Genomic DNA, 55,673 nt, shown 5'->3' with positions numbered 1-55,673 from the left:
GAAGGGGCCATCGAGGAGGACTCGGCCGAACTCTTCGTCCGTACCATGCACCTGGGCGAGCTGACCGCGGAGAACGTGATGACGCCCCGGGTGGACGTCCAGGCACTGGAGGCCCGTGCCACGGCAGCACAGGCGGCCGAACTCGCCCTGGCCACAGGGCTGTCGCGGTTCCCCGTGTACCGGGGCACGCTCGACGACGTCCTCGGCACCGTCCACATCCGCGACGTCCTCGCGCTGGACGAGCAGGCGAGGACAGGGGTGCGGGTCGCGGACCTGGCCACCGACCCGCTCCGCGTGCCCGACTCCCTCCCCGTCGACAGGCTCCTCGCGCCGCTGCGCCGTGCCCGCACCATGGCGATCGTCGTCGACGAGTACGGCGGCACCGCCGGCGTGGCCACCATCGAGGACATCGTGGAGGAGGTCGTCGGAGAAGTACGGGACGAGCACGACCCCGAGGACCTTCCCGACCTCGCTCCGGCCGAGCCGCACGGCGACGACGGCCGGCGGGTGTGGGAGGCGGACGGCGGTGTCCGCCTCGACCAGCTGGAGAAGATCGGCTTCGCCGCTCCGGAGGGCCCCTACGAGACCCTCGCCGGCCTCGTGGCCGCACATCTGGAGCGCATACCGGTCAAGGGCGACCGGCTCGACATGGCCGGCTGGTCCTTCGCCGTGCTGCACGTCGCCCATCACCGTGCCGGCCGGATCCGCGTCACCGCACCTGCCGAGCACACCGACGAGGAAGCCCGATGACCGATATCCAACTCGTCGTGGGTGCCCTCACGCTGATCACCAACGCCTTCTTCGTCGGCGCGGAGTTCGCGCTCATCTCCGTACGGCGCAGCCAGATCGAACCCCGCGCACAGGCGGGCGAGAAGCGAGCCAGGACCGTCCTGTGGGGGCTGAGGCACCTCTCGGCCGCGATGGCCACGGCGCAGCTGGGCATCACGGTCTCCTCGCTGGTCCTGGGAGCGGTCGCCGAACCGGCCATCGCCCACCTCCTGGAGCCGGGGTTCGAAGCGATCGGCGTACCCGCAGGTCTGACCCACCCCATCGCCTTCGTGATCGCGCTGACCGTGGCGACGTACCTGCACATGCTCATCGGGGAGATGGTGCCCAAGAACATCGCGCTGGCCGCCCCGGCCCGTACGGCGCTGGCCCTGGGCCCCGCCCTGATCGGTCTCACCCGGGCGCTCCGGCCGGTCGTCTTCGGGATCAACGCCTTCGCCAACGTGCTGCTCCGCCTGCTGAGGGTCGAGCCGAAGGACGAAGTCGAATCCGTCTTCACCGACGACGAGCTCATCGGTCTCGTCATGGCCTCCAGCGCCGCCGGGCTGCTGGACCGGGACGACGGAGAACGTCTGCGGGACGCCCTGGAACTGGGCAACCGGCCGGTGGGGGAGGTGATGGTCCCGCTGGACCGGATGGTCACCGTCGGGCACCAGGTCACACCACGGGAGCTGGAGCGGGCGGCTGCCGCCTCCAGGTACTCGCGGCTGCCGGTCACCGGCCCCGGAGACACCGTCCTCGGCTATCTCCACATCAAGGACGCGCTCGGGGTCACCGCCCGCGAGGAGCCCTTCCCGCGGGAGGCGCTGCACACCATCACCCCGGTCGAGATCGACACCCCTCTCGACGACGCGCTGACCGTGATGCGCGCCGCCGGCACCCATCTGGCCGCGGTCACGGGCGAGAAGGGCACCGTGCTCGGATTCGTGACGATGGACGACGTCCTCGGTGAACTGGTCGGCCCGCCCGCGGCGGAGAGCCCGGACCCGGCAGTTCTGTAGGGGAGGCCCCGGCGGGCGGCCGGCACTGAGGACGCCGCGATCCGGTCCTGCTCACGTGCCGCGTGCGGAGGCCGTCCGCCCGGTCAGGGGATTCCGCCCGAGGGCTTGATAGGTAAGTCGTCACTTTCCTATTGTGGAGTCGTGGCAGAGGACGTCTTCAAGGCACTGGCCGACCCCACCCGTCGGCGCATCCTCGACGAGCTGGTGGAACGGGACGGCCAGACGCTGTTCGAGATCTGCGCGCGGCTGGCAACCAAGCACGGTCTGGGGCTGACCCGGCAGGCGATCGGTCAGCACCTGGTCGTACTGGAGTCCGCGGGTCTGGTCCGTTCGCGGAGACAGGGCCGCTACAAGTTCCACGACCTGAACACCGAACCCCTTGAGCTCATCGTGACCCGGTGGCTCAGACCCGACGCACCGGAGGGCACACCATGAGGATTCACCTGCTGAGCGTCTTCGTAGACGACCAGGACAAGGCACTGCGCTTCTACACGGACGTGCTGGGCTTCGTGAAGAAGACCGAGGTCCCGCTGGGCGAGGACCGGTGGCTGACCGTGGTCTCGCCGGAGGATCCCGACGGGACCCAGCTGTTGCTGGAGCCCGACCGCCATCCCGCGGTGAAGCCGTACACCTCTGCGCTGGCAGAGGACGGCATCCCGGTCGCGTCCTTCGCCGTGGACGACGTGCACGCGGAGTTCGCGCGGCTGCGCGAGCGCGGGGTGCTCTTCACCCAGGAGCCCCTGGAGACGGGCCCGGTGACCACCGCGGTCCTGGACGACACCTGCGGCAATCTCATCCAGATCGTGCACAGCAAGTAAGGGAATGCGAGAGGCCCACCGCGCCTCCGGGGGCGGAAGCGCGGTGGGCCTCGGTCGGAGCGAGGCGGCCCGCCCGCACGCGTCGAACGTGCGATTCATGCGGTGCCGCCTGTGCGGGGCGGCTCTCAGCTGGTGCTGCGGGCGCCGCGGCGGCGGATCAGGTACATGGCTCCGCCTCCGGCGACGAGGAGCGCGCCGGCCCCTGCGATGAAGGGCGTGGCGGAGCTGCCTCCGGTCTCGGCGAGGCCGTCACCGCCGTCTTCGCCGGTCTGCGGGCCGGGCTCGTTGCCGCCGGTGCCGCCGGTCCCCTCTTCGCCGCCGCCCGCCGGCGTACGGCAGGTGGCCTCGGAGAGCACGATCTCGCCGGCGGCCTTCACGATGTTCAGCTTGGCCGGGTTGACCTCGTACGACAGCTTCAGCGCCGTCGCCGCTCCGGACGCTGCCTTCGTGGTCTCCTGCTCCAGCGCGACGTCGACGGTGCCGACGCCGGGCACCTTGACCTGCTGGCTGCCGACTCCGTTGACGGTGACCGGCTTTCCGAGGACGGAGACGTTCTCCAGGTCGGCCTTGGCCATCGGCTTCTCGCCCGCCTTGCAGGTGGCGGTCGCGGTGAGAAGATCCGCGCTCACCAGCGGCTTGCCGAGCAGGCCGGGTGCGAAGGCCCGGAGACCGGCGAGCTTGACGTGGCCGGTGGAGCGCCGCGCGTCGGCCTTCGCGCCCGAGCGGGCGACGTCGGCCTGGACCAGCTTGAGGGGCTGACCCTTGTTGGCGCCCTTCACCTCGGCGCTCAGCAGCGTCTCCTCGGCGTCCTCGGGGGCGCTGACGGAGTTGAGGGACGCCTTGACCGGAACCTTGGCGGCGTCCGCCACGGACACCTGGAGATCGGCACGGGCCGCGACAGCGGTGGCGTTACCGGTCGAATCGGAGTGCCCGTCCGCGGAGGCGGCATGGGCGGGAACGGAGACCATCGCGCCGCCGACCATGACGGTGGCGGCGCTCAGCAGCACGGACCGGCGGGCCCGGGAGCTCAAGACGTGCGTGATCAACTACGGGAACCTTCCAGGGGACATGGAGCCGCCGACTGCCCAACTACGGGGACAGCAAGGCCAGTCGGGGCTTGGTCCGGGGAATGATGCCCCTCCCCGTATCGCGGTGCAACTCCCGGTAACCCTATTAGGTGAAAGACCGTCAGTACTTTCGAGGGCTGGGCCGGGTCCACCGGCCCGCCGGGCACACGGGCCGCCACGTCTCCCCGCAACACGGGCACACCTGCGGTCGTTGGCTTCACGCAAGGGCGGGCACCCGCCGGCTGCGCCGGGGCGCGTCGCGAACGTACGTGGTGAGCGGGAGTGTGAGCGGTGACAGGCGACGGAACCGGCGGTTCTCCAGCGAAGGGCATCGTCACCACGGCCGTTCCCGCACGGCTCGACCGGCTGCCGTGGTCGCGCTGGCACTGGATGATCGTGATCGGCCTGGGCACCGTCTGGATTCTCGACGGGATGGAGGTCACTGCGGTCGGCAGCATCGCGAGCCGCCTGTCCGAGTCGGGCAGCGGCCTGCCCATCACCGCGGCCCAGGTGACCGGACTGGCCGCGGCGCTCTATGTCGCCGGCGCCTGCACGGGCGCGTTGTTCTTCGGATGGCTGACCGACAAGTTCGGCCGCAAGAACCTCTTCATGGTCACTCTTGGTGTGTATCTGACGGCCACCGCCCTGACGGGCCTGTCGTTCTCCAGCTGGTGGTTCTTCGCCTTCCGGTTCCTGACCGGCTTCGGCATCGGCGGCGAGTACGCGGCCATCAACTCGGCCATCGACGAGCTGATCCCGTCCAAGTACCGGGGCCGCGTGGACCTGATCATCAACGGCAGTTACTGGTTCGGGGCGGCGGCCGGTGCGCTGCTGTCCATCCTCATGCTCGACACGGACATCTTCCCCAAGGACCTCGGCTGGCGGCTGACGTTCGCGCTGGGCGTCGTCCTCGGACTGGCCGTGCTGCTCGTACGGCGGAACGTACCGGAGAGCCCGCGCTGGCTGATCATCCACGGACGCGGCGACGAGGCCGAGGCGGTCGTACGGGACGCGGAGGAGCAGGCGGCCGCAAGGCACGGGGCCGACCGGCTGCCCGAGCCTGCGGGTGAGATGACCATCCATCAGCGCAAGAGCATCGGCTTCGTCGTCGTGGCGCGCACCGTCTTCGCCGACTACCGCAGGCGAGCCGTGCTCGGGCTCTCCCTCTTCATCGGGCAGGCGTTCCTCTACAACGCGATCACCTTCGGCTTCGCCGTCATCCTGACGACGTTCTTCGAGGTGCCGTCGGGGTCGGTCGGTTACTACTTCGCCGTCATGGCGGCAGGCAACTTCCTCGGGCCGCTCCTGCTCGGCTCGCTCTTCGACACGGTGGGACGCCGGATCATGATCTCCGGTACGTATCTGCTGTCCGGTGTGCTGCTGTTCGGCACCGCGTGGCTCTTCGACGGCGGCCACCTGTCCGCGTCGACGCTCACCGCCTGCTGGAGCGTCGTGCTCTTCTTCGCCTCCGCCGGGGCCAGTTCGGCCTACCTCACTGTCAGCGAGGTGTTCCCGATGGAGACCCGGGCCATGGCCATCGCCTTCTTCTACGCCGTGGGCACCGCGGCCGGAGGCATCAGCGGACCGCTGATCTTCTCGGAGCTGACCGAGAGCGGAGTGGTCGGCGAGACCGCCCTGGCCTTCCAGATCGGTGCGGGACTCATGTGTGCGGCAGGGCTGGTCGCGGCGTTCCTGGCCGTCCCCGCGGAACAGCGTTCGCTCGAGGACATCGCCACGCCGCTCTCCGCCCGCGATCCCGGCCGTTGAGGGTGTTCAGCGGTGCTGAGGCCGGGCGCCGAGCGAGGGCCGGGAGGCCGGCAGGCCGGGGGCCGGAGCGTCCGCGGGGTCAGTTGCGGCCGTGGCCCTGGCCGTGGTTCTTGCCGCGTTCGACGGTCCCGCCCCACTTCCCCTGGATCGGTCCGAGTTTCGACGGCGCGTCCGTCACCACGATCCACCGGGAGCCGACGAGGTAGGTGCCGCCGTAGTCCTTGGAGAAGTCCAGCCAGCCGCGCTTGGCCCTGTTGTCCTTGAAGGTGACGAACGTGTACTTCGTCTTCTTGGCCGTGCAGACTCCCAGGCGGTAGTCCTCGACCTTCTTCTGGATGTCGGCCTTGCACTTCAGCGCCGAGGCCAGCTTCTCCACCGTCGGGGGCTTGGAGGACTTCGCCACGGTGGCGGTACCTGAGTCACCACCGAACACAAGCGCAGTGGAGACCGCCGCGACCACCGCGACCGCCGCGATCACGGCGATGACGAGCCTGCCGGGCCGCCACGACAGGATTCCCAGTGGCGCCCCCTCGTCGCGCCGCTGGGTGCTGTCGGTCTCGCTCTCGCTCTTGGTCTCGGTCTTGCTCTCGGCCGGTGGCGACTGGTCTTTCATCAGCGCTCCCCTGGAACGGAAAAGGCGTCATGACTCTAGGCCCCGCCTGCGGCGCGCGGTCGTCTTTGTCACCGGTGTGAAGGGTTCCGGGTGCCGCCCGCGCCGACCGGCGTTCTATGGGCGTTGCATGCAGGTTTGGGGGTTTTCATCCACCGGTAGCACCATGGAGTGAGTGGGGCCCCGACCGGGCTCCCACCGGGGTCCTCACCACGGCCGCCGGAGGTGGAGAGCTGTGCCCAGATTCATGGACGTCCATCGCGGGATGAGCGGCATCACCGCCGAGCAGCTCGACAACGCCCACCGGGCCGATCTCGCGGCCGAGCATGCCGAGGGCGTTCACTTCGAGCACGCCTGGGCCGATCCGGAGTCGGGGACGGTGTTCTGCCTGTCCGAGGCGCCGTCCGCGCAGGCCGTACGGCGCGCCCACGAGCGGGCCGGGCACTCCGTGGACGAGATCCACTCGGTGCCGCTCAGTGTCTGACCCCGTACGATCGCGACCGGCCACGACGGGAGGCCATCCAATGACATTCGTCCAGATCATCGAGTACGAGACGAACCACGCCGACGAGCTGGATGCCGTCTTCGAACAGTGGATGAAGGTCACCGAGGGCAAGCGGACCGTGCTGCACGAGATGCACGCACAGGACCGCGACAAGCCCACCCACTACGTGGACATCGTCGAATTCCCCTCGTACCAGAAGGCGATGGAGAACAGCCAGCTCCCGGAGACGCAGCAGGTGGCCGATCAGGCACGTGCGCTGTGCGTCGGCGAGCCGCGCTTCGTGAATCTGGAGGTGAAGCGCGAAAAGATCAAACAGCGGTGACGTGACCGGCCGTCGACGGCTGGTGCTTCAGCAGGGCCTCGGTGAGTCCGTGCTCGTTCGGGTAGTCCATGGGCACGATGCCGAGGCCCCGCCACGCGGCGTTCTCCGGTGAGCCGAGCAGGTCACGTACGCGTGGGTTGAGACGGTCCGCGTTGGACCGGGGCGGCAGATAGGCAGCGGTGCTGACGAAGTTGACGTAGAGCTTGCCGGGTTGGGCGACTGCCTTGCGGAAGTGGTCCTCGATCAGCGGGTACTTGGCACCCGGTTCGTCGTTGTAGGCGTCCTGGATGTCGAAGAGCTGCGGATCGCCGTAGCGCACGCCGGGCAGTCCGTCGGAGTCGCCGAGCAGCACGACCTTGCCGCGGGCGTCTCCCAGGTCCGGCAGTGCGGGGTCGAGCCGGAAGAGGGAGCGCCAGCCGCGTCCGTCCAGATAGTCCTCGAAGACGGTACGGAAGTGCTCCGCGGTCTCCTCCGAGTACTCCTGCTTCACCCGCATCAGGACCGTCTCGGACGGCCGGGACGCCAGGAAGTCGCGGCAGGTGCCCAGTACGTCGTCGAAGTTGAGGTGCTGGTAGGCCGGGCCGTGGTGGATGGCGAACGAGCCGTCGAAGAGGCGGCAGCGGATGTCGAGGAACCGGATGCCGGACGAGAGCTGCTCGGCGATGGGCGTGTTCTGGCACTCGGCCCACGGACCGCCGTGCAGGGCACCGGAGTTGTGGGTGCCCGGAACGGTCAGCTCCCGCAGCAGTACGCGGTCGGGGAGCTGCGACATCCAGGCGTCGGGCCCGGCGGCTGCCGCGGACCGGCCGGCGCCGGGTGCGGCGTACGCCGCGGCGGCCGTGGTTCCGCCGAGCAGCGCGGTGAGGGTGAGTGCGGCTGTGCCGCGGAGGAGGTGACGGCGCTTCATGGTCATGACAATGATGGAAGCACGCGGCGGCGCTTTGCGCACCGGTGCGTGGGTCTCCCGGGGCTCGATGCCGGCGCTCGATCCCGGGTGCGGGCCCGGTGCGTGGGCGCGCCGGAGACCCCGCCCCGGTGCCGGGAACCAGCGCACGCGCACGCCGTTCGTGCCGAGGGCCGCGCGCGGTGGGTCACGGCTTGCGGCCGACGCCGCAGACGGCGTCCACCAGGCCCGGGCCCTCCTGCGGATCGGCTGCGTCCGGGCGCCAGCCGGAGGTGGTGACGATGCCGGGCTCCACCACGTCGAGGCCGTCGAAGAAGCCGGCGATGTGATCCGCGCTGCGCAGATGGTAGGAGCCGGCGGAGTTCGCGTTGTACGCGGCGATCGCCTCGTTGAGGACCTCGTTGGTGTCGGTGCCGTCGCTCAGCGCCAGGTGGCTCCCGGACGGCAGCGGTTCCATGAGCCGTGCCACCACCGACGAGGGGTCGTCGGAGTCGGGGATCTGGCCGACCGTGCCGAGCAGCGTCAGCGCCACGGGCTCGCCGAAGTCCAGCGTCCTGCTTGCCGCTTCGAGGATCGTGGCGGGGTCGCGGACGTCCGCGTCGATGTAGTCGCAGGCACCTTCCCGGCTGCTGGTGAGGAGGGCCTGCGCGTGAACGAGTACCAGCGGGTCGTTGTCGACGTAGACGATCCTGCTCTCCGGGGCCACACGCTGTGCGACCTCGTGCGTATTGTCCACCGTCGGCAACCCCGTGCCCACGTCGAGGAATTGGCGTATGCCGGCTTCGGCGGCCAGGTATCGCACCGCACGTGACAGGAAGCGCCGCTGCAGGCGGGCGAGACGGGCGATGCCCGGGAAGAGCTTGAGGACGATGTCTCCCGCGTCCCGGTCCGGCCGGAAGTTGTCACGGCCGCCCAGCAGGTAGTTCCACACACGCGCCGAATGCGCGGTGTCTGCCCGGATCTTCTCCGCCAGTGAGGGGTCCTCGGGAGTGTGCATGGGGTCACCCTCACACGGACGGCCCGGTGCCGCAGCGGTTACGGCACGTCCTGCGGGGGACCGGGGGAGGCCGGACGAGCGCGGAGCCCCGCGAGTTCGCCGGTGAGGGCAGGCGGAGGTGCCCGTACGGGTGTTCCGCCGCTGTGGGCAAGGGAGTTCGAGGTCACCCGCGGGTGGGGCCGATTGGCGCCACGGGCGCGCTGCGGGCCAGGCTGACCCCATGAGCATCGCGTTCCTCTTCCCCGGCCGGGGTTCGCAGCGTCCCGGCATGCTGCACCGGCTGCCCGACACCGCGGCGTCCGCGACCGTACTGGCCGAGGCGGACTGGGCTCTGCGAAGCCTCGCATCGCGTACGGGCACGGAGGACGGCGCCGCCGGCAGGGAGTACGCGGACGGCATCGTCGAGCTGGACTCCGAGGAGGCGCTCGAACGCTCCCCGGTGGCCTGCCACTTGGCGCTGCTGATCGCGGGCGTCGCGGGTGCGCGTGCGCTGATCGAGGACGAGGAGGTGCGGCCCTCGTACGTCGCCGGCCACGGCACCGGCGGATACGCGGCGGCCGTGCTCGCGGACGTCCTCACCTTCGAGGAGGCGCTGCGCGCCGTACGGCTGCGGGGCGAGCTGCTCCATGAGGCGGAGAGCACGAACGGGCCGGAGAGCGACGTCGCCATCCGGCTCGCCCAGCACCTGGCGACGGTCAAGAGGCGCCCGCAGTCGGTGCGTTACGTCGGCGCAGTGCAGGGGCGGTCCCTGTTCGGCGACACGAACGCCGTCTTCGACGACCTGGCCTGGTCCGCGGCCAGGCCCCTGCGCTGGGCGGAGGCGATGTCGGCGCTCGCGGAGGAAAGGGTGGACTGCTGCGTGGAGCTGCCGCCGGGACGTGCCCTGACGGAGCAGCTGGCGACGGCCGGACTGCCGGGCGTGCGGGCGGTGTCGGTGGAGGAGCACGGCATCGCGGAGGCGGCGGAGCTCGCGAGGCCGGGAGGTGCCGAGTCCGCCCGTGGTGGTGGCCCCTCGCCGGAGGTGGAATCCGAACTGCCCCCGGGTCAGAGCGGTTTGGCGTAGCAGCGGCTCGCTGTCTCGAAGCGGTAGAGGCCGAACTTCTCGGTGGGCTCGTAGCCGGAGGACGTGTACAGACCGATCGCCTCGGGCTGCATCGTGCCCGTCTCCAGCACCATGCGGGTGCGGCCCGCGGCCCGCGCGTCGTCCTCCAGCGCGGCGAGAATCAGCCGGGCGAGCCCGCGTCCGCGCGCCTCGCGCACCACGAACATCCGCTTGATCTCGGCGTCGCCGTCGGCGTACCCCTCGTCGTTGCGGTTCTGAGTGCGCCAGCCGCCGGTCGCCACGGGGCGCTCGTCCTCGTCGTACGCCATCAGGTAGAGGCCCCGCGGCGGTTCGAACATCGCGGGGTCGAGCGGTGTGATGTCGCCCTCGTCGCCGTAACGCTCCGCGTACTCCTGCTGCACGGCGTCGTTCAGCTTCATCGCTTCCGGATGGTCGTAGGGCACACGGACGATTCGCATGCACGCATCTTGACGTGCTCGCTGGCCTTGAAGCCAGCGAATCCGGTCGGGGTCGGCTGACCCCTCCGGGGGCTTCCTGCTTCACCACGCTGTGCCGGGACTGTTGTCCTGGTCTTACCGGCGCTCCACGAGGCGTTTAGCGTCTCCACCCGTCCGGTGGCGACGATTCGGCGTCCTTCGAAAAGGACGTTACGTGCTGCGTTGTGGTCGCGGTCGTGCACAGTGGCGCACTTGCGGCACGTCCATTCCCTGACGTGCAGGGGCTTGTGGCCGTCCCGGATTCCGCAGGCCGAGCAGAGCTGAGAGGACGGGAAGGCCCGGTCCACTTTGGCGAACGTGCGGCCGTGCTTGACCGCCTTGTACTCCAGCATGCCGACGAACGCGGACCATCCCGCGTCGTGCACGGACTTGGCGAGCCGGGTGCTGCCGAGGCTGGACACCGCGAGGTCTTCCACGTACACCGCTTGGTTGTCGCGAATGATCTGTGTCGATGCCTTGTGGTGCCAGTCCCGGCGTCGGTCCGCCACCTTGGCGTGCTGGCGTGCGACCTTGATGCGGGCCTTGGCCCGGTTCTTCGACCCTTGGCCTTGCGGGACAGCTCCCGCTGAACGCGCCTGAGCTTCTTCTCCGCCCGGCGCAGGAAGCGGGGGCTGTCGATCTTGCTGCCGTCGGACAGGACGGCGAAGGCGGACAGGCCCAGGTCGAGACCTGCGTCGGTCTTCAGGCGAGGGAGAATGCCGGGCTCAATGTCCACGACGAAGCTGAGGAAGTACCGGCCGGAGCGGTCCTTGGTGACGGTCAGGGACGTGGGTGCGGCCGGAAGCTGGCGGGACCACTTGACCTTGAGGTTGCCGACTTTGGCTACGTACACCGTGCCGTTGTCCTGGAGGGAGAAGGCGTTGGTGGTGAGGCGGATCGACTGCCGGGTGTCCTTCCTCGACTTGTACCGGGGAGGACCGGCCTTGCGGCCATGCCGCCTGCCCTTGACCGCGTCGAAGAAGTTCTTGTAGGCGGCGTCCAGGGCACTCCCGAGATGCGGCGTCTCACTCTCGGCGTGAACGCCGACGCCTTCACACAACGTCACCGGTAAGGTGACCCGGATGCCGAAGGTGACGACGATCAACGTGAACGGGCTGCGCGCCGCCGCCCGCAAGGGCTACCGCGAATGGCTGGCGGGCACCGACGCGGACGTCGTGTGCCTGCAGGAAGTGCGCGCCGAGCAGCACCAACTCCCCGACGAGGTACGGGAGCCGGACGGCTGGCACACGCTGTACGCACCTGCCGCCACGAAGGGACGTGCCGGCGTGGCCTTGCTCACGCGGCGTGAGCCCGACCGGGTGCGCATCGGCTTCGGGGCGGAGGAGTTCGAGGACTCCGGCCGCTATGCGGAGGTGGATCTGCCGGGGATGACCGTCGCCAGCCTGTATCTGCCGTCCGGCGACGTCGGCACCGAGCGTCAGGAGCAGAAGGAACGCTTCATGGCCGCCTTCCTCCCGTACCTGCGTGAGCTGCGCGAGCGCGCTGCCGCGGACGGGCGGGAGGTGCTGGTGTGCGGCGACTGGAACATCGCGCACCAGGAGGCGGACTTGAAGAACTGGCGCGCCAACCGCCGTTCCTCCGGCTTCCTGCCCGAGGAACGGGCATGGCTCTCGCGGGTCTTCGACCCGGCGGACGGCGGCTACGAGGACGTCGTACGCGCGCTGCACCCGGACGTGGCAGGGCCGTACTCGTGGTGGTCGTACCGGGGGCGGGCCTTCGACAACGACTCGGGCTGGCGCATCGACTATGCGGTGGCGACGCCGGGCCTGGCGCGGCGGGCGGTGAAGGCCGTCGTGGAGCGGGCCGCAAGCCATGGCGAGCGCTGGAGCGATCACGCCCCGGTGAGCGTGGACTTCGTGCTGTAGGGCGGCCGGGCGGCAGGTGCGCCGCCCGAACGCCCGCCGGCGGGCGAAGAGCTCCTGAACCTCCGCGGTACGCCCCGGAGTCGGCGGAATGAAGGGCTGGTTGCGAGACAGCTGGTGAGCACGGGAGCCGGCCCGGTCACCGGCTGCATTCCGTTCGCCCGTCTCCCCCTCGTCCGTTTTCCGTTCAGTCGGAGGACCGGGAATTCCGGCTGCGACGCCTGCTGGAAGGCAGCGGAGACGGAATGGGATTCAAGTGGCTCAAGAACCGTCTCTCCAGGGGAATTCGCCAGTCACCGGACCAGAACCGGAATCATCCTGAAGCAGCTCGGATCACCACGCGGAGGACTACCGGGCCGGACCGCTCTCCGTCCCGAGCCAGGCGATGACCCCAGGTGTCTCCGGCACGACGCCGTGACGGGAGCGGCGCGGAGCCGCCGGTACGGAGTTGCGCGCGGCAGGTAATTGCCAAATCTTCACGACTGGGCCTCCAGGGGGAGTTGTACTCTCTGACTGTGCGTCAAACAATCGCCGGTGTCCATGTGTGAACAGAGGCCAGTGTGCGAATAAGACGGGAGCGGCAACGTCCATGCGAACGCCCCTTCGATCGAGCCACTGCCCGTGTCCCGTACCCCTCTCACGACATCGCAGTAACCAGCAGGAGGAATTGATGAACGCGGAAAGCCCTGGGCCTGAGACGCTGCCTGCGCAGGGAGGTAAGGGCGCCGAGAAGGACAGTTCGACCGCGGAGATGTGCGCTCTCATCCGGTCGGTGGAGAGCCGCCGCCCGGAGAAGGGCCGGATACTCGACGACCCGTTTGCCCACCATTTCATCCAGGACCGCAAGTACCGCCTCATGTTCTCGTGGCGGATGTTCGCGATGTCAGCTGCGCGCGCCTACGATGCGCTCTTCTCCGGCTGGGCGGCAGAAATCATTCTCCGGTACCGTCACAGTGATGAACTGATCCGCCGCGCGGTCGAATCCGGTTGCACTCAGGTTGTGATTCTGGGTGCTGGATACGATTCGACTGCCCTGCGGTCTCCGGGCGGTGCCGGGACGGTCTACTACGAGGTCGACAAGCCGGATATCCAGCGGAAGAAGCAAGAGATCATCCAGCAGAACTCGCTGCCCATCGGTCCTTCAGTGAAGTACGTGAGCTGTGATTTCGAAGCCGGCGACGACCTGCTGACGAGTCTGGTGGAGCGGGGCTTCGACCCGGCGAAACCGAGCTTTGTGAGCTGGCTCGGAGTGACGTACTACCTCACCGAAGCATCCGTACGTGCGACTCTGCAGAAGCTGGACACCGCGTGCGCGCCGGGAAGCCGGATCGTTTTCGACTACATTCTCCCCTCCGTGGTGGAGGGAACGATCGGCCACAGTGGCGCTCTCCGCGGGACGAAGTTCGCGGCGAAGCGCGGCGAACCGTTCGCCTTCGGTGTCGAGGGAAGCCGCCTCGATCACATTCTCCCCGAGAACGGCGGTCTCCGTATGGCGCAGAACCACACAGTTCCGCAACTGCTCGAAATGTACGGGGACCCGAAGGACTTCTGGCTCGCCGTGAGCGACTTCATCGGCGTCGTCGAGCTCGAACGGACCTGATGTCGGTGCGTTCTTCCGACGTGCCGTACGAAGCGGGGGAAGGAAGGCCCAGGACGGGTGCGGGCCGTGCTCGGCCCCGGGTTCCGGGAGTTCCCCCGGCTGTCGTGCCGGGAGCGGAGCGCTGACGAGCGAGGGGCACCTCGCGACGTGACGCTGCGGGCGGGTGCGTGTCGAGAGGCTTGCACGGAGACCCCGGGGTCAGGTGAGGCGGTTCGCCTCCCCGGGATGCCGCAGGACTTTCTGCTCGCACGCGGGGCACGGGGCCGTGATTTCTACAGGCCCTTCAGGTGGGGCAAGGCAAACCTTGAGCGGAGTATGCAGCAATTCAGCATAAGCGGGGGCTTCTGCGATGATGCACAACCAGCCGAGCAGTTCGATCTTCGAGTTCGAACTGGACGATCTGACAAGCAGGCGGGTCCGCAGCGCGGCCCGGCTCGACAATGTCTGCAACGGGGGTTTACACAACAGTTCTTCGCGCCCCCGGCAAATACATGAGCAAGACGTCGATACACAGACGGCAGTGCAATGGATCGCCCGACTCGTGCTCACCGCTGAAAAGGAGGTCGTCTGGAGCCTGGGCGGCACCGCGGTGAGCCAAAGGGGGCCGGACTCCAGAAACTTGCTCCGGACGGTCAGCAGAACGGCAGTCCAGCTGAATGCTCATGGAGTGTCCACGACCATCATCTGCCCGCCGAGGACGGCGCGGGAGAACAGGGAGTGGATGAATGACCTTGCAAAGGCGGGTGCATTGGTCCTCTCGCCGGCCTCCGACGAGGAGAGCCGGGACCTGGCGGTCATGGACCAGGCGACGGCGATCGTTCGTCCGACGGGGGCGGACGACTGGCACAGCTCGCGGATCCTCGTCATTCAGAACCCGGTGGTCGCCGGCATCTTCCACAACCTGCTGCACGAGTCGGCGCGATACACGGAGGAGCCCGTCGAGCCCCTTCCGCCGACGGCGGGCGCGGCCCGGCAGCGCCAGTTCCACAGGATTCTTGAACTCATGGCCGAAGGCTGCAAGGACGACGTGGCGGCAAGGAAAGCCGGTATATCTCTGCGCACCTACCGGCGCTATGTCGCGGAAATCATGCGGAAACTGGGCGCCGAGTCACGCTTCCAGGCCGGGTCGATCGCGGCACAGAAAGGACTGCTCAAGACGAGGTGAGCGCGGTGAAGGAGGTGAAACGATGTGTGAAGATCGTGTCTGCGTTTTGCGAAGAACTGAGGCGGACGCATCGGCTTCGAAGTGGCGCGAAGAATTGATTCTGGCAGGAAGGTGTCATGTTCCGGTGGTCCGGCGCCGGTTCATTGCCCGTACCTACGCGCGAGTAGCAAGATGGTACTCCAGCCGGCGGGGGTGCTGGACACGGCTGCACCACCGCGGACTCCTTTGCCGTGTCGGAGCTGTGTAAATGGGTCACTACAAGGCGAACCTCCGCGACATCGACTTCAACCTCTTCGAGGTGCTGGACAGGGGCCGGGTCTATGGCACAGGCCCCTTTGCCGAGATCGACACAGATACGGCGAGGAGTGTTCTCTCCGAGATCAGGCGCATGGCCGAGGATGATCTTGCTGATTCGATGGTCGAATCGGACCGCAACCCTCCGGTTTTCGACCCGGTGCAGCACACGGCCCCGCTGCCGGATTCGTTCAAGAAGGCCTTCCGTACTTTCTCCGATGCCGAGTGGTGGCGGCTGAGTCTGCCTTCCGCCCTGGGCGGCACGGAGGCTCCGCCGTCGCTCGTCTGGGCGTTCGCCGAGCTGGTTCTGGGTGCCAACCCGGCCCTCTGGCTCTACTCGGGCGGCCCGAGCTTCGCCGGCTTCATCCATGAGCTGGGGACCGAGCAACAGCAGGACATCGCGCAGCGCATGGTGGACCGGGGATGGGGGGCGACGATGGTCCTCACGGAGCCCGACGCCGGTTCGGACGTCGGGGCAGCCCGTACGAAGGCTGTGCGCCAGGACGACGGGTCCTGGCACATCGAGGGCGTCAAGCGCTTCATCACCAACGCCGAACACGACTTGTCCGAGAACATCGTTCACTTCGTGCTGGCGCGTCCCGAAGGACACGGGCCGGGCACAAAGGGGCTGTCCCTCTTCCTCGTTCCGAAGTACGACTTCGACTGGAGCACGGGTGAACTCCTGAGCCGTAACGGCGTCTACGCCACGAACGTCGAGCACAAGATGGGCCTGAAGGTCTCCAACACCTGTGAACTCACCTTCGGAGACCGGCACCCGGCAAAGGGATGGCTCGTGGGTGAGAAGCACGACGGCATCCGGCAGATGTTCAAGGTCATCGAGTTCGCCCGCATGGTCGTGGGGGCCAAGGGGATAGCCACTCTCTCGACGGGGTACCTGAACGCTCTGGAGTTCGCCAAGGAACGCCAACAGGGCGCCGATCTGGCACAGTTCGCCGACAAGACCGCGCCCCGCGTGCCCATCGTCCGCCATCCCGACGTGCGGCGCAGCCTCATGTTCCAGAAGGCGTACGCGGAGGGCATGCGGGCTCTGCTGCTCTACGCGGCCTCCGTCCAGGACGACATCCGGACCTTGGACGAGCGCGGTGCGGACGCGGGGCCCGCCCGGCGGCTCAACGACCTTCTGCTGCCCGTCGTGAAGGGATACGCGTCGGAGAAGTCCTACGCGCAACTCGCCGAGTCCTTGCAGGTGTTCGGAGGGTCCGGTTACCTCCAGGACTATCCGGTCGAGCAGTACCTCCGTGACTCCAAGATCGACACCCTGTACGAGGGTACGACCGCGATCCAAGGACAGGACTTCTTCTTCCGGAAGATCGTCAAGGACGGCGGGAACGCCCTTACGGCGCTGGCCGACGAGATCAGGACGTTCCTGGCCGAGGAGGCGGGAGGGGTGGCCGAGCTCGCCGGCGAAGTGAAGCTCCTCGAAGGTGCTCTGGGCGACCTGGAGGGAATGCTGGGTGCCATGCTGAGCCAGCTCTCCGGTTCCGAGTCCGACACCCGGGAGATCTACCGGGTGGGTCAGAACACCACACGTTTTCTCATGGCCGGGGGAGACCTGCTCGTATCATACCTTCTGCTGCGGGGCGCCGTCGTCGCGCAACGGAAGACAGCTCACGCCTCGGGTGCCGAGAGGGACTTCTACACGGGGAAGGTGGCGGTGGCGAAGTTCTTCGCCAGGGAGGTACTGCCGGGACTCTCCGTACAGCGTGAGCTGGCCGAGACGACGGACAACTCGTTGATGGACGTGCCTGACGCCGCCTTCTGAGGACCGCTGTCCAGCGAGCGCACCGCGACGGCCCTGGCCGGGCACCCGCCCGCCAGGGCCGTCGCGGGGGCGACCGCCCTGGCGGCTGCGCTGCCGGACGTCGGTGACCGCTGCCGCCGGGCGGGCGTGCGTCACAAGTCCGTCCGGCTGCGTCCCTGTTGTTCCGCCAGCTTCCGCAGGGTGAGGAGCTGACGCCGCATCATCAGCAGGTCTCCCCACGCCATCAGAGGACGGCGGAGCCGTCGCAGAGCTCCGTCGTCGTCCCCCACCACGAGCTTGACCAGCAGCCGGGTCGAGCCGTGCTCCTCCTCGGTGACCCGGTAGGTGAGGGCGAAGTTCCCGAACAGGCTGAGGCCCTTGGGGTGGTCCAGCATGATCGTCATGTCCCGGTCCTGTGTGAAGTCCACAAGCCGGAAGATGGTCATCACCCGCTGCCCCGGCTCCAGATGCTCGGCGCCGGGGGTGAGCCGGCGTGGGCTGCGGCGGCCGAAGTTGTCCAGGGAGTCGTAGCTGTAAGGGGCGACCTTGAGCTGGCAGAGCCAGCGGAAGACGGCGGCCGGATCGGCGTCGACGGTAACGGCACGGAACCAGCTCTCCTCCGGTCTGGTCAGCAGGCCGTCGCAGGGGAACTCCGCACGGATCTCGTCCTCCCGCGCTCCCCAGACCTTGGGAGCCCGCATGGTCTTCTTGGTGTCTCCGCTCCCGCGCATGTCAGGCGAAGGCTCGCTGGAGGAAGTTCAGCACGGTCGAGGTGTACTTCTCCGGGTCGGTCTTGAGGCCCTGGAGATGGTCGACGCCCGGCAGCATGTGGACCTCGGCGTGGGAATACCGGCTCGCCAGCGCGTCGATCGCCGGGGGAGTGAGGATGGGGTCCAGCTCTCCTGCCAGGAAGAGCATCGGAACCTTGTCGTAGTGACCGTCGACGGGCGGCGGCCAGTCGGCGCGGAGCATGGCCGGTCCCGCCGCGCACATCGACCATTCCAGAAGGGCGCGTGACGGCCGGACGTGGAAGGGCGGCGGCAGCGGGATCTTGTCGGCGTCCAGGAAGTTCCGGAAGAGCGGTGCGAGATCGATGCTGGGACCGCTGTCGCAGATGATGGCGTCCACTCCGCTTTCCGCCGACCGCAGCGAGTAGAAGACCGGAAAGGTGGAGAAGGAGAAGCCGTAGGCGGCGATCTTCGCCGACCGGTGCTCCTCCTGCTTCCGCAGGACGGACACCAGAGTCGTCACATCGGTGGTGAACTTGTCGCTCAGTCCGACCGCGGATCCGTCCCGGCCGCTTTCGCCGTGGTTGCGGTGGTCGAACAGGCAGACCGTATATCCCGCGTCGTGCAGGAACTTGGCGTGCGCGAGGCTCGCGGACTTGTTGAGGCCGATTCCGTGTCCTACGACGACCACCCGCGCCGGATCGCCCTTGAAGAGCCACGCGTTGAGGTGCTTCCCGCCGCCTATGGGTGCCCGCAGTTGCTCAGGCTGGGGAAGGCCCGCCTCGCCGGGCCCTTTGTGCCGGGCGCGCCTCGGCGGGTGGAAGAGGAGATAGGTGAGCGCCAGACCGAAGAGAGGGGCCACAGGAACCGCCGCGGCGGACAGGAGCCGCATCGGGAACGACACCCGGGCACCCCGATTCCCTTCGCTGGGTGTTCTGTTGGACTGCTGGCGCATCTGATCCTCCGTCGGTCACGGCTCGTTCGGTTGTCGCGGTTCGTCGGCACTATCGCCGACCGCCCCTCGCGACGACAAACAGCGTCACGAGGGGCGGTCCTGCATCGTCGGGAATCAGCCGCATCCCCCCGCATGTCCCTGGTCGCTCGCCTCAGCAGGCATCACGGGTCCACCGGAGGCGGGGGCAGCGTGGTGCTCGTCGCCCGCACGTTCTCCGCGTACGGAAGCGGCGAAGGCCGCCAGCCGGTCGAGACCCCAGAACTTCTCGAAGCCGTGGACGAAGAAGGGGACACCGAACACCCCGTCCTTGTGGACGTCGAGAAGTGCGGCGACCCCCCTCTCACGCACGCCCGGATCGGACGCCGCCTTCGCGAGGCGCTCCTGAGGCAGAGTCAGCCCGGCCGCCAGCCCGGCGACCACGGACGGGTCGCAGATGTCGCCGCCCTCCGCCCAGCGTGTCCGGGAGGCCGCCTCGATGAAGTCACCCCCGCGGCCTTCGTCCCTGGCAAGCAGATACGCCAGATGCGGAACTTCCCAGCACGGGTCCCTGTCCAGCGGCCAGGACACCGTCAGGCCCCGCTCCTTGGCGAGTCTGCGAACGTCCTGGAGGACGTAGAGATGCTTGGCGCGCGACATCGCCACATATGGGAAGTCGCCGCCCGCCTCGGTCAGCATGCGCCGGGACTGTGCGTCGGGTTCCCAGAACGGACGCCACTCCGACGCCCGCGCGACATCGGGGTAACGGGATGTCAGTTCGGCGCAGGCGAGCCAGGAGTACGGACTGCGGAGGGAGAAGTACACACGCGGTACCGCTCGTTGCCGTGGCACGGAATCTCCTTGTGGTCGGACTCAGATGACGATGCCGCCATCGATCTGCATGACGGAGCCGGTCACGTACTCGGCGCCGGCGAGGTAGGAGATCATTTCGGCCACCTGTTCCGGACGTCCCAGCTTGCGCAGAGGAATCTGCTGCAGTACCCGCTTGCGGAAGTCGTCCGAAAGGGATGCGGTCATGTCGGTGTCGATGAAGCCCGGTGCGACGACGTTGGCCCTGATGCCGTACGGCCCCACTTCCTTCGCGACGGCCTTGGTGAAACCGATGATGCCGGCCTTGGACGCCGAGTAGTTGCTCTGCGTCGCGTTGCCGTGCACTCCCGCGACCGAGGAGACGTTGACGATGCATCCGGACTTGCGCTTGAGCATCTCGAAAATGGCGGCCCGGCAGATGTTGTAAGTGCCGTTGAGATTGACGTCGATGACGTTGTTCCAGTCCTCGTCCCCCATCATCAGCAGGGGGTTGTCCCTGACGATTCCGGCCGAGGTCACGACGAGGTCGACGGCGTCGAACTGCTCCTGGGCACTGGTGACGAAGTCGCGGGCCGATGCGGCGTCCGAGACGTCCGTCTTCGCACAGAGGACGCGGACTCCCCGTTCCGACACCTCCTTCTCCAGCGCGCGTGCCGCGTCGTCGTCGGACATGTAGCAGAAGGCGATGTTGTAGCCCTCGTCCGCCAGCCGCAGCACGGCCGCCCGGCCGATGCCTCGCGAGCCGCCGGTCACCAGTGCTGTGCGCTCGTTCTCGTTCATCTAGGCTTCCTCCTCGGCTTCCGATGCGGCGTCGTCCTTCTGCCCGGTCAGCTCCGAAGCGGGGCGCAGCGCCATCACCACCCGTCCGATCCGGGCCACGAGCCTTCCGTCGACATGGCAGCTGCCTTCGAAGATCACCGTGTCCGTCAGCGCCCTGACGAGGTCGACGCGGTGCTCCATGACGTCGCCCGGGCGTACCCGCCCGCAGAACTGCACGTCCGAGATCCCGCCGAAGAGCATCACCTGCCCGTCGAGCACGTCCGGGTTGGGGTTCTCCGAGGCGATGAGGATGCCTGCCGCCTGGCACCAGGACTCGACGATCAGCACACCGGGATAGTCGTACGCCTCTTCCGGGGCCCCGTCGGAAAGATCCTGGTACCAGGGCTCGTTGACGCTCACCGCCTTGAGAGCGGTGATGCGCTCGCCGGGGACCCGTTCCAGCACCCTGTCGACGAGCAGCATGGGGAAGCGGTGCGGCAGAACCGCGCGGACGCCGTCCGGTCCCATGACGCCCTCGGCCCTGCCCGGCGCCGCCTCCGTGGATTCCGTGGTTTCCGTGGTCACTGTTGTCACCGGGGCCTCCTCGGTCCGAAACGGAGCCTCACCTGGGCGACTTCGCCGCGATCGGAGGAGACCAGGGCCTTGCAGCGCCACGCCCCGTCCCGCTGCGACCAGTCGATGCCGATGCTCAGCGCGTCGCCGGGGAAGACCGGTGCGACGAACCGCGTCGCCTCCACGGCGTGCATCTCCCACTCGTCGGCGGAGCCGGGAACGGTGGCCAGAGCACTCCGGTGCACGCACTCGACGATGCACACGCCGGGGTAGATCGGGAAGCCCGGGTAGTGGCCGGGGAAGACCTTCTCGTCGGGTGGAACGGTCACCTCGGTCCGTGCCCGGAGGCCGGACTCGATCACTTCGGGAGCCCTCCCGACCGGGCTGCAGAGTGTGTTCGTCACTGCTTCCCGACCTTCTCCCCGAGCAGGCCGTAAGCCTTCTTCAGCGTCGTGACCTCCTTCAGTTCGTCCTCCTGAAGCTTGACGCCGTACTTCCGCTCCAGGACCACCATGACTTCGAGGGCCATCAGCGAGTCGACGCCGAGGGTCTCCACGAAGTGGGCGTCGTCGGTCAGCTCGTCGATCTCGACGTCGAGGATGTCGGCGATCGTGTGGCGCAGATCTTCGAAATCCAGGTCGGGCGAGGTGGTTTCGGACATGGTTCTGCCTCTCTCTCGGTTGTTCTCGGTCGTGGTGTGCGGTGGCTCGTGCGTGACGGCGCGTTCAGGTTCTGACGGACGTCAGCGCCCGCAGCTCCTCCGGCGAGCCGGCCGACGCCGTCGTCGACTCCGGGAGAATCCGCGTGATCATGCCGGAGAGCGTCCGGCCCCGGCCCAGTTCGAGGAAGCGGCGGCAGCCCAGTTCGCCGTGGAGCGAGCGCACGCCGCGTTCCCAGAGCACCGGACCGGTCAGCTGCCGCATCTCCAGCTCCGGCCAGTGCGCCTCGGCGCCGGTTCGCAGGCGGCCGTCGACGTTCGCTGCGACAGGGGCGTGTACGTCGGCGAAGGGAACGGAGGCGAGAGCGCCGGCGAGCCGGGTGGCGGCGGCCGACATCATCGGGCTGTGGAAAGCTCCGCCCACCGGCAGCCGTACGAGTCTCGCCCCGTGTACGGCGGCAGCGTCCGCCACATGGCCGATGCCGTCGGCGGTGCCGGAAACCACCGCCTGACCGGGGGAGTTCAGATTGGCCACCCACACGTCGTGCCCGGCGGCGCGGGCATCGGCGGTCAGGGACTCGGCCGTCTCCTCGTCCGCCTTGATCAGCGCGCCCATGGCACCGGGCCGTTCCTCGGCCGCGTCGCGCATCGCACGGCCGCGTGCCGCGACGAGACGTGCCGCGTCGCCGAGTTCGAGGGCGCCCGCCGCGTGCATCGCCACGTATTCGCCCAGGCTGTGTCCCGCGTAGCCGGCGACGGTCTTGAGGACACCGGCGGCGACAGCCTCGTGGAAGGCGAGGACGCCCACGGTGAACACCGCCAGCTGTGCGCGGTCCGTACGGCGGAGCGCCTCGTCGTCGGCATTGAGCAGCAGTTCTTCGAGGTCCGTGCCGACGTGCTCCGAGATCTCCTTGACCAGCGGCCAGGAGCCGCAGTCCTGCCAGGGGCCGCCCATCCCCTGCTTCTGCGTGCCCTGGCCGGGGAAGACGACCGCGGTGGGCGTCGCGTCCGCCGTCATCGGGGTGCACCTCGCAGCTTCAGCAGCGCCGCTCCGGTCGTTCCGCCGCTCTCGGCGGAGGTGATCAGCGCGTACCTGCCCGCGGCGTCGTCCCCTTCGGCCAGCGAGAGCACGGCGCCGAACTGCATGGCGGCCGACGCAGCGTAGGTGTCGCCGATCAGGTCGGCACACGGCACGGCGCGGGGTTCGTGACGGGCGAAGATCTTCTCCAGCGCCTCCTGCTCCGCGTCGCCCTGCCGGCCCGGCGGCGTCGAAGCGGCGACCGCCCACACGTCGTGTGCGCCGATGTCCGCCCGGGTGAGCAGGGTGCTGACGCACCTTTCCAGGGTGGCCGGGATGTCTCCGGTGTCCGGCGTGAAACCGAACTCCAGACCGAGGACTTCCGCCAGGCCGGTCCGCGCGTTGCGCCGCATGTCCTCGGCCGGTTCGATCAGCCACACCGCGGCCCCCTCGCCGAGCGGTCGGTTCTCGCCTTCCGCCTCTGCAGGAGTCCCGTTGCGGCCGTGCCAGTCCAGCCAGGCGCGCGCTGCGGAGAACTCCTCGACCGCGCCGCACAGGACGGTGTCCGATCTCCCCGCACGCTGCAGCCGCAGCGCGTACCTGAGGGCCAGCAGTCCGGTCGCGCGCCCGCCCGCGACCGTGGTGTTGGGGCCCTTGAGCCGGTGCCAGATGGCCGACTGCCCGGCGGCGCAGTTCATGACCGTGTTGGGGAAGCGGGCCGGGTCGACGAAGTAGGGCTTGGCACCGGTAAGGGAGTCGCGCGTGAAGGACATGATGCTCTGGGCGCTGCCCGTGCTGGTTCCCAGCGCGAGGCCCGTGTCCTCCCCGACGCCGTCGAGCCGTCCGCCGCCGCCGTCGTCGAGGAGTTGTTTGAGAGCGGTCACGGCGAGACCGGTGGCGCGGTCCATCGATCGCGTCCCCTTCCGGCCCAGGATCTGCTTGATGTCGAAGTCCGGGACCAGGCATGCCTCGTGACGAGGCAGTGTCCAGGTCTCACGGTCCAGCGGTGCGGCGGTCGTACGGGCCTCGCGCAGCCCGGAGCTGAAGTCCCGGCGGTCGAGGCCCCAGGGTGAGACGGCGGCCCACGCGGAGATGAGCGGCCCGGAGGCGGATATGGCCATCGTGGAGTGAGCTCCTTCGGGTGCTGAGAGGTCTGCGTTGCGTGTCACATGAACCACACCCGCGGGAATTCGGCCCAGCGGAGGGTCAGTTCGCCCTGGGCGGCGCACCGGACGCCGTCGAGGAGCCGGGTGCGCGCAGTCGGTCCGAGCCGTGCGAGGTCCGGTTCCTCGACCCAGACCACCGCGTCGTCGTCGAGCATCTCCCTGATCGACGCGCGCGGGTCGGGGAGGGTGTCCAGCCGTCTGCTTCCGAGCCGTACGGCGGGTTCGTAGGACGGGGCTTCCAGCGCGTAGGTGGCGGTCAGTCCGCGCAGCGCCAGGTGCAGTCCGCCCGTCTGCCGGTTCAGTTCGCGGATGAAATAGAGCACGTCCGCGAACTGGGTTTCCACCGAGCCGCGGTAGGCCCTTTCCACGATGATGAGGGGACCGGAATCCGGCATTCTCAGCACACCCCCAACGTGAGCAGTTTCCCCGCGGACTTCGTGTGGTCCCAGAAGGTGAAAGGGGGACGCCGCCGCACCTGGGGAATCTGCTCGCTCATTCCTCGCTCGTCGGAGCAGAAGCGGCACACGTACCAGTGGAGGAGGTCCGGGTACTCATCGAGCAGGTCACTGATCACGGACGCGCTGGAGGGGTAATCGGTGGTCCAGCGCAGGACGTTGCGGGGCTTGGTGCGGCCCAGGGTGCTGCGGGTCAGCCCTGTCGCGTCGCCGCACGTCCATATCTGCACCCGTGCACCGCGGTCGAGGAGCGCCTGCGTCAACCGCAGCGCGGTCGTGATGAGTTCCGTCTGGTGAGGGCTTCCGTAGACGGCCAGCATGACGTCCGTGGGCGTGATCTTCTGCGCCATGTCAGTGCCACACCACCCTGGTGTCCGCCGCGAGGATCATGGAAGCCACGTCGTCCATCTCCACGATCCGGGCCGCCGCCACGAAGTCCCCCGGCTCCAGCGCCCGTTGCCGTACGGCCACCGAATCGACCATCAGCTCCCCGCCCTCACCCACGAACCGGTCCAGTACGGGCATCGCTCCGCGGACCGCGGCGGTGACCGCGTTGTCGACGAGGAAGAGGGAGGTCGAGCGGCCCGACCGGGCCAGGTGAAGGGCGTCCTCGACGAACCGTTCGCACCCCTGGCCCGCGGAAGGGCCGCCGCTCTCGATCAGCAGATGTTCAGTCATGGGCGGTTGCCTCCTTGCCCGAGGTGGCCGGCATCCTCCGCCGCTCCGGCGGGGACGGGCCGTCCGTGTCCGCCGTCCGCTTCCCGTACGGTCCTGTTCCGTCCTCGGACGCTGCCGCGGGAGTGCCTTCGGCGAACGCGGCCGCGAGAAAGTCCAGAACGCGCTCGGTGTACTCGTGCCGGTCGAACCGCAGAGCGTTCATGTGCATGGCGTGCTGCGACGCCCAGAATCCGGAGCCGGGGTAGCTCTCGGCCACCCGGCGTACCTGGTCCGCGCCGACGACGGGGTCCTGTGCGCCTGCGACGAACATCAGGCGTGTCGTGACTCCCGGCAGCTCCGGCGGCCAGTCCTTGATGGCGAGCATGTGCAGGGCCACGGTCCGGAAGACGAAGCGGTAGGGCACGAACGCCGCTGCTCGCCGCAGCCGTTCGGGCAGACTGCCGCGGCGCAGCGTCGCGAACGCCCCGAGACCGGTGCCGATCTCGTACATCGGCCCGCTGTCCGCCACGACAGCGCTCACGGCGACGCCGGGGTCACGCAGCACGTAGAGGGCGGGCCACGCCGAGAAGGAGAATCCGAGGACCGCGAGCCGTCCGCCCCCCAGCTCCGGATCGGCGGCGACGGCCCGCAGCACGTCCCGCAGATCGCTGGTGTAGCGCCGGGCCATGCTTCCGTAGCGGCGGTCCCCGCTGCTCTCCCCGTGATTGCGCATGTCGTAGGCGACGACGTTGTGTCCGGCCCGGTGCAGCATCTCGATGTGGCCCAGCACGCTGGACTTGGAACGCTCCATGCCGTGACAGATCACGACCGTGTGCGGCCCGTCCCCGGGGACCGCCCAGGCGTCGAGCGTGACGGCGTCCCGGGTCGTGGTGATGTGCATCCGGCGCGTCGCCAGGCCCTTGTTCTCGGGCGTACGGCCGACGCGGCTGTTGGGCGGGTGGTAGAGGCGGTATGCGTGCCGGACCCCGAGGGCGGCGCCGCGCAGTGCGTCGAGAGGGGCCGACAGGGCCCGCCCGGCGCGGCGCACCATGCGGGTGCCCGGCGGGGGGTCGGTGCTGTTCATCGCTTCCTCGTTCTCCATCAGGCCGTGAGGACTTCGCCGCCGTCGACACCGATCACGTTGCCCGTGATCCACGAGGAGTCCGTACGGGAAAGCAGCGCCACCGCTTCGCCGACGTCCTCGGGACGGGTCAGACGCCGGTGCGGGTTGTTCGCCTCGGCACGCTCGACGAGCTCGGTGTGCTCGGGGATGCGTTCCAGCGAAGGGGTCACCGTCACCCCGGCGCGCAGGGCGTTGACGGCGACGCCTGCGGACGCCAACTCCACCGCGAGCTGGCGCACATGGGACTCCAGCGCACACTTGGCCGCGGACACCGCGCCGTAGTTCGCCGTCACCTTCTGGTCGCCGGCGCTCGTCATCGCGTAGACCTTGGCCCCGGCGCGCAGCAGCCCCGCCGCGTACAGGTCCTGCGTCCAGTGCACGAGCGAGTGAGCCATGACGTCGAGCGTCATGGCCATCTGCCGTTCCGAGAGCCCGGCGCGTCCCTCTGCGGGCAGGAACGGCACGAGGGTGCCGAAGGCGAGCGAGTGCACGAGCACGCGGATGCCCCGGTCCCCGGTGAACTCGCCGAACTGCGGCACCAGTTCGGCACGGGTGGCGGCGCGTGCGGCGTTGGCGTTGTGGAAGTGCGCCTCGACACCGAGACTGCGCAGTTCCTCGGCCGCCGTGGCCGCCTTCTCCTGTCCCTCGGCCGTGTCGAAGTGCACGCCGAGGATGTTGACGCCCTCGTGGGCGAGCTCACGGGCCACTGCGAGCCCCATGCCGCTCGACACACCCAGGACGAGTGCCCACGATCCGCGGAGCGGGGATGTCATGACTGTCGTCTCCTCATGCCTCGTTGTCGGATTGCCGGTGGGCGGCGGTGCCGGTGCGCGCCGGTGTGATCCGGCATACGGCGACCTCTCCCGTCGCCGCCGCGGTGACCACCGCCGCGCTCCGGTCACCGCCCCGGGCGAGCGCCCCGGCTGCCTGAAGCAGCGGCTCCAGGCAGCCCGATCCGGCGGGGACCCGGCGTGCCGTGTCACCCAGCGCTCCGGTGACTGCTCGCCCCACCGGTGAGTCGTCCAGTACCGCTGTCACTTCGTCCGGCGGGCCGCCGGTACCCCCGCCGCCGGTACCCCCGCCGGCGGTCAGCGCCGTGCCGAGCAGCCGCCGGGCGTGCTCTGTGCCCTGTGGCTGCCCGGCCTTGTGCGGGGGGAGGAAGCCGGAGCGCACCGACAGCTCGCCCAGTGACGTCGCTCCGCGTGCTGCGGCCCCGGCGGCGGACTCCAGGACCAGGGCCACGGCCCCGGCCTCCGAGCCGGAAGCGCCGGGATCGAGCACGGCCAGCGCGTCCTCGGTCGCCCCGGCGAGCAGCCACGAGGCACGGCCGAGCCGGAGCGAGCGCAGCCCCGTACGGAGTGCTTCGAATCCGGCGACCCTCGGGCTTGTGAGGGTGAGGTTGAAGCCCTTGAAGGCGTGCTCCATCGCCATCCGGCTGCCGAAGAGATTGATGGAGAAGAACGGTGCCGTCGCCGGACTCAGGTCCTCCGCGCCCGTCTTGACGATGGTCTCGTCCATCGCGGAGTGCAGCCCCTCGGCCCCGCTGTTGGTGCCCACGGCAGCCCCGCGCTCCTCCGCAGGCACATGCTCGCAACCGCCGCTGGCCCGGAGGGCACGGTTGCACGCCGCCAGGAAGTACTGGGATGCGGCGGGCAGGTACTTGTACCCCCTGCGCCCCAGCTCCGTGCGGTAGTCGAACCAGTCGCCGGACGGCGCGGCGCCGGGCAGGGTCGCCGCGGACGCGTCGTGGCCCCGGGGGCTGATCACTCCGATTCCGGTGACTGTGAGTTCCGCCGCAGCGGCACTCGTGATCTCGGGTCCGCTCATGATCCGGCCTCCTGGAGTACGAGGGAGACGTTGTTGCCGCCGAAGGCGTAGGCGTTGACCACCGCGGCGGAGCCGTCGAAGGGCACTGCCCGTTCGGGGAGGGACACCTCGCACTCGGGATCGGCCACGTCGCGGGGGACGTTCGGCGGCACCGTGCCGCGGTGCACGATGAGCACCGCCGCGAGTGCGGCGAGTGCGCCCGCTGCCCCTCCGGTGTGGCCGATGAGGGACTTGAGGCTGTACAGGGGGTGCTTTGCGGCGACGGGGCCCAGCACCTCGGACAGGGCCCTGCTCTCGACGGTGTCGTTGATCAGCGTTCCGGTGCCGTGCGGGACGACGCAGCCGACCTCGGACGGGTCCACTCCCGATTCGCGCAGAGCCTGCCGCATGGCCCGTACGACCTGTTCGCCCTCGGGCTCGATGGCAGTCGTGTGGTGGGCGTCGCAGCTCCAGCCCGCGCCGGCCAGGCGCGCGTAGGCCCGGGGGGCGCCCCGCCGGCGGGCGTGCTCCTCCGATTCGAGGACGAGCGCGGCTGCCCCTTCACCGAAGACGGTTCCTTCGCGGTGTGCGTCGAAGGGGCGGCACCGACGGCTGTCGACGGCGCCGAGCCGGTTGAAACAGCCCAGCGCGACACGCGAGTACGCCTCGGCACCTCCCGTGACGACCACGTCGGCCTCGCCGGAGCGGATCAGGTCGGCGGCGATGGATATGGCGAAGCCGCTCGCCGCACACGCGTTGCTCACGCTGATATTGGGACCCTCTGCGCCGGCCAGGCTGCCCACCGCGGACGCGACGCAGAAGGTGGGGGACCAGCCGTCCCGCTCGGGATATCCGGATACGCGCCACTCCTCGTGCAGCCCGGCGTCTCCCATTCCGGTGCCGATGACCACGGCGATGCGCTGCGGATCGGTGCCGTCCAGTTCGGCGGAAGCGATCGCCTGACGGGACACCTCCAGTGCGAAGCGGGACCCGAGCCCGAGTGGCTGCCCGTCCGGTTCCCGCTCGGCGCGGGGCACTTCGGCTTCGGGCACCCCGTACATCATCGGGATGTCCATGTGCGCATTCGGGTCCGGCACCCTGCGAGGAGCGCTGGCCGCCTCGTTCATTCCTCGCCAGAAGGCGTCGACGCCGTTGCCGAGGCACGAGATGACGCCGAGCCCGGTGATGAGTATTTCGTCCATCGAATTCTCCGAAGTGCAGTGCGAAGGTCCCCGGCCGACCGGAAGGTTCAGCGCTCGGCCGGCTCTCCACCGAGGGCGCGGACGACACGCTCGTCGAAATTGACCAGGCTCCAGTCCCTGCGGTTCTCGATCACCGCGTAGCCGTGTGTGATCTTCCCCGTGGCGGTTTTCACGAGCTTTCCGTCCCGCACCACGTAGCAATCCATCCGGGAGGTGTACGTGAAGTCCTTGAAGATGCTCTCCACCGTGTAGACGGTGTAGAGGTCTTCCTCCATGAGCGCCTCGTCGAGAATCCGGATGCGCGACTGCGGGACGACCGGAATCCACCGGCGCTCGTCCAGGAGTTCCCTGATCGAGATTCCGCGGTCGGCGAGGAAAAGATCGACGACCTCCTCCATCTGCCGCAGATAGCCGGACATCTGAAGCCGCTCGGTGAAGTGGCAGTAGGGGTAAGGGATCCGCCACTTCCAGCCGAACGCGTTCGCGTCGCGGGTGAGCTGGGCGAGGACCGGATCCTCCTCGCCGGTCGTGCCGCGTCCGTACGAGAGCGATGTGTTCACGGTGGTTCCGACGGCCGGGCCGGTGTCAGGAACGGCGCCTGGGCGGGTCTCCGTGTGCGCGCCGAGCCTCGCAACCGTGAACGGGGCGAGCTCCTGGGGTGTCTCCGCAGTGCGGTCGAGATAGCCGTCCGGGCGCAGTGAGACCTTGACCTTCGAGGTGACGGCCTTGAGGGAGCTGCCGTCCCGCTCGACGCAGAGCGTCACGCGGAAGCCGAGGACGGACGCGTCCTCCGCGGTGTCGGGCACGACCAGCGCCTGCGCGGCGTCGTCCATGTGGAAGGCGTGCAGGATGCGTGTGTCGAGGTCCACGAAGTCCAGCCCGAGGCCGTGCTCCTCGTAGAGACCCCTGGCCGGCAGACCCGCCGTGCGGAAGTGGTGCAGGACGGCTTCTTCCACGAGGTAGTTGACGTGCTTGAAGCCGATCCACGTGCAGATGTTGGAGCCTTCGTAGCGGGGCCTGACCTCCACGGTGGTCTGCTCGTTCAGCAGGGACTTGAGGGCCGTGGCCACTGTCGCTTCTGTTGCCGTCGTCATGCCTTGTACTCCATCGCCGGGTTGTGGTCGTCCGCCTCGTTCCGGGCGGACACGGTGCGGATCAGGCTGTTGGTCAGATCCGCGAAGGTTCGCGGGCGCTCGGCCATCGTGAAGTGGCCTGCGCCGGCGAGGATGTGCACGTCGGCTTCGGGCAGGGCCTCGCCGAGCGCGTGGGCGTCGCGCGGGAAGGCGGCGAAGTCCTCGCTCCCCCCGATGACCACGAAGGGCAGCCGCATCCTTTCGGTACGCAGCGCGGGAGTGGCCAGATAGCTGTCGAAGAACCGCATCCATCCGTGACAGCCGATCCGGTCACGGACCTTCAGGGCCATGTCGTGTTCGATCTCGTCGGAGAGCCGGCTGCCGGACCGGACCCGCACGCCGTGCTGGAGGATGCGGTCGAAGTGGTTGAGGTAGTAGGAGATCGTGTCCCAGTCGAAGTGCTCGGCCGCGGCGCGGTAGAAGGGGGCGGCGAGCACGACACCGCGTGGCATGTGCCCGTGGGGACGGTAGGACGTCACGCCCCAGCCGCATCGGTCGAGCCAGGCGAGCGTGCCGTTGGCCGCGAACGAGTGCGCGACGATCACGTCGGCGCCGTTCCCCGGGAGCTGCCTGACCGCCTGGTCGATCCATGTGTCCGGTGGCCGTTGCGGCCAGCCGGGAACTCCGGCGCCGCGCCAGGGCAGATCGGCCGTCCAGACCTCGTACTCCGGTGCCAGCAGCGGCAGCACCGGCTGCCAGACCTGCGAGCTGCTGGCGAGCCCGTGCAGGAGCAGCAGACGCAGCGGCCGTGGACCCTGTGCCCGCCTCACTCGTGCGACGACGACGGGCGTGTCGCCACCGCCCGCGAGACCGCTGTCCTCTTGCACCGCCGGTAAGTTCATCGCGCACCTCTCGGGGCACCCAGCATCATTCCGGCGACTCCGTCGCAGCCGTCGTCGCCACTGGTGACCAGCGCCGCGGTTGCCTCGCCCGATGCGAACCAGCTCACCGCCGCCGCGCACTGGAGCACACCCAGGGCCCCGGAGGCTCGGCCGAACGTCCGTGTCACGTCGTGTCGTTCGAGCCCTTCGGTGCCGGGCAGCGGTGCCGAGAGATCGAACCGTTCGGGTACGAACCAGACACCGGGGCCTGCCTCGACGGCGCCGCCGGAGCGCGTGCCGCGGGCGTGCGTGCCGCCGGACGCGGACGCGTCGTACGGCAGGAGCGAGCCCACGCACCCGGCCACCGACGTGGAGCGGACTCCCTCGCCCAGGGACGCCATCGAGGTGGCGCCGCGCAGCCGGGCGGCCGTGCTGCTTTCGAGGACCAGTGCCACAGCACCGTCGAGTTGGTCGTCCTCTGGCACCCCGGTGAGCCGGGCCGTGACGCCGTTCCCCGTCTCGACGCCGACGACCAGGGCCCGTTCCGCACGGCCGGCGCTGATCAGTGAGGCTCCCCAGCGCACCGCGTCCAGACCGGAGGCGACGCCGTTGCACAGCATCAGGTTCGGGCCGCGGAGCCCGAATCGGATGGCGACGGACGAGGCCACGACGTTGCTGGAGGCGTTCGGCAGGTTCATCGGGCTGATGGCGGCGACGGACTTCTCAGCGATGTCGCCGGCGATCGTGCAGACGCTGTCGAGGTTGCCGAGGTTGGAGCTCGCCACGACGGCGGTGGAGCCGCCCGCCGCGCACCGTTCCCTGTCGGGGGTGATCAGGCCCGCGTCGCACAGCGCGTCCCGGGCCGCAACCAGCGCCAGTTGCGTCGCTCGGTCCTTGTAGCGCAGCCCCTTCCGCCCGATTCGCTCGGCCGGGTCGGGGGGCGGTGCGTCCGCGCGCTCGCCGGAGGAGACGAGGTCCGCGGCCTCCGCGACTCCGGGAAGGGCCAGGCCCAGACCGGTGATGTGCGTACCGGACTCGCTCACCGCGCGCCCCTTTCCACGACTGCCACGGCGTTGACCCCGCCGAATCCGAATGCGTCGACCTGGGCGAGCGACATGTCCGAGACCCTTCGCGCTTCCTTCTGCACGAAGCGGAAGCCGTCCGCCTCCGCCACCGGCCGTCGGAGGCCGGCGATCGGCGGCACCCATCCAGTCGCCAGGGAACGCAGGGCGACGATCAGGCTCAGCAGCCCCGAACCGCCCGAGGTGTGCCCGGTCATGGACTTGACGGCGGTCATCAGCGGTACGCCCACGTCCGGGCCGAACGCCTGTGAGACGGCCGTGGCCTCACCTTCGTCGTTGAGCAGCGTGCCGGTGCCGTGCAGGAGCACCAGGTCGATGTCCGAAGGCTTGACACCTGCCAGGTCGTGAGCGGCCCGTACGGCCTCGGTGATGCCCCGCGGGTCGGGCGCCGTCACATGGTGCGCGTCGCAGTTCACGCTCACCGACCGCACGGTGCCCAGGCTGCTGCTCCGGTCCTCGACGTCGCGGCGCAGCACGACGGCGGCGGCTCCCTCACCCATGAGGACTCCGCGCCGCTGCCGGTCGAAGGGCTGCACGGACCGGGGAGGTTCCATGTGGACGCGGTCCAGGGAGCCGTACATGCTCTCGGTGAGCGTGTCCACGCCCGCGACGACGACGGTCTCGTGCATCCCCGAGGCGAGCATGTCGGTGGCCAGCGCGAGCGCGTACAGCGAAGCGGAACAGGCGTTGGAGAAGGTGTGGCTGTCCGAGGTCCCGAAGCGTTCCCGCAGAGCTGTGCCGAAGTGCAGCCTCGAGATGTCGAAGTCCGCACCGTCGCGCCAGGCCAGCTCGGCCGAGCGAAGCTCGCGGAGACCGGTGCCGACAAGCACCGGGATGCCGCTCAGATCGGTACCGAGGCCGGCCTGTTCCGCGGCCTCGGTGACGGACCGCAGCAGCCAGTCGGTCGCCCGGTACGGGACGTCGCGTTCGCGCGCAGGCCGGTCGTCGATCTCGTAGGCGTGCTGTGTCCTGTACTGGGCGCTGTCGAAGGCACGCAGTTCGGCGAGGCCGCTGCGGCCGGCGCACAGGTTCGCGAAGGTCTCGTCCGCGTCCTTGCCCACGCTGGTGACTGCGCCCGCGCCCGTCACGAACCAACTCATGGGCCTTCCCCCTGCGTTGTGCGGTCGCTTGTCATGCGGTTCGTCCCTCGTGCCGTCCGAAGATCACGACCGCGTTGTTGCCGCCGAAGGCGAGTCCGTTGTTCTGCACCACCCGCAGATCCGCTTCGATCGCTTCGTTCGGTACGCAGTCGAGGGCGCACTCGGGATCGGTCTCGACGTGGTTGATCGTCGGCGGGATGAAGCCCTCGGTGATGGCGAGCGCGCAGGCGATGGAGGCGAGGGCGCTGGCGGCGCCCATGGTGTGCCCGATCATCGACTTGATGGAGACCGTGCGCGGTGGACGGTCGCCGAACACCTGGCGTATCGCGGCGGCTTCGGTGACGTCGTTGGCCTTCGTGCCCGTGCCGTGCGCGGATATGAAGTCGACCTCGGAACTCTTGACCTCCGCGTCGTCCAGCGCGAGCTGCATGCACCGGGCGACGCTGTCCTGGTTCGGAGCGACGGGGTGATGGGCGTCGCAGTTCAGCCCGTATCCGAGAACCTCGGCATAGATCCGGGCGCCGCGTGCGACGGCGGATTCCAGGCTCTCCAGCAGCAGGACGCCGGCGCCCTCACCGGTGAGAATCCCCTGGCGGTTCTTGTCGAACGGCTGGCACCGCTCCGGGGCGATGGTGCCCAGCCGGTAGAAGCCGGTGAACGTCTTGCGGCACAGCGCGTCGGCCCCGCCGCAGAGCGCGTACTCCGTGTCTCCCGAGCGGATGGCGTCGTAGCCGTAGCCGATGGCGTAGTTGCCGGCCGCGCATGCGGTCGGAAGTGTGACGGCCTCGACCTGTTCCAGGCCGAGTTCGTGCGCGATGGCCGCGGACAGGCGGCCCGCGGGGACCCTGCGGGCGATCCCCGCGTCCATCGCTCCAGGGCCGTGCCGCACCTCTGACTCCACGAGATGGTCGAGGTCGTGGGACTCGCCGTCGGTGGTGCCGATCGACACCAGGCAGGGCTGTTCCCGCAGTTCGCCGTCGGTCAGACCGGCGTCCGCGACGGCCATGCGTGCCGCGGAGACCGAGAACTGACTCGCCCGGCCCAGAGTCTCCGGGGCGAGGTTGCGCATCCACTGCTCGGGTTCGAAGTCCGCTACGGCACAACCGATCGCGTGCTCGTACCCCGTCGTGTCGAAGGCCGTGATGGGTTTCGCCGCCGTACGGCCCGAACGCAGCGCGGACAGGAACGCTTCCCTTCCCGTCCCGATGCTGGACACTGCTCCGAGACCTGTGATGACAACCCTGCGAGCTGGTGAGGCGGGCATGGTTTCCTCGATTCTTCGGATTTACCAGCCGGCAGCTTCGGAAACGACCTCGTAGACGCCCTTCAGATTCACCATCCGGGCCAGCTCGGACTGGTCGATGGTTACGTTGAAGTTCCTTTCGAGCGAGGCGAGGATCTCGATGGCGCGCAGCGAATCCGCGTCGTGTTCCTCCTTGAAAAGGCTCGTCTCTGTCACCTCGTCGGGGTCGATTTCAAGGATGTCGCAGACAAGATCCTTGATTTCGGTCTGGTGTTTTTCGGTGACGGTGGTCACGCTTTTACCTCCGTTTAGCAATTCGGGTGGCAGGCGGTCTTTACCTTAGGCATGCGCCTGATGGGCCCTCAAGCCTTATGGCCGCTAGCTGTCACGGTGCGCCGAATTGAATTAATCGGCTCAGGAAATTCGCATGATGCTGCCACCGAGGCGGCCGTCTTCCAGGATTTCTGGCCGAAGAATGCCAGTGCCGTCACGGTTCGCTGCCCCGGGCGGCGAACCGCCGCCGGGAAACCGCACCCGTACGGGGGCGGGAGGCCCGGAGGGGCCGGAGACCGAGCCGGATGCGCTGCCGGCCAGGGGAGCGGGGCCGGCGGGCTGGTCCGTCAGCCGGTGCCGGCGTCGTCCTGTGCGGAGGGATCGTACTGAGCGATCCACTCCTCGACCTCGGCCCGTACGCGGCGGTCCAGGGCCAGCCCGAGTTCCGCCTCGACAACCTGCTTCGCCAGCGGACGCAGCTGCGTCAGCAGGTCGTTGAGGCACTCGGCGTCGAGCCCTTCGGGGGCACGGGCCTGTTCCTGCGGCAGCAGATGCGTACGGAAGAGACCGGCGAAGACCTCCGCGATCGCTTCGCTCTGCGTGCGCAGTTCGCGCCCGGCGGCCAGCACGGCGGCGAGCGGGATGCCCTTCTTCACCAGCTCCGAGGACGCGTCCAGCAGGCGGCGGCTGGCGTGTACGAACTCGTCGCCGTCGACGGCGATGTAGCCGATGTCGAGCGAAGCGGCGAGATTCTCGACGGTGACCTCGCCCTGGTAGTAGTCCGCCAGCTCCTCGGGCGTCAGCCGGATCGGGGTCTCCTCCGCGAACAGGGCCGTGATCATGGAGGATTCGAGGCCGAGCAGCTCGGCGGTGCCGTGCGAGTCGCGTCCGCTCTCGAATGCCCCGAGCAGATCGGCGATGCCGCCCAGGGTGTGACCGCGGGCGAGCAGGCCGGAGATCGTGCGCAGCCGGGCCAGGTGGTGCTCGTCGTACCAGGCGATGCGGCCCTCGCGGCGGGGCGGCGGCAGCAGCTTGCGCTCGCGGTAGAAGCGCAGGGTGCGGGTGGTGATGCCGGCGAGCTCGGCGAGCTCGGCCGCCCGGTACTCGCGGGCGTCCCCGCCCGCTTCGGAGCCGGTGTCCGGGGCCGCGTCCACGCCCGCCGAACCGCCCGCGCCGGCACCCCCGTTCGCTGTCGTGGCCGTCGTCGGCGCCGTCCCGCCGTCCGTACGCCGCCGGTACGTGCCGTCGCCGCCGCCCGGGCCTTCGTCGGCGTGACCGGCACCGCCCGGGAGGGCCGGGTCCGTGCTCCGCGCTCGCTCTCTGTCGTCGGTCACGATGGCAGCCTAACCAGCGGGCTCGCTCGTACGTACGGGCGCCGCACCGCTCCCCGGCGCACCGGCCCGTAGGTGCAACCGGCGGTAACTTCCTCTGCGCGACCCCTACCCATCGGTATCTCTCTGCCTTACGCTCCAACCGTGCCAGTGATTACTGGCACCGTACAGGCGGCGAGACAGACAGACCCTCGGGAGGCGGCGGTATGGCGGCCGAGCGCGAGCACGAGCACGTAAGGGTGGCGGTGATCGGATCCGGATTCGGCGGCCTGGGGGCCGCCGTACGGCTGCGCCGCGCCGGAGTCACCGACTTCGTCGTCCTCGAACGCCGGGAGGCGGTCGGAGGGACCTGGCACGACAACACGTATCCGGGGTGCGCCTGCGACGTGCCCTCGCATCTGTACTCGTTCTCCTTCGCGCCCAACCCCGAGTGGCCGCGCACCTTTTCGGGACAGGAGCACATCCGCGCATATCTGGAGCGCGTCGCGGACAACTTCGGGCTGCGGCAGCACATCCGGTTCAACTCCGAGGTCGAGCTGATGAGCTGGGACCCGGAGGAGCTGCACTGGACCATCACCACCGGGCAGGGCACGCAGCTCACCGCGGACTTCGTGGTCAACGCGACGGGCCCGCTCTCCGACGCCAAGATCCCGGACATCCCCGGCCTGGAGGGCTTCGGCGGCAAGGTCTTCCACACCTCGCAGTGGGACCACGACTTCGACCTGCGCGGCAAGCGCGTCGCCGTCATCGGTACGGGCGCCTCCGCGATCCAGGTCGTACCGGCGATCCAGCCGTACGTCGAGCGGCTCACCCTCTTCCAGCGCACCCCGGCGTGGGTGATGCCCAGGGCCGACCGTGAGATCACCGCGCTGGAGCGGAGGCTGCACGCCAGGGTGCCGGCCACACGTCATCTGCGGCGTCAGATCCTGTGGGGCATACGGGAGTTGCAGGTCTCGGCCTTCGCCAAGCACCCGAGGATGCTCGGCCTCATCGAGGGGCTGGCCACCGGCCACATGAAGCGCGCGGTGAAGGACCCGGAGATGCGGCGCAAGCTCACCCCGGACTACCGCATCGGCTGCAAGCGCATCCTGCTCTCCAACGACTACTATCCGGCGCTCACCAGGCCCAACACCGACCTGGTCGACTCGGGTCTGAAGGAGGTCCGCGGCAACACCCTCGTCGCCGCGGACGGCACCGAGGCCGAGGTCGACGCGATCGTCTTCGGCACCGGATTCCACGTCACGGACATGCCGATCGCGCACCGCGTCAAGGGCGCCGACGGCATGACGCTCGCCGAGTCCTGGTCGGGCGGCATGGAGGCGCTGCGGGGTTGCTCCGCCAGCGGCTTCCCGAACCTCATGACGGTCATCGGCCCCAACACCGGCCTGGGCAACAGCTCGATGATCCTCATCATCGAGGCGCAGCTGAACTACATGGTCGACTACGTGAAGAAGCTGGAGATGCTGGGCGGCGCGGCGGGCAAGGCCGCTCTCGACGCCCGCCCCGAGGCCGTACGGGCCTGGAACGACCACGTCCAGGACCGGATGCGCCGCAGCGTGTGGAACACCGGCTGCGACAGCTGGTATCTCGACGCGAACGGCCGCAACACGACCGTCTGGCCCGGTACGACCTCCGAGTTCCGCAAGGTCACCAGGGAGGTCCGGCTGGAGGAGTACGAGGTGCGGCGGCAGGTCTCGAAGAGCGGTGCCGCCGCCCCGGGCGCCCGGGGTGGCGCCCGGGGCGCCGCCCCCGTGCGGGTGCCGCGCACCGGACGAAGCACGGCGGCGGCCGCATTCCACGCGGCCGAGGAGGGCTGATGGCGCGCCTGACCGCATCGCTGGGCAGGACACCCGGTCCGTACGATCCGCCGCCCGCGGCACGGGAGTTGACGGCCACGTCCGCCGACGGGGCCCGGCTCCACGTCGAGGTGCACGGACGCGATACGGACCCGGCCGTGGTGCTGGCACACGGCTGGACCTGTTCGACGGCCTTCTGGGCCCCCGTCATACGGGAGTTGACGGCCGGCGGCCACCGCGTCGTGACGTACGACCAGCGCGGACACGGCCGTTCGCCGGGTACGGATGGGCACCTCTACGGCCCGTCATCCCTTGCGGACGACCTGTGCGCCGTACTGGACGAGGCGCTGGCGCCGGGCGAACGGGCGGTGCTGGGCGGGCACTCCATGGGAGCGGCGACCCTCGTGGCCGCCGCCGGACGCCCCGGCTTTGAGCAGCGGGCCGCGGCCCTGATGCTGTGCAACACCGGCACTCACCGGCTCGTGGAGTCCGCGCGGGTCCTGCCGCTGCGCTCTGAGCGCATGCGTGAGCGCGCGCACCGGTTCCTGCTGCTCTCCAGGCTGCCGCTCGGTCCCGTCTCGCCGCTCACGAGGAAGGCGCTGAAGTACGGGACGATGGGCCCCGACGCGACGCCCGAGCAGCTCGCCGCCGTCGCCCGGCTCGTGCACGCGTGCCGGCCGCGCGAGCGCGGAGCCTGGGGTGCGGTGCTCACGAAGCTCGACATCGGGACGAACGTCCGGGCACTCGGCGCACCGACAGCGGTGATCACCGGCACCCACGACCGGCTGACGCCCCCGGCACTCGCGCGCGTGATGGCCGAGGCGCTGCCGCACTGCGCCGGCCTGCACGAGCTGCCGCGGCGCGGCCACATGACACCCGTCGAGACGCCCTCGGAGGTGAGCGGGGTGCTGCGCGCTCTCGTACGGGAGCACCTCACGGACGCGGCGGCCCCCGGCGGCACGGGCACGGGCACGGGTACGCGGACGCCCACCGGCACGCGTACGGACACGGAACCGGACAGGCAGACCCAGATGCGGAAGACGAAGGAGGAGACGCCGTGAGCGGACGTCGGAACCTGGAGGGCCAGGTCGCGGTCGTCACCGGAGCGGCCCGCGGTGTCGGCGAGCTGCTGGCGCGGAAGCTCTCCGCGCGGGGGGCGAAGGTCGCGCTGATCGGCCTGGAGCCGGACGAGTTGAAGAAGGTCAGCGAGTCGCTTCGCACGGAGTCCGAGTACTGGCACGGCGACGTCACCGACCACGAGGCCATGACCCGCATCGCGGGCGAGGTCGGGGAGCGGTTCGGCAAGGTCGACGTGGTGGTGGCCAACGCGGGTGTCGCAAGCGGCGGTCCGTTCGTCGACTCCGATCCCGTCTCGTGGCGCCGCGTCATCGAGGTCAACCTCATCGGCGGCGCGGTCACCGGACGCGCCTTCCTGCCCCGGCTCATCGCCTCCCGCGGGTACTTCCTGCAGATCGCCTCCCTCGCGGCGATCACGCCGGCGCCGATGATGAGCGCGTACTGCTCGTCGAAGTCGGGCGTGGAGGCGTTCGCCCACTGCCTGGGCGCGGAGGTCGGCCACAAGGGCGTACGGGTCGGAGTCGGCTACCTGTCCTGGACGGACACCGACATGGTGCGCGGCGCCGACGAGGACGAGGTCATGCGCGACCTGCGCAAGCGGCTGCCGTGGCCGGCGAACCGCACATACCCGCTGGGCCCGGCCGTCGACCGGATCGTGGCGGGGATCGAGCGCCGTTCGCGCCACGTGTACGGGCAGTGGTGGCTGCGCGGCATGCAGGGCATCCGGGGCTACCTGCCGCCCGTCATCGGCACGGTGGGGCAGCGGGAGATGCGCCGCTTCGAGCCCCGGCTCGCCGAGACGGGTACCCGCACCGGTCTGGTCGGGGCGGGCGGCGCGGCGGACGAGGGCGAGCGCGCGGCCCGCCGCTGACGTCCTGCGCTGCCGCGCGGGGGTCCACCGGACGGGGGTGCGCTGTCGCGCGGGTTCATGTTCCGCCTGGCCCCGCCTGTCGGCGCTTTGCCGGCAGCGCTGGTCGCGGCCCTCCGCATGTGGCCGGACCCCCGCCTGCGGCGGGAAGCTCGCGTCTCTGCCTGCGGCGGGCCGCCGTCGACCGCTGCCGAAGCCCGAGCCCTGGTCGTGCGTTCCCGGTCGGGAGCCGCGGGCCCCCACGGATCCTCGCTCGGGCCGGCCCGGGCCGGAGGCTGAGGCTGAGGGGAGGATGAAGGCCGCGTGCTGCGGGGCGCACCCCCCGGGGCGGCTGAGCCGGGCCCGGGCGTGTGCGCGTCGCTTGCTCGCGCCGCGGCCGGGCCGGGTGCCGGGGGGCAACGCGTCTGCGGGGCGGGCGAGTTACCGGCTGCCGTGCTGTGGCCGCTGACGCGCTGGCGCGTGGGACGCACGGTCCTGCCGGGGGGCGCGCTGCCTCAAGGTGCCGCCCGGCGCGGTGCGGGGTGGTTCCGGTCGCCGTGGCGGCAGCCGCTCCGCGACGCCGCGGACCGTGCCGGTCCGCGTACGCCCGAAGCCCCGCCCGGGCCATGCTCTGACGCGGGCGCTCCGGCGCGGGCGCACCCCCGCGCGGGAGCGCGACCCGTTCAGCCGCGAGGCGGCAACGCCGGGCGGCTCAGATCGGGGACGCGGGCGTAGTCCGGCGGTACGGCGGCCGGGTGCCGTTCGAGCAGATCGAGCGCCGTGCGTACGGCCCTCTCCAGCACCGAGGGCCGCCCCTCCGCCCACTCCACCGGTGAACGCACGGCCTCGATGTCCGGGGCGATGCCGTGGTTCTCCACCGACCACCCGTACGCGTCGAACCAGGCGGCGTGCATCGGCACCGTGATCGTCGTGCCGTCGACGAGCCGGTGCCGTCCCGTCACGCCGACGACGCCGCCCCAGGTGCGCGCGCCGACCACGGGGCCCAGGCCGAGGAGCCGGAAGGCCGCGGTGATCATGTCGCCGTCGGAGGAGGTCATCTCGTCGGCGAGCGCGACGACCGGGCCGCGCGGCGCGTTGCCCGCGTAGCTGACGGGTTGGGCGTCCCGTGTCAGGTCCCACCCGAGGATGGTCCGGGTCAGCGTCTCGACCACCAGTTCGCTGATGTGGCCGCCCGCGTTGCCTCGTACGTCGATGATCAGCGCCGGGCGTGAGACCTCCATCCGCAGATCGCGGTTGAACTGCGCCCAGCCGGAACCGCCCATGTCGGGGATGTGCAGATAGCCGCACCGGCCCGCGCTCAACTCCCGTACGACCGCGCGGCGTCGGGCGACCCAGTCCTGGTAGCGCAGGGAGCGGTCGTCGACGAGGGGCAGGACGGCCACCCGTCGCGGAGGCTGCCCGTCCGGGTTCGTGCGCCCGTTCCCGTCCACGCGCCCGTCCGCGCGCCCGTCCGCGCGCCCGTCCAGGCCGGCGTCTCGGCTGCCGGCGTCCCCGCTTCCGCCCGCGCGCCCGTTCCCGTCCGCGTGGACGCGGGAGCCGTCGCCGCCCGGCTCCGGCTCGGGCTGCGTGAAGCCCAGCTCGACGGTCGTTCCTCCCGCGGCCGCCAGCAGGGGCCACGGCCCGGCCACCGCGTCCACCTCCCGCCCGTCGATGTGTGTGAGCACCGCACCCTCCCGTACGCCGGTGCCCGCGAGCGGCGAACGGGCCTTGGAGTCGGAGGAGTCGCCGGGCAGGATGCGCTGGATGTGCCACTCCCCGGAGGGCGTACGGGCGAGGTCCGCGCCGAGCAGCCCGATGGGCCGCCGGTACTGGGCCGGTCCCTCGTCACGCCGCGCGGGTGTGACGTACGCGTGCGAGGTGCCCAGCTCCCCGAGGACCTCGCGCAGCAGGTCGGCGAACTCGTCGGGCGACGCTACGCGCCGGACCAGCGGGCGGTACTGGTCGAGCACCGCCGTCCAGTCGATGCCGCACATCCGCGGCTCCCAGAAGTACGCCCGTACGATCCGGCCCGCCTCCTCGTACGCCTGCCGCCACTCCGCGGCCGGGTCGACGTCGTGCAGCACCCGGCGCAGGTCGATCCAGGTGGTCGTCTCCTCCTCGGCCGTCTCGGCGGCGGGCACGGCACGCAGCTCGTCGTCGTCGCCCACCACGATCCTCGATCCGTCGCCGCTGAGGGAGAACCAGTCGGCGTCCTCGCTGAGTTCGGTGCGCTTCGCCGTGGCCGGATCGAAGTGTTCGAGGGTGGGACGCCCCGAGGTGTCGGCCGGGTTGGCGAAGGTCTCGCCCAGCGCGCCGGAGATCGGATGGCGCAGCCAGATCAGCCCGCCGCCGCTGACGGCCGCGAGCGACGAGTACTTGGAAGCCGTCACCGGGAACGGCGTCACCCTGCTCGCCAGCCCCTCGGCCTCCACGAGCACGGGGCCGTCCTCACCGGCCACGGGGTCCTGCGGGTCCAGTCCGCCGGCGGCCGGGCGGCCCTCGGGGGCGAGGGCGAACGGGGACGGCGTCGCGGACGACAGCGGTACGAGATAGGGACGGCAGCCGAGCGGGAAGGAGAGGTCGCCGGTGTGCACGTCGTACACGGGGTCGAAGCCGCGCCAGGAGAGGAACGCCAGATAGCGGCCGTCCCGGGTGAAGACCGGCTGTTCGTCCTCGAACCGGCCGTCGGTGACGTCGATGAGGTTCCCGGTCTCCAGCTGCGCGATCTTGATCTGGCTCAGCGAGCGGCCCACGCCGGGGTGTGCCCAGGTGAGCCAGCGTGAGTCCGGCGAGAACGACAGGTCGTGGACGGGGCCGTTCTCCGACCGGATGAGCTCGCGGACCCCTTCGCCGCTTTCGTCACCCTCCGCCGCGTCCTCCTCCGTGCCGGCTTCCGTGCCGGTTTCCGTGCCGGTCCCGGCACCGGTTCCTGTGCCGTTCACGTCTTCCGCTCCGGTGAGCCCGCTGACGTCGACCAGCAGCAGCCGCCCGTCGTGGCTCGCGACGGCGAGCGTCCGCCCGTCGGGCGCCGAGGCCAGTTCGCGCACCCGCCCCAGCATCCCCGCGGCGATCCGCCGGGGCGGGCCCGTACGCGTCGCACGCGGCAGATCCGCGATCTCGACGGCGTCCTCGCCCGCCGCGTCCGTGACGTACGCGATCTTCCCCGTGCCGCCGAGCATGTGCGGCATCCGCACCCGTACACCCGGGGTGTCGGAGATGGCGCGGGCCGGGCCGTCCCGGTGCGTGAGCCAGTAGAGGCTGCCCCGCACGCACACCGCGCTGGCACGCCCCGTGGCGTCGGCCGCGAGGGCGTCGAGGTTGGCGGCGGCGGGGATCTGGTACGTGCGGCGTCCGGCCCGCGGTCCGCCCAGCGTGATGTCCAGCCGGCGCGGTCTGCCGGACGGGGAGAAGTCGTCGACGAGCCACAGGTCGCCGCCGCACTGATAGACGACGCGGTGGCCGTCGCCGGCGGCGTTGCGGGCGTAGAAGTCGGCGTGGTCGGAGTGCCGGCGCAGGTCGGTCCCGTCCGGACGGCAGGAGTAGAGATTGCCGACGCCTTCGTGGTCGGAGAGGAAGGCGATGCGGGTGCCGTGGCCCACGAACATCACCGAGTCGAGATGTCCCTCCAGTTCGGGCAGCAGCCGCTCGCCGTGCAGCCACAGCCGTCCCGTGGCGCCGCCCCGGTAGCGCTTCCAGGCGGCCGGGTCGTGCGGCGGCTTGCCCGTCAGCAGCAGGGTGCGGCGTACGCCGCCGAGTTCCGCGACGGCGATGTCGGCGACCGGACCCCAGGGGAGGCGGCTGCCGGGGCTGCCGTCGGTCGGCAGGCGGTAGGACCACGTCCGGTAGTGGAACGGCTGTTCATGTGAGGAGACGGCCAGCACGTCGCCCTCGGGCGTCCAGCCGCACACGCGCGCCTCAGGTGCGCCCCAGTACGTCAGGCGGCGCGCGGGTCCGCCGTCCACGGGGACGACGTGGATCTCGGGGTCGAGGCTTCGCCAGGAGGTGAAGGCGATCCGTTCGCCGTCGGGAGAGAAGCGGGGGCAGGTGACGCGGGTGCGGTCGACCGTCAGCCGCCAGGCCCGTCCCCGTCCGTGGTCCCGGCCGCCTGCCGCTCGGGCCGCTCCTGGGCGCCCGCCTCCCGGGGCCCCCGGCGTGAGCGGCGCGACCCAGACGTCGTCCTCCGCGACGAAGCAGACGAGGTCGCGCTGCAGATGCGGAAAGCGCAGATACGGCGGCTGTGCGGCGTCGTCGTCAGGCACTGCCGCCCCCGGTCAGCCGTGCGGAGCCCAGCGACGGGGGGCCAGCGGCTGCGGTCCTGGGGGCACTCCCCCTGGCAGAGCCGGGGGGACCCCCACCCAGACGGAGCCCGGGGGAGGGACGGGTGCTGCGTGCGGCTCCGGCACGTGACGGCGGCGGATCGTGACGCATGGCCATGAATGCCATGGTTCGAGCAGGTCCGCGTGGCGGCAACTCGTGAGCGGCGGCGGCATGAGAGCGGAAGGTTCCGGGAGTCCGGGCGAGGGCGGCGCCGGACGGGGCGTTCGGACGGCCGGGCAACGGCGGGAGGAGGGCCGTACGGCCGTAGGGGACGGTCAGACGCCGCGCAGCAGGGCGGCCAGGCCCATCTCCACGTCGGTCTCGCCGTGCTCCTGCCCGGCGGCGACCGCGTCGTAGGAACGCAGCAGGAAACTGCGCAGATCCCCGCTGTCGAACTCGACGACGGCGACGCCCTCCTTGGAGAGCAGTTCGATCACCGTGCGGGAGCCGTCACGCGGCCACACGTGCACATCGCCCTCTCCGGCGGGACCGTGCAGACCGGCGTCGAGCAGCTCACGGGCGAAGGCCCAGGCGACCTCCGCGCCGTCCAGGGACGCGTCGGCGGGGAAGACGATGCGGACGGCGAGCGGATCGGCGTCGTCGTAGCGGAGAACTGCGCTGAGTTCCCTGGTCGCGGGCGGTTCGGCGATGAGTCGGGCCGTCACGGGGTGATCGAAGACTGCGGACATCCTCTGCTCCTATGTCGTCGGGCGGCACCGGCCGCACCGCTCCGTGTAGCCCTTTCCCCCTGAGAGACGCTCGGGGAGGGCCGGGAGTCACCGGAAATGCAGGGTGAGGTGTGCCACAGGCTGCCCCGTTCCGGTCTCCTGTGAACACCGGGCCGCCTTCGGGCATTTCGAGCGACATGGGCGCTCTTGCAATCCATTTGCAGGAAGCCCCTATCATCGAACGGTTGTGTAGTGGCCGCAAGAGCAGGCCGAGCCGAGAAGCGGAGTGGCGTCATGCATGTGCCCGACGGATTCATCAACGCCCCTGTGTCCGTCGCCGCGGGCGCGGTCGCGGCGGGTGCGGTCGCGGTCTCGCTGCGCGGCGCGCGCCGCGAACTCGGCGGTGTGGCGGCCCTGGGGTCCCGCCGGGGGCAGGGGGACGGTGTGGGCGGTGAGCGTACGGCGCCCCTCGCCGGGCTCGTCGCGGCGTTCATCTTCGCCGTTCAGATGCTCAACTTCCCGGTCGCGGCGGGCACCAGCGGCCACCTGCTGGGAGGTGCGCTGGCCGCGATACTCGTCGGCCCCTATACGGGGGTGCTGTGCGTCTCCGTCGTACTGCTGATGCAAGGCGTGCTCTTCGCGGACGGCGGGCTGACCGCACTCGGCGTGAACATCCTGGTCATGGGCGTCGTCACGGTCCTCGTCGCCTACGGCATCCTGCGGGCGCTGCTGCGTGTCCTGCCCAACGGCAGGGGATCCGTCACCGGCGCCTCGTTCGCGGCGGCACTCGTCTCGGTGCCCGCGTCGGCGATCGCCTTCACCGGGCTGTACGCGGTCGGCGGCACCGCGGACGTCGAACTGGGCAAGGTCTTCGCCGCGATGACCGGTGTGCATGTGCTGATCGGCATCGGCGAGGCGCTGATCACGGCGGCCACGGTCGGCGCGGTGATCGCGGTGCGTCCCGATCTCGTGTACGGGGCGAGGGAGTTCGCCGCCCGGCCGCTCGAGGTCCGTACGACTCGGGTGGCGGCTCCGGGTGACGGCACGGTCCCGCGTCCGGCCGGTTCCCCCGCCGGTGCCGCGACCGGCTCCCCGGACGGGTCCGCGGCGGCGCCCGTCGGCGAAACCGCCGCGGCTTCCGCGGCCTCCGTGCGTCCCGACGGCCGTTCCGCCTCTCCCGCCCGCACCAACCGCGGTCTGTGGCTGGGCGGTATGGCCGCGACCGTGATCTGCGCGGGCGTCGTCAGCTTCTACGCGTCGGGCAGCCCGGACGGCCTGGAGAAGGTCGCCGCCGACAACGGGATCGACAAGAAGGCCGAGGATCACGCGGCCAAGGACTCACCCCTCGCGGACTACGGCGTCGGCGGCATCACGGACCCCCGTCTCTCCGGCGGACTCGCCGGCGTCATCGGCGCGGGGGCCACCCTCGCGGCGGGCAGCAGCGTCTTCTTCGCGGTGCGCCGCCGGCGGGAGGCGAACGCGCCGCAGGCCGCCGGGACCCCGAGCGGGGCGAGCGGCGCCGGCGGCCCGAGCGGGCAAGAAGCCGTCTGACATGGGTGCGGGCCATGCGCACAAGCTCTATCTGCACGGGCATTCCCCCGTGCACGCGCTGCCCCCGCACTGCAAGCTCGCCGCGGTCTTCTGCTTCGTGCTCGTCGTCGTCTCCACGCCGCGCGAGGCGATGTGGGCGTTCGCGCTGTACGCGGTGCTGCTCGCCGCCGTGGCCCGGGCCGGGCGGGTTCCGTACGGGCATCTGCTGAAGCGCATGCTGGTCGAAGTGCCGTTCGTGGCCTTCGCGTTGCTGATGCCGTTCGTGGCGCGGGGCCCCTACGTGGAAGTGCAGGGGATGTCGCTGTCCTCGTCGGGACTGTGGGGGGCCTGGAACATCCTCGCCAAGGGCACACTCGGCGTCGCCGCCTCGGTGCTGCTCGCCTCGACGACGGAACTGCGCGAACTCCTGCTCGGGCTGCAGCGGTTGAGGCTGCCGCCGCTGCTCGTGCAGATCGCCTCCTTCATGATCCGTTACGGCGACGTCATCGCGGACGAGATGCGCAGGATGCGCATCGCGCGTCTCTCACGTGGCTTCAGCGCGCGCGGCGTACGGCAGTGGGGCGTGCTGGCGAAGTCCGCGGGGGCGCTCTTCATCCGCTCCTACGAGCGAGGCGAGCGGGTCCATCTCGCCATGGTCAGCCGCGGCTACACGGGCACGATGCCCGTCATCGACGACGTGAACGCGACGCGCGCCCAGTGGACGGGGGCCGCGGCCCTCCCGCTCGCGGCGCTCGTGGTCTGCCTGATGGGATGGGCGCTGTGACAGGCGACAGCACGAGCGAGCACACACGCGGCGGCGCGAACGGCGCGGCGAGCCCTTCCGTACCGAGCCCTTCCGCACCGGGCCCTTCGCCCGCACCGCACCCGCCCTCCCTGCACGTGTCGGGGCTCGCCTACGCCTACCCCGACGGCCACCAGGCCCTGTTCGGCGTCGACTTGACCGTCCCGCGCGGTGAGCGCGTGGCGCTGCTGGGTCCCAACGGCGCGGGCAAGACCACACTCGTACTCCATCTCAACGGCATCCTGGAGGCGGGAGCCGGCTCCGTCACCGTCGCGGGGCTGCCGGTCGGCCCGGAGCATCTCGCGGAGATCCGCCGCCGGGTCGGCATCGTCTTCCAGGACCCGGACGACCAGCTGTTCATGCCGACCGTCCGGGAGGACGTCGCCTTCGGGCCCGCAACCGCCGGTCTGCGCGGCGCGGAACTGGCCTCACGCGTGCACGACGCTCTCGCCCGGGTCGGCATGGAGGGACATGCCGACCGTGCGCCGCACCACCTCTCGTTCGGGCAGCGCCGCCGCGTGGCCGTGGCCACGGTGCTGGCAATGCAGCCGGAGATCCTCGTACTGGACGAGCCGTCCTCGAACCTCGACCCGGCCTCACGGCGCGAACTGGCGGACATCCTCCAGCAGCTCGACGTGACGGTGCTGATGGTCACGCACGATCTGCCGTACGCGCTCCAGCTCTGCCCCCGCTCGGTCGTGCTGAGCGACGGAGTGATCGTCGCGGACGGCAGCACACAGGAACTCCTGTGTGACGAGGGCCTGTTGGCCGCGCACCGCCTGGAGCTGCCGTTCGGCTTCGACCCCGGCTCGGTGCGCGTCCCGCAGCGATAGCACCATGGACGGTGCACGGACGACGGCACGAGTGGACGGACGAGGGCGTGAAGGCTCGAAGCGCTGAGAACCCGGTGGACGTCCACGGCACGGTCGCGGACGGCTACGAACCGGTCCGGGAGGCCTTCGCGGCCAACTTCGCCGACCGTGGCGAGACCGGCGCTGCCCTGACCGTCCACAGGGCGGGGCGCATCGTCGTCGACCTGTGGGGCGGGCGCAAGAACACCGGGCGCGGGGCGGCCGAGGGCGGGAGGCACGCGAGGTCCGGGCAGGACGCGAAGTCCGGGAAGGACGCCGGGCTCTGGCAGGAGCAGACCGCAGCCGTTCTCCGTTCCGCCTCGAAGGGCCCCGCCGCCGCCGTGCTCCATCTGCTGCACCAGCGCGGCCAGTTGGACCTGGACGCGCCCGTAGCCACGTACTGGCCCGAGTTCAAGGCGAACGGCAAGGAACGCGTGCTCGTGCGGCACCTGCTCGCCCACCGCGCCGGCCTGCCCGCGCTCACGGAGCCGCTCACCCCCGCACAGGCCGTCGACGGCGTCAGCGGCCCGTCGGCGCTCGCCGCGCAGGCCCCGCTGTGGGAGCCGGGCACGGACCACGGCTACCACGCGCACACCTACGGCTGGCTCGTGGGCGAACTGGTGCGCCGTGCGACGGGACGCGGGCTGGGCCGCTGGTTCGCGGAGGAGGTCGCGCGCCCGCTCGGGCTGAGCCTGTGGTTCGGGCTTCCCGCCACGCCCGAAGTCCCGGACGGCGGAGTGGACTTGGCCCGCCTGACCGAAGTGCCCACCCCGGAGCCCCCGCCCGCTTCGGGCCTGCGTGTCCGGCCCAAGCGGTCCGTGACACAGGCGTACAGCGACCCGGCCTCACTCACCAGGCGCGCCTTCGACGCGGTCGCTCCCCGTCCCGACATGAACGACCCGGCCTGGCTCGCGGCCGGCCTCCCCGGCGGCGGGGGCGTCGCCACGGCCCGTTCGCTCTCATGCTTCTACGCGGCGCTCATCGGGCCCGTGGAGCCGCTGCCCGGCGGAGCCGCCACCGAGTCGCCGCACGCCGGCCGCCCGCCGAACGCACGCCGGGGGCGCGGGAACGCTGGCGGCGGACGGCTGTTCACACCTGCGACGCTGACGCAGGCACGCTCGCAGGAGTCGGGCGGCCCGGACCGTGTGCTGGTCGTGGGGTCCCGTTTCGGGCTCGGCTTCATGCTGCACGGGCCCGGGGCGCCGATGCTCGCGAAGGGGTCGTTCGGGCATCCCGGCAGCGGGGGTTCGCTGGCCTTCGCGGACCCGGAGTCCGGCACGGCCTTCGCGTACGTCACGGCGGCGATGCAGCGCTCGGTGACCTCGGACCCGCGTGCCCACGCGCTCGTACGGGCGCTGCGCACGTGCGTCTCCGCTTCCGGGCGCTAGGCCGGTTCTCCCGGATCACACCACGCTCACCTGTTCCGCCTGACAGGCCCAGGTTCCGTACGCCGCGGGCCGGTGACGGCGGTCACCGGCTCCGTGAGGCGCGCCCCCGGCCGCCGCCGACACGGATGGCTCACATCGCGGCACCGCGCCCGGACCGGTATACATGTGCCCATACCTTGCATAACGCCCTCCTCTTCGACCGTGGCGCGGTCAGGCATGGAGAGCGCCATGAAGATCGCGTTTCTGATCCACAGCATCTACGGCATCGGCGGCACCATCCGTGCGACTGCGAATCTCTCCAGTGCGCTCGCGGCACGCGGCCATGAGGTCGAGGTGGTCTCGGTGTACCGCGGTGCTCCCTCGCCGCAGCTGCCGATCAGCGGCGAGGTCGGGATCGCGCCGTTGATCGACGTGTGCAAGGACTCCGCCGGCTCCGAGCGGGACCACGAGCTGCAGCAGCAGCCCAGTGCGCTGCTGCCCGAACCAGAGGGGTCACTGCGCGTGTTCACCCGTTTGAGTGATATGAGGGTTGCGCGGTACCTGGAGACGACGGAGGCGGACGTCGTCGTCGCCACGCGGCCCGGTCTGCTGGTGTATCTCGCGGAAGCGGGCCGGGAACGCGACTTCCTGCGCATCGGTCAGGAACACATGACCCGCACCGCGCACGCACCCGCGGTGCGCGCGGCCCTGGACGCGGTGATAGGGGACATGGACGCCTATCTGACCGTCACCGAGCAGGACGCCGCCACGCACCGCGACAAGCTCCCACGGCTGCCCCGCGTGCTGGGCTGTCTCCCCAATCCCGTACACGCACCGCGGACCGAGCCGTCGCACGGTACGTCGAGGCTGATCGTCGCGGCGGGGCGGCTCGATCCGGGCAAGCGGTTCGATCTGCTCATCGGCGCCTTCGCGGCGCTCGCGGACGAACTGCCCGACTGGAGAGTGCGCATCTACGGCCGCGGCCCGGACCACGCGCGGCTGCGTGCGCTCATCGACGAGACAGAGCTCACCGACCGGGTCTTCCTGATGGGACCGAGAAACCCCATCGAGACGGAGTGGGCGAAGGCCTCGATCGCCGTGTCCGCTTCCGACGCCGAGTCGTTCGGCCTGACCATCATCGAGGCGATGCACAGCGGCGTGCCGGTGGTCTCCACCGACTGCCCCGTCGGCCCCCGGGAGATCATCGACGACGGCAGGGACGGCCTCCTGATTCCGGTGGGCGACCAGGAGGCGCTGGTCGACGCGCTGCGCACCCTCGCGACCGACCCCGGACTGCGCCGCTCCCTCAGCGCAGCCGCGCAGGAGACGCTGGAGCGGCACGCGCCGCGGAGCATCGCCATGCGGTTCGAGCAGGTCGTACGGGAACTGCGTCCCGAACTGGTCGACGGGCCGGCCGCCACGCCCCCGGCCGCGCCGGCAGCCGCCGCGCCGGCAGCCGCCGCGCCGGCAGCCGCCGCGCCGGAAGCCGCCGCGCCGGGAACCGCCTTGCCGGGAGCCGCCGCAGCGGGGCCGTCCCGCGGCACGCTGCGCGAGGCAGCCGCAAGGCCGCTGCGGCCCCTGCGTGACAGGCTCCGCCGCAAGCACGGACCCGAACCGACCGAATCGCCCGAACCGCCCGAACCGCCGGAACTCACAGCAGAGCACGGCCCGTTGGAGCCGCTGCGGCCCCAGGCGCACTGCAAGGTCACCGCCGACGGCGGCCTCCTGGTGAGCATCCCCCGTACCGGGGCGACAGGACGGGACCTCACGCTCGTCGCCCGGCTGCGGGGCGGCGACGGCCGCCCCGCCGAGGAACGCGTGGTGGTACGGCTCGAACACCCCGAGAGCGGCAACGGCCCGCTCACCGCCACGCTTCGCCGTGCGGAGCACAGGCTCGCCGAAGGCCGCTGGGATTTCCACGTCGAGCGCGCCGACGACGGCGAGCGAGCCCGCCTCGCCGCCGAACTCGTCGAGCAGGCACGGCTGTTGACGCTGCCGTTGACGGTGGCGCCGCACGACGAGGTCAGCGCCTGGGTTCCCTACGCGACCGCCGGCGGCGCACTCACGCTGCGCACCTGGCTGCGCCCCGCACACGCCGAACTCGGCCGGGTCCACATCACCCCCGACGCCCTCGTTCTCGACGCCACGCTGCACGGCACACGCGCCACCGCGACCCACCTCGTCGCCCAGCCGCCCGGGGGAGAGCCCGTCGCATTCGACGTCTCAGGGGCTCGGTTCACCTGCACCGTCCCCTACGCGGGCCTGCCGGAGCATCCCGGCACCTGGCACCTGAGCGTCCGGGCGGGCGACGGAGCGCTCATACCCGTCGGCCGGCTCGCGGGAGACAACGTGGACCGCAAGCGAACGGACGCCTTCCCGGCCCGGACTCACGGGAACCTGACCGTCCGGCCGGTCTTCGATCCGTCCAACAACCTGACGCTGCACGTCGAAGCGCCCGAGCCCACCGTGAGCGCCCGACCGTGGGCAACCGCGAAGCGTTCGTCCCGGCTCAGCTCTGCAGCCGGGCCCAGACCGCGCTTCCGCGCGTGACCGGGGAGACCGTCACGCCCCAGCACTCCGCGAGCGCCTCGACGATGTGCAGCCCGCGGCCCGACTCCTTCTCCGCGTTCGGTGCACGGCGCTGCGGCGCGCGGCTGCTGGTGTCGTCGTCGTGGACCTCCAGCCGGACGCCGTCGTACGGGCAGTAGGAGACCGCGCACACGATCCAGGCGCTGTCGGTGTGCTTCACCGCGTTGGTGACCAACTCGGAGAGAACGAGGGCTGCTTGCTCGCGTAAATCGGCTGTGGCACCTCGGCGGCCGAGCCAGCGGTCCATCGCGTGGCGGACCCGGGGGACGCTGACGTCCTCGGCCGGGAGCCGCAGCGCGTGTGAATCCGTGCCGGAGACGGACGAGGGGCGCGGTGAGGGCTGGTGCGTGGGGGGCACGCTCAAGGGGAGCACAGGCTCACTATGGTCGCTGCGGTCTTCAACCCGCAAGCTTCTGTCTGATAATTTCAGAGTGAAGACGCAGTGAAGCGGCCCGAGTTGGCCAACCCGGGCCGGCCAACCGAGGTAGGTTCGGGCGAGACGATCGGCACCCCGGTCCCGGGAGGTGATGGCGTGACCGACGCACTGCCGACCGGTTCGAGTGCTCCGACGGTGCTGCGCATCATTCTCGGCAAGCGGCTCAAGGAACTGCGCGAGGCCGCCGGCATCCGGCTCGACGCAGCCGCGAAGGCGCTGAGCGTCAACCACCTGACGATCAGACGGATGGAGAACGCTCAGGTCGGCCTCAAAGTCCCGTACGTCAAAGAGCTGTTGAGGTTCTACGACGTGGGCGAGGCGGAGGTCGCCGAGTTCATCGCCATGGCCGAGCGCGCGAACGCGCCCGGCTGGTGGTATCCCTTCCGCGACGCCCTGCCGGACTGGTTCCGCGCGTACGTCAGCCTGGAGAACGACGCGGAGGTCATCCGGGTCTACGAACCCCACTACGTGACCGGGCTGCTGCAGACCCGGGACTACGCCCGTGCGGTCATCGGTGCCGGATTCCCCCACGAGCCGGAGGAGTCGCTGGAGCAGCGCGTCGATCTGCGCCTGCGCAGGCAGGAGTTGCTGGAACGCGACGACGCACCGACGTTGTGGGTGGTGCTGGAGGAGGCGGCGCTCCGGCGCGAGGTGGGCGGCCCGGCCGTCATGCGGGGGCAGCTGGACCGGCTGGCCGAGGCCGTGGAACTGCCGAACGTCACGCTGCGGATCGTGCCGCTCGCCGCGGGCCCGCATCCCGGGACGGGCGGCCACGTGACCTATTTCCGTTTCCGCGAACGGGAGTTGCAGGACATCGTCTACACAGAGGTCGGGCTGACCAGCGCGGTCTATCTGGACCAGAGGCCCGACGTGGTCACTCATCTGGAGGCGCTCACACGCGTATCGCTGCTGGCCGCCGACCATGTGCCCGACCCGCGCACCTATCTGGGAAACCTTCGCAAGGAGTTCGACAGATGACCCTCAACGGACGGGTGGCACTTCGCCGGTCCACGGACCCGGACGGCCCCGCCCTGCTTTACTCGGCACACGGGACGACCGACTTCAACGAGGCGGCCGAGCCGGGTGGCGCCGGCTTCCGCACCAGCTGACCGCCGGCGGCCGAACTGCCCTGGCTCCTCCCACAGTTCGCCACCTGCACGGACGCACCACCTGCACGGACGCACCACCCGCACCGACGCACCACCCGCACCGACGCACCATCCCCTCAGTTCCACCGACCACACGGACCGGCCAGCGGGGAAGTACTTCGCCGTGTGCCTCCCCGCCGGCCTCGTACGGCAGCCGCCCCCATTCGGCAGAAGAGGATGACCGATGACCACGCCCGGCAAGCCGGAGATCGACACCAGCAGGCCGCACTCGGCCCGGATGTACGACTACTACCTGGGCGGCAAGGACTGGTATCCCGTCGACGAGGAAGCAGCCGAAAGAGTCCTTCAGGTCTGCCCGCAGATCCGGCGCACCGCGGAGACCAACCGGGCGTTCATGCACCGGGCGACGCGCACCCTCGCCGCCGAGCACGGCATCCGCCAGTTCGTCGACATCGGCACCGGCATCCCCACCTCGCCCAACCTCCACCAGGTCGCCCAGGAGGCGGCCCCCGACTCGCGGGTGGTGTACGCGGACCACGACGCCACCGTGCTGGAGTACGCACACGTCCTGATGCGGAGCACACCCGAGGGCCGCACCGCCTACATCAACGCCGACGTGCGCGAGGACGCGATACTGGACTCGCCGCGGCTGCGCGAGGTCATCGACCTGGACGAGCCGGTCGCCCTGTCGCTCGTCGCCCTCCTCCACTTCGTCCCCGACGACCGCAAGCCGTACGAGATAGTCAGCGGCCTTCTGGACCAGCTCGCCTCCGGCAGCTTCCTGGTGCTCAGCCACTGCACCGCCGACTTCGACGCTGCCGCCTGGATGGGCGTGAAGAAGATCTACGACGCGGGCGGCACCGCCGTGCAGCTGCGGAGCAAGGAAGAGGTCGAGCGCTTCTTCGACGGGCTGGAGCTGATCGACCCGCAGGTGACCGCCGCGCACGACTGGCGTCCCGAAGAGCCCGTCGAAGTCACGGGCGAGGAGGCCGAGTTGCTCCGCAGCGCCGCCCTGTACGCGGCAGTCGGGAGGAAGCCGTGAGCGCACCCCTCCGGAACGAGAACTCCGGGCAAGGCGGCTCCGGCGCCGCTCCCAGGCCGACCGAGCATCAGATGCGCATGGCGCGCATCCGCGCGGCCGCCACGGGGGAGTCGCTCTCGCAGGTGCTGTCGGTGTTCATGGGCGCGGGCCGCCACGGCGAGGAGGCCGGAGCGCCGCCCACCGGGCCGGAAGCCCCGCTCGCGGCAGACCCGTCGGACCCTTCAGACCCGGCGGCCACGGACGCCGAGGCCCCCGAGCAGCTCGCCCCCGTGATTCCGCTGACCCGTGAGGCCCGTGGCGACGCTGCCGCGGAGCCTCATCAGGACGACACCTGAGCAGAACCGGGCACACGCCAAGGGCATGTCCGGTTCGACTGCCGCACGGTGACGGTCAGTCGGCGGGTGTCTCCGGCGCCGTCTGCTCCGCCCAGATGACCTTGCCGTCCTCGGTGTAGCGCGTGCCCCAGCGCTCGGCCACCTGTGCGACGAGGAAGAGGCCGCGTCCGCCTTCGTCCATGGTGGCGGCGTAGCGCAGGTGCGGTGAGGTGCTGCTGTGGTCGAAGACCTCGCAGATGAGCGTGCGGTCGCGGATGAGCCGTACGTTGATGGGCCCGGCGCCGTGACGCATCGCGTTGGTGAGCAGCTCGCTGAGGATCAGCTCCGTGGTCTCCACGAGGTCCTCCAGGCCCCATTCCGTGAGCCGTTCGGACACATCGGAACGCACACGGCGGACTGCGGCCGGGTCGGATTCCACTTCCCACTCCGCGACCTGCCCGGCCCCCAGCACCCGCGTACGCGCGACGAGCAGCGCGATGTCGTCGCTCTGCAGTTCCGGCAGCAGTGCGTCGAGCACGGCTTCGCAGGTCTCCTCGGGTGAGTGCTCCGGGTACGCCAGCGTCTCGCTGAGCAGCCGGAGCCCGGTGTCGATGTCCTGGTCGCGGCGCTCGACGAGCCCGTCGGTGAACAGGACGAGCCTGCTGCCCTCGGGCAGTTCCAACTCGGTGGACTCGAAGGGCAGTCCGCCGATCCCCAGCGGCAGCCCGGCCGGTACGTCCAGGAACTCGACGGTGCCGTCGGGCCGTACGAGCGCCGGCGCCGGATGCCCGGCCCTTGCCATGACGCAGTTGCGGGTCACCGAGTCGTAGATCGCGTACAGGCAGGTGGCGCCGGCGATGGTGGTCCTGTCGTCGGCTGCGACGGCGTCCTGTTCGAGGCGCGTCACCAACTCGTCGAGGTGGCCGAGGAGTTCGTCGGGGGGAAGGTCGAGGGAGGAGAAGTTGTGCACGGCGGTGCGCAGCCGTCCCATGGTGGCGGCGGCGTGCAGTCCGTGTCC

General features: G+C 70.3%; 56 protein-coding genes and 2 pseudogenes (1 of these 58 only partly in view). 24 read left to right on the top strand and 34 right to left on the bottom strand.

The genetic code is table 11. The features are described 5' to 3' along the window. The 4 genes from AN215_RS07735 to AN215_RS07720 all read left to right on the top strand — a co-directional run. Positions 1-750, top strand: the 3' portion of a protein-coding gene (locus AN215_RS07735; protein ID WP_070013323.1) for a hemolysin family protein. Its footprint begins 582 nt before the window's first position; the window shows 750 of its 1,332 coding nt (coding positions 583-1,332); its start codon lies beyond the left edge, outside the window; its stop codon occupies positions 748-750. Continuing rightward, positions 747-1,787, top strand: coding sequence for a hemolysin family protein (locus AN215_RS07730; RefSeq protein ID WP_070013324.1), 1,041 nt, complete (start codon positions 747-749; stop codon positions 1,785-1,787). Before AN215_RS07735 ends, AN215_RS07730 begins: the two co-directional genes overlap by 4 nt. 141 nt (positions 1,788-1,928) lie before the next feature. Further along, positions 1,929-2,222 carry an ArsR/SmtB family transcription factor gene (locus AN215_RS07725; protein ID WP_070013325.1) on the top strand — a complete coding sequence of 98 codons (294 nt, stop codon included), beginning with the start codon at positions 1,929-1,931 and terminating at the stop codon, positions 2,220-2,222. After that, positions 2,219-2,605 carry a VOC family protein gene (locus AN215_RS07720; protein WP_070013326.1) on the top strand — a complete coding sequence of 129 codons (387 nt, stop codon included), beginning with the start codon at positions 2,219-2,221 and terminating at the stop codon, positions 2,603-2,605. The genes AN215_RS07725 and AN215_RS07720 overlap by 4 nt, the downstream gene beginning before the upstream one ends. Before the next feature lie 125 nt (positions 2,606-2,730). Here AN215_RS07720 and AN215_RS07715 read toward each other — a convergent pair whose 3' ends face one another. Continuing rightward, positions 2,731-3,651 (bottom strand): SCO1860 family LAETG-anchored protein, encoded by a 921-nt coding sequence (locus AN215_RS07715; protein WP_070013327.1) that lies wholly within the window; start codon positions 3,649-3,651, stop codon positions 2,731-2,733. Positions 3,652-3,963: 312 nt separating this feature from the next. Between AN215_RS07715 and AN215_RS07710 the strand changes: the two genes are divergently transcribed. After that, positions 3,964-5,439, top strand: a complete 1,476-nt coding sequence (locus tag AN215_RS07710) for an MFS transporter (protein ID WP_070013328.1) — start codon at positions 3,964-3,966, stop codon at positions 5,437-5,439. Between the two features lie 79 nt (positions 5,440-5,518). On the opposite strand, the gene AN215_RS07705 is transcribed toward AN215_RS07710, so the two are convergent. Beyond that, entirely contained in the window at positions 5,519-6,052 is a 534-nt protein-coding gene (locus AN215_RS07705) for a hypothetical protein (protein WP_070013329.1), read from the bottom strand. Between the two features lie 232 nt (positions 6,053-6,284). Between AN215_RS07705 and AN215_RS07700 the strand changes: the two genes are divergently transcribed. Together AN215_RS07700 and AN215_RS07695 are read left to right on the top strand one after the other, a co-directional pair. After that, the gene (locus AN215_RS07700) at positions 6,285-6,533 is read left to right on the top strand and encodes an SCO4226 family nickel-binding protein (protein ID WP_070013330.1); all 249 of its coding nucleotides are present in this window, start codon (positions 6,285-6,287) and stop codon (positions 6,531-6,533) included. Positions 6,534-6,573: 40 nt separating this feature from the next. Further along, positions 6,574-6,876 (top strand): hypothetical protein, encoded by a 303-nt coding sequence (locus tag AN215_RS07695; RefSeq protein WP_070013331.1) that lies wholly within the window; start codon positions 6,574-6,576, stop codon positions 6,874-6,876. On the opposite strand, the gene AN215_RS07690 is transcribed toward AN215_RS07695, so the two are convergent. Further along, positions 6,863-7,783, bottom strand: coding sequence for a phosphatidylinositol-specific phospholipase C (locus AN215_RS07690; protein ID WP_070013912.1), 921 nt, complete (start codon positions 7,781-7,783; stop codon positions 6,863-6,865). The two genes, AN215_RS07695 and AN215_RS07690, sit on opposite strands and share 14 nt — an antisense overlap. Positions 7,784-7,967: 184 nt before the next feature. Continuing rightward, positions 7,968-8,777: an SAM-dependent methyltransferase gene (locus tag AN215_RS07685; protein WP_070013332.1), complete on the bottom strand. Its 810-nt coding sequence runs from the start codon at positions 8,775-8,777 to the stop codon at positions 7,968-7,970. Between the two features lie 220 nt (positions 8,778-8,997). On the opposite strand from AN215_RS07685, the gene AN215_RS07680 reads away from it, so the two are divergent. Continuing rightward, positions 8,998-9,840 (top strand): ACP S-malonyltransferase, encoded by an 843-nt coding sequence (locus tag AN215_RS07680; protein WP_070013333.1) that lies wholly within the window; start codon positions 8,998-9,000, stop codon positions 9,838-9,840. Here the strand turns inward: AN215_RS07680 and AN215_RS07675 are convergent. The 3 genes and pseudogenes from AN215_RS07675 to AN215_RS30835 form a co-directional block, all read right to left on the bottom strand. Beyond that, positions 9,822-10,298 (bottom strand): GNAT family N-acetyltransferase, encoded by a 477-nt coding sequence (locus AN215_RS07675; protein WP_070013334.1) that lies wholly within the window; start codon positions 10,296-10,298, stop codon positions 9,822-9,824. The two genes, AN215_RS07680 and AN215_RS07675, sit on opposite strands and share 19 nt — an antisense overlap. Continuing rightward, a pseudogene (locus tag AN215_RS30840) lies at positions 10,256-10,921 on the bottom strand (RNA-guided endonuclease TnpB family protein); the annotation flags it as partial. The gene AN215_RS07675 and the pseudogene AN215_RS30840, both read right to left, overlap by 43 nt. A 29-nt stretch (positions 10,922-10,950) precedes the next feature. Continuing rightward, a pseudogene (locus tag AN215_RS30835) lies at positions 10,951-11,052 on the bottom strand (hypothetical protein); the annotation flags it as partial. A 346-nt stretch (positions 11,053-11,398) separates the two neighbouring features. Here AN215_RS30835 and AN215_RS07665 point away from each other — a divergent pair. The 4 genes from AN215_RS07665 (at position 11,399) to AN215_RS07650 (ending at position 17,041) form a co-directional block, all read left to right on the top strand. Then, positions 11,399-12,202, top strand: coding sequence for an exodeoxyribonuclease III (locus AN215_RS07665; RefSeq protein ID WP_070013335.1), 804 nt, complete (start codon positions 11,399-11,401; stop codon positions 12,200-12,202). 667 nt (positions 12,203-12,869) lie between these two features. Further along, entirely contained in the window at positions 12,870-13,799 is a 930-nt protein-coding gene (locus AN215_RS07660) for a class I SAM-dependent methyltransferase (RefSeq protein WP_070013336.1), read from the top strand. A 349-nt stretch (positions 13,800-14,148) separates the two neighbouring features. Next, a complete protein-coding gene (locus AN215_RS07655; protein WP_070013337.1) occupies positions 14,149-14,964 on the top strand; it encodes a helix-turn-helix transcriptional regulator in 816 nt (271 codons plus the stop codon). 247 nt (positions 14,965-15,211) lie between these two features. Further along, a complete protein-coding gene (locus tag AN215_RS07650) occupies positions 15,212-17,041 on the top strand; it encodes an acyl-CoA dehydrogenase (protein ID WP_070013338.1) in 1,830 nt (609 codons plus the stop codon). A 131-nt stretch (positions 17,042-17,172) separates the two neighbouring features. Here AN215_RS07650 and AN215_RS07645 read toward each other — a convergent pair whose 3' ends face one another. The 23 genes from AN215_RS07645 to AN215_RS07535 all read right to left on the bottom strand — a co-directional run bounded on the left by AN215_RS07645 (position 17,173) and on the right by AN215_RS07535 (position 35,733). Beyond that, on the bottom strand, positions 17,173-17,751 hold the full coding sequence (locus AN215_RS07645) for a hypothetical protein (RefSeq protein ID WP_245694335.1): 579 nt from the start codon (positions 17,749-17,751) through the stop codon (positions 17,173-17,175). 1 nt (position 17,752) lies between these two features. Continuing rightward, positions 17,753-18,640: an alpha/beta hydrolase gene (locus AN215_RS07640; RefSeq protein WP_070013339.1), complete on the bottom strand. Its 888-nt coding sequence runs from the start codon at positions 18,638-18,640 to the stop codon at positions 17,753-17,755. Positions 18,641-18,817: 177 nt separating this feature from the next. Next, positions 18,818-19,531, bottom strand: a complete 714-nt coding sequence (locus tag AN215_RS07635; RefSeq protein WP_070013340.1) for a 2-hydroxychromene-2-carboxylate isomerase — start codon at positions 19,529-19,531, stop codon at positions 18,818-18,820. Between the two features lie 21 nt (positions 19,532-19,552). Then, entirely contained in the window at positions 19,553-20,290 is a 738-nt protein-coding gene (fabG, locus tag AN215_RS07630; RefSeq protein WP_070013341.1) for a 3-oxoacyl-[acyl-carrier-protein] reductase, read from the bottom strand. Beyond that, on the bottom strand, positions 20,291-20,863 hold the full coding sequence (locus tag AN215_RS07625) for a 3-hydroxyacyl-ACP dehydratase FabZ family protein (protein WP_245694333.1): 573 nt from the start codon (positions 20,861-20,863) through the stop codon (positions 20,291-20,293). Further along, on the bottom strand, positions 20,860-21,246 hold the full coding sequence (locus AN215_RS07620) for a 3-hydroxyacyl-ACP dehydratase FabZ family protein (protein ID WP_070013342.1): 387 nt from the start codon (positions 21,244-21,246) through the stop codon (positions 20,860-20,862). Before AN215_RS07620 ends, AN215_RS07625 begins: the two co-directional genes overlap by 4 nt. Then, positions 21,243-21,503, bottom strand: coding sequence for an acyl carrier protein (locus tag AN215_RS07615; protein WP_070013343.1), 261 nt, complete (start codon positions 21,501-21,503; stop codon positions 21,243-21,245). The genes AN215_RS07620 and AN215_RS07615 overlap by 4 nt, the downstream gene beginning before the upstream one ends. A gap of 64 nt (positions 21,504-21,567) precedes the next feature. Next, the gene (locus AN215_RS07610) at positions 21,568-22,518 is read right to left on the bottom strand and encodes an ACP S-malonyltransferase (RefSeq protein ID WP_070013344.1); all 951 of its coding nucleotides are present in this window, start codon (positions 22,516-22,518) and stop codon (positions 21,568-21,570) included. Beyond that, positions 22,515-23,639, bottom strand: coding sequence for a beta-ketoacyl synthase N-terminal-like domain-containing protein (locus tag AN215_RS07605; protein WP_070013345.1), 1,125 nt, complete (start codon positions 23,637-23,639; stop codon positions 22,515-22,517). Before AN215_RS07605 ends, AN215_RS07610 begins: the two co-directional genes overlap by 4 nt. A 44-nt stretch (positions 23,640-23,683) precedes the next feature. Continuing rightward, a complete protein-coding gene (locus tag AN215_RS07600) occupies positions 23,684-24,079 on the bottom strand; it encodes a hypothetical protein (protein ID WP_070013346.1) in 396 nt (131 codons plus the stop codon). Between the two features lie 2 nt (positions 24,080-24,081). Then, positions 24,082-24,489 carry a DsrE family protein gene (locus AN215_RS07595; RefSeq protein ID WP_070013347.1) on the bottom strand — a complete coding sequence of 136 codons (408 nt, stop codon included), beginning with the start codon at positions 24,487-24,489 and terminating at the stop codon, positions 24,082-24,084. A gap of 1 nt (position 24,490) precedes the next feature. Beyond that, complete coding sequence (locus AN215_RS07590) at positions 24,491-24,817, bottom strand: hypothetical protein (RefSeq protein ID WP_070013348.1); 327 nt, start codon at positions 24,815-24,817, stop codon at positions 24,491-24,493. Continuing rightward, on the bottom strand, positions 24,810-25,880 hold the full coding sequence (locus tag AN215_RS07585; RefSeq protein WP_079122981.1) for an alpha/beta hydrolase: 1,071 nt from the start codon (positions 25,878-25,880) through the stop codon (positions 24,810-24,812). The genes AN215_RS07590 and AN215_RS07585 overlap by 8 nt, the downstream gene beginning before the upstream one ends. 17 nt (positions 25,881-25,897) lie before the next feature. Then, positions 25,898-26,692, bottom strand: a complete 795-nt coding sequence (locus tag AN215_RS07580) for an SDR family oxidoreductase (protein WP_070013350.1) — start codon at positions 26,690-26,692, stop codon at positions 25,898-25,900. A gap of 13 nt (positions 26,693-26,705) precedes the next feature. Next, on the bottom strand, positions 26,706-27,746 hold the full coding sequence (locus tag AN215_RS07575) for a beta-ketoacyl synthase N-terminal-like domain-containing protein (protein ID WP_079122807.1): 1,041 nt from the start codon (positions 27,744-27,746) through the stop codon (positions 26,706-26,708). Further along, a complete protein-coding gene (locus AN215_RS07570; protein ID WP_070013351.1) occupies positions 27,743-28,927 on the bottom strand; it encodes a beta-ketoacyl-[acyl-carrier-protein] synthase family protein in 1,185 nt (394 codons plus the stop codon). The genes AN215_RS07575 and AN215_RS07570 overlap by 4 nt, the downstream gene beginning before the upstream one ends. A gap of 47 nt (positions 28,928-28,974) precedes the next feature. Next, on the bottom strand, positions 28,975-30,021 hold the full coding sequence (locus AN215_RS07565) for an acyl-CoA thioesterase family protein (protein ID WP_070013352.1): 1,047 nt from the start codon (positions 30,019-30,021) through the stop codon (positions 28,975-28,977). After that, positions 30,018-30,902 (bottom strand): alpha/beta fold hydrolase, encoded by an 885-nt coding sequence (locus tag AN215_RS07560; protein ID WP_139140697.1) that lies wholly within the window; start codon positions 30,900-30,902, stop codon positions 30,018-30,020. Before AN215_RS07560 ends, AN215_RS07565 begins: the two co-directional genes overlap by 4 nt. Further along, the gene (locus AN215_RS07555; RefSeq protein ID WP_070013353.1) at positions 30,899-31,924 is read right to left on the bottom strand and encodes a beta-ketoacyl synthase N-terminal-like domain-containing protein; all 1,026 of its coding nucleotides are present in this window, start codon (positions 31,922-31,924) and stop codon (positions 30,899-30,901) included. The genes AN215_RS07560 and AN215_RS07555 overlap by 4 nt, the downstream gene beginning before the upstream one ends. Beyond that, positions 31,921-33,063, bottom strand: a complete 1,143-nt coding sequence (locus AN215_RS07550) for a beta-ketoacyl synthase N-terminal-like domain-containing protein (protein WP_070013354.1) — start codon at positions 33,061-33,063, stop codon at positions 31,921-31,923. Before AN215_RS07550 ends, AN215_RS07555 begins: the two co-directional genes overlap by 4 nt. Before the next feature lie 31 nt (positions 33,064-33,094). After that, positions 33,095-34,327 (bottom strand): beta-ketoacyl-[acyl-carrier-protein] synthase family protein, encoded by a 1,233-nt coding sequence (locus AN215_RS07545; protein WP_070013355.1) that lies wholly within the window; start codon positions 34,325-34,327, stop codon positions 33,095-33,097. Positions 34,328-34,348: 21 nt separating this feature from the next. Then, on the bottom strand, positions 34,349-34,600 hold the full coding sequence (locus AN215_RS07540; RefSeq protein WP_070013356.1) for an acyl carrier protein: 252 nt from the start codon (positions 34,598-34,600) through the stop codon (positions 34,349-34,351). A gap of 326 nt (positions 34,601-34,926) precedes the next feature. Continuing rightward, complete coding sequence (locus tag AN215_RS07535; RefSeq protein ID WP_070013917.1) at positions 34,927-35,733, bottom strand: MerR family transcriptional regulator; 807 nt, start codon at positions 35,731-35,733, stop codon at positions 34,927-34,929. Between the two features lie 383 nt (positions 35,734-36,116). Between AN215_RS07535 and AN215_RS07530 the strand changes: the two genes are divergently transcribed. The 3 genes from AN215_RS07530 to AN215_RS07520 are packed head-to-tail and all read left to right on the top strand — an operon-like array spanning position 36,117 to position 39,654. Beyond that, positions 36,117-37,727 (top strand): flavin-containing monooxygenase, encoded by a 1,611-nt coding sequence (locus tag AN215_RS07530; RefSeq protein WP_070013357.1) that lies wholly within the window; start codon positions 36,117-36,119, stop codon positions 37,725-37,727. Continuing rightward, positions 37,727-38,767: an alpha/beta fold hydrolase gene (locus AN215_RS07525; RefSeq protein ID WP_070013358.1), complete on the top strand. Its 1,041-nt coding sequence runs from the start codon at positions 37,727-37,729 to the stop codon at positions 38,765-38,767. The genes AN215_RS07530 and AN215_RS07525 overlap by 1 nt, the downstream gene beginning before the upstream one ends. Beyond that, a complete protein-coding gene (locus AN215_RS07520; RefSeq protein ID WP_070013359.1) occupies positions 38,764-39,654 on the top strand; it encodes an SDR family oxidoreductase in 891 nt (296 codons plus the stop codon). Before AN215_RS07525 ends, AN215_RS07520 begins: the two co-directional genes overlap by 4 nt. A 659-nt stretch (positions 39,655-40,313) precedes the next feature. Here AN215_RS07520 and AN215_RS07515 read toward each other — a convergent pair. After that, complete coding sequence (locus AN215_RS07515; protein ID WP_070013360.1) at positions 40,314-43,889, bottom strand: S41 family peptidase; 3,576 nt, start codon at positions 43,887-43,889, stop codon at positions 40,314-40,316. A 333-nt stretch (positions 43,890-44,222) separates the two neighbouring features. Further along, positions 44,223-44,636 (bottom strand): SsgA family sporulation/cell division regulator, encoded by a 414-nt coding sequence (locus tag AN215_RS07510; protein WP_070013361.1) that lies wholly within the window; start codon positions 44,634-44,636, stop codon positions 44,223-44,225. 273 nt (positions 44,637-44,909) lie between these two features. On the opposite strand from AN215_RS07510, the gene AN215_RS07505 reads away from it, so the two are divergent. The 5 genes from AN215_RS07505 (at position 44,910) to AN215_RS07485 (ending at position 51,715) form a co-directional block, all read left to right on the top strand. After that, complete coding sequence (locus tag AN215_RS07505; protein ID WP_070013362.1) at positions 44,910-46,166, top strand: energy-coupling factor ABC transporter permease; 1,257 nt, start codon at positions 44,910-44,912, stop codon at positions 46,164-46,166. Between the two features lies 1 nt (position 46,167). Then, on the top strand, positions 46,168-46,929 hold the full coding sequence (gene cbiQ / locus AN215_RS07500; protein ID WP_070013363.1) for a cobalt ECF transporter T component CbiQ: 762 nt from the start codon (positions 46,168-46,170) through the stop codon (positions 46,927-46,929). Then, positions 46,917-47,780 carry an energy-coupling factor ABC transporter ATP-binding protein gene (locus AN215_RS07495; RefSeq protein ID WP_079122805.1) on the top strand — a complete coding sequence of 288 codons (864 nt, stop codon included), beginning with the start codon at positions 46,917-46,919 and terminating at the stop codon, positions 47,778-47,780. Before cbiQ ends, AN215_RS07495 begins: the two co-directional genes overlap by 13 nt. Positions 47,781-47,854: 74 nt before the next feature. Next, on the top strand, positions 47,855-49,186 hold the full coding sequence (locus tag AN215_RS07490) for a serine hydrolase domain-containing protein (RefSeq protein WP_070013364.1): 1,332 nt from the start codon (positions 47,855-47,857) through the stop codon (positions 49,184-49,186). Between the two features lie 228 nt (positions 49,187-49,414). Beyond that, positions 49,415-51,715: a glycosyltransferase gene (locus AN215_RS07485; RefSeq protein WP_070013366.1), complete on the top strand. Its 2,301-nt coding sequence runs from the start codon at positions 49,415-49,417 to the stop codon at positions 51,713-51,715. On the opposite strand, the gene AN215_RS07480 is transcribed toward AN215_RS07485, so the two are convergent. Continuing rightward, positions 51,675-52,112 (bottom strand): ATP-binding protein, encoded by a 438-nt coding sequence (locus AN215_RS07480; RefSeq protein ID WP_070034926.1) that lies wholly within the window; start codon positions 52,110-52,112, stop codon positions 51,675-51,677. The two genes, AN215_RS07485 and AN215_RS07480, sit on opposite strands and share 41 nt — an antisense overlap. A 174-nt stretch (positions 52,113-52,286) precedes the next feature. Between AN215_RS07480 and AN215_RS07475 the strand changes: the two genes are divergently transcribed. The 4 genes from AN215_RS07475 (at position 52,287) to AN215_RS07465 (ending at position 54,676) form a co-directional block, all read left to right on the top strand. Continuing rightward, positions 52,287-53,168 carry a Sco1979 family transcriptional regulator gene (locus AN215_RS07475; RefSeq protein ID WP_070013368.1) on the top strand — a complete coding sequence of 294 codons (882 nt, stop codon included), beginning with the start codon at positions 52,287-52,289 and terminating at the stop codon, positions 53,166-53,168. Next, the gene (locus AN215_RS30615; RefSeq protein WP_139140695.1) at positions 53,165-53,299 is read left to right on the top strand and encodes a DUF397 domain-containing protein; all 135 of its coding nucleotides are present in this window, start codon (positions 53,165-53,167) and stop codon (positions 53,297-53,299) included. The genes AN215_RS07475 and AN215_RS30615 overlap by 4 nt, the downstream gene beginning before the upstream one ends. Before the next feature lie 223 nt (positions 53,300-53,522). Then, positions 53,523-54,341, top strand: coding sequence for an SAM-dependent methyltransferase (locus tag AN215_RS07470; RefSeq protein WP_070013370.1), 819 nt, complete (start codon positions 53,523-53,525; stop codon positions 54,339-54,341). Then, on the top strand, positions 54,338-54,676 hold the full coding sequence (locus AN215_RS07465; protein ID WP_070013371.1) for a hypothetical protein: 339 nt from the start codon (positions 54,338-54,340) through the stop codon (positions 54,674-54,676). Before AN215_RS07470 ends, AN215_RS07465 begins: the two co-directional genes overlap by 4 nt. 55 nt (positions 54,677-54,731) lie before the next feature. Here the strand turns inward: AN215_RS07465 and AN215_RS29755 are convergent. Continuing rightward, the coding region (locus AN215_RS29755; RefSeq protein ID WP_171904152.1) for an ATP-binding SpoIIE family protein phosphatase at positions 54,732-55,673 on the bottom strand (942 nt) is incomplete at its 5' end.

Origin of the sequence: Streptomyces abyssalis (assembly GCF_001751365.1) — a bacterium.
GTDB lineage: Bacteria > Actinomycetota > Actinomycetes > Streptomycetales > Streptomycetaceae > Streptomyces > Streptomyces abyssalis.
This window is presented reverse-complemented; position numbering and strand designations above follow the sequence as displayed.

Bases quoted from the DNA above. Each gene is read 5' to 3' on its own strand.
- AN215_RS07590 (WP_070013348.1), bottom strand. From the start codon at position 24,817: ATGACTGAACATCTGCTGATCGAGAGCGGCGGCCCTTCCGCGGGCCAG.
- AN215_RS07730 (WP_070013324.1), top strand. From the start codon at position 747: ATGACCGATATCCAACTCGTCGTGGGTGCCCTCACGCTGATCACCAAC.
- fabG (WP_070013341.1), bottom strand. From the start codon at position 20,290: ATGAACGAGAACGAGCGCACAGCACTGGTGACCGGCGGCTCGCGAGGC.
- AN215_RS07585 (WP_079122981.1), bottom strand. From the start codon at position 25,880: ATGAACAGCACCGACCCCCCGCCGGGCACCCGCATGGTGCGCCGCGCC.
- AN215_RS07485 (WP_070013366.1), top strand. From the start codon at position 49,415: ATGAAGATCGCGTTTCTGATCCACAGCATCTACGGCATCGGCGGCACC.
- AN215_RS07660 (WP_070013336.1), top strand. From the start codon at position 12,870: ATGAACGCGGAAAGCCCTGGGCCTGAGACGCTGCCTGCGCAGGGAGGT.
- AN215_RS07665 (WP_070013335.1), top strand. From the start codon at position 11,399: ATGCCGAAGGTGACGACGATCAACGTGAACGGGCTGCGCGCCGCCGCC.
- AN215_RS07645 (WP_245694335.1), bottom strand. From the start codon at position 17,751: ATGCGCGGGAGCGGAGACACCAAGAAGACCATGCGGGCTCCCAAGGTC.
- cbiQ (WP_070013363.1), top strand. From the start codon at position 46,168: ATGGGTGCGGGCCATGCGCACAAGCTCTATCTGCACGGGCATTCCCCC.
- AN215_RS07550 (WP_070013354.1), bottom strand. From the start codon at position 33,063: ATGAGTTGGTTCGTGACGGGCGCGGGCGCAGTCACCAGCGTGGGCAAG.
- AN215_RS07580 (WP_070013350.1), bottom strand. From the start codon at position 26,692: ATGACATCCCCGCTCCGCGGATCGTGGGCACTCGTCCTGGGTGTGTCG.
- AN215_RS07680 (WP_070013333.1), top strand. From the start codon at position 8,998: ATGAGCATCGCGTTCCTCTTCCCCGGCCGGGGTTCGCAGCGTCCCGGC.
- AN215_RS07720 (WP_070013326.1), top strand. From the start codon at position 2,219: ATGAGGATTCACCTGCTGAGCGTCTTCGTAGACGACCAGGACAAGGCA.
- AN215_RS07650 (WP_070013338.1), top strand. From the start codon at position 15,212: ATGGGTCACTACAAGGCGAACCTCCGCGACATCGACTTCAACCTCTTC.
- AN215_RS07570 (WP_070013351.1), bottom strand. From the start codon at position 28,927: ATGGACGAAATACTCATCACCGGGCTCGGCGTCATCTCGTGCCTCGGC.
- AN215_RS07470 (WP_070013370.1), top strand. From the start codon at position 53,523: ATGACCACGCCCGGCAAGCCGGAGATCGACACCAGCAGGCCGCACTCG.
- AN215_RS07605 (WP_070013345.1), bottom strand. From the start codon at position 23,639: ATGGCCATATCCGCCTCCGGGCCGCTCATCTCCGCGTGGGCCGCCGTC.
- AN215_RS07600 (WP_070013346.1), bottom strand. From the start codon at position 24,079: ATGCCGGATTCCGGTCCCCTCATCATCGTGGAAAGGGCCTACCGCGGC.
- AN215_RS07525 (WP_070013358.1), top strand. From the start codon at position 37,727: ATGGCGCGCCTGACCGCATCGCTGGGCAGGACACCCGGTCCGTACGAT.
- AN215_RS07675 (WP_070013334.1), bottom strand. From the start codon at position 10,298: ATGCGAATCGTCCGTGTGCCCTACGACCATCCGGAAGCGATGAAGCTG.
- AN215_RS07685 (WP_070013332.1), bottom strand. From the start codon at position 8,777: ATGCACACTCCCGAGGACCCCTCACTGGCGGAGAAGATCCGGGCAGAC.
- AN215_RS07545 (WP_070013355.1), bottom strand. From the start codon at position 34,327: ATGCCCGCCTCACCAGCTCGCAGGGTTGTCATCACAGGTCTCGGAGCA.
- AN215_RS07530 (WP_070013357.1), top strand. From the start codon at position 36,117: ATGGCGGCCGAGCGCGAGCACGAGCACGTAAGGGTGGCGGTGATCGGA.
- AN215_RS07615 (WP_070013343.1), bottom strand. From the start codon at position 21,503: ATGTCCGAAACCACCTCGCCCGACCTGGATTTCGAAGATCTGCGCCAC.
- AN215_RS07695 (WP_070013331.1), top strand. From the start codon at position 6,574: ATGACATTCGTCCAGATCATCGAGTACGAGACGAACCACGCCGACGAG.
- AN215_RS30615 (WP_139140695.1), top strand. From the start codon at position 53,165: ATGACCCTCAACGGACGGGTGGCACTTCGCCGGTCCACGGACCCGGAC.
- AN215_RS07505 (WP_070013362.1), top strand. From the start codon at position 44,910: ATGCATGTGCCCGACGGATTCATCAACGCCCCTGTGTCCGTCGCCGCG.
- AN215_RS07655 (WP_070013337.1), top strand. From the start codon at position 14,149: ATGATGCACAACCAGCCGAGCAGTTCGATCTTCGAGTTCGAACTGGAC.
- AN215_RS07495 (WP_079122805.1), top strand. From the start codon at position 46,917: ATGGGCGCTGTGACAGGCGACAGCACGAGCGAGCACACACGCGGCGGC.
- AN215_RS07610 (WP_070013344.1), bottom strand. From the start codon at position 22,518: ATGACGGCGGACGCGACGCCCACCGCGGTCGTCTTCCCCGGCCAGGGC.
- AN215_RS07575 (WP_079122807.1), bottom strand. From the start codon at position 27,746: ATGAGCGGACCCGAGATCACGAGTGCCGCTGCGGCGGAACTCACAGTC.
- AN215_RS07690 (WP_070013912.1), bottom strand. From the start codon at position 7,783: ATGAAGCGCCGTCACCTCCTCCGCGGCACAGCCGCACTCACCCTCACC.
- AN215_RS07510 (WP_070013361.1), bottom strand. From the start codon at position 44,636: ATGTCCGCAGTCTTCGATCACCCCGTGACGGCCCGACTCATCGCCGAA.
- AN215_RS07705 (WP_070013329.1), bottom strand. From the start codon at position 6,052: ATGAAAGACCAGTCGCCACCGGCCGAGAGCAAGACCGAGACCAAGAGC.
- AN215_RS07560 (WP_139140697.1), bottom strand. From the start codon at position 30,902: ATGAACTTACCGGCGGTGCAAGAGGACAGCGGTCTCGCGGGCGGTGGC.
- AN215_RS07565 (WP_070013352.1), bottom strand. From the start codon at position 30,021: ATGACGACGGCAACAGAAGCGACAGTGGCCACGGCCCTCAAGTCCCTG.
- AN215_RS07640 (WP_070013339.1), bottom strand. From the start codon at position 18,640: ATGCGGCTCCTGTCCGCCGCGGCGGTTCCTGTGGCCCCTCTCTTCGGT.
- AN215_RS07595 (WP_070013347.1), bottom strand. From the start codon at position 24,489: ATGGCGCAGAAGATCACGCCCACGGACGTCATGCTGGCCGTCTACGGA.